General features: G+C 71.5%; 42 protein-coding genes (2 of these 42 running past the window's edge). 19 read left to right on the forward strand and 23 right to left on the reverse strand.

Features of this window, described 5'->3' with window-relative positions:
- The 5 genes from QSJ59_RS23030 to QSJ59_RS23050 form a co-directional block, all read left to right on the forward strand.
- A protein-coding gene (locus QSJ59_RS23030) for a non-ribosomal peptide synthetase (protein ID WP_285761843.1) crosses the window boundary here: on the forward strand, positions 1–9,838 show its 3' portion. 479 nt of this gene lie to the left of the window's left edge; 9,838 of the gene's 10,317 nt are visible here — the last part of the coding sequence; its start codon lies off the left edge, out of view; its stop codon occupies positions 9,836–9,838.
- Positions 9,839–9,900: 62 nt separating this feature from the next.
- Positions 9,901–10,110 (forward strand): MbtH family protein, encoded by a 210-nt coding sequence (locus QSJ59_RS23035; protein WP_285761844.1) that lies wholly within the window; start codon positions 9,901–9,903, stop codon positions 10,108–10,110.
- An 81-nt stretch (positions 10,111–10,191) separates the two neighbouring features.
- Entirely contained in the window at positions 10,192–11,187 is a 996-nt protein-coding gene (locus QSJ59_RS23040; protein WP_285761845.1) for an ATP-binding cassette domain-containing protein, read from the forward strand.
- The gene (locus QSJ59_RS23045; RefSeq protein WP_285761846.1) at positions 11,184–11,984 is read left to right on the forward strand and encodes an ABC transporter permease; all 801 of its coding nucleotides are present in this window, start codon (positions 11,184–11,186) and stop codon (positions 11,982–11,984) included. Before QSJ59_RS23040 ends, QSJ59_RS23045 begins: the two co-directional genes overlap by 4 nt.
- 219 nt (positions 11,985–12,203) lie before the next feature.
- On the forward strand, positions 12,204–13,421 hold the full coding sequence (locus tag QSJ59_RS23050; protein ID WP_432707526.1) for a beta-ketoacyl-[acyl-carrier-protein] synthase family protein: 1,218 nt from the start codon (positions 12,204–12,206) through the stop codon (positions 13,419–13,421).
- A gap of 111 nt (positions 13,422–13,532) precedes the next feature.
- Here the strand turns inward: QSJ59_RS23050 and QSJ59_RS23055 are convergent, their stop codons facing one another.
- The 7 genes from QSJ59_RS23055 to QSJ59_RS23085 form a co-directional block, all read right to left on the reverse strand.
- Positions 13,533–14,282 carry an ABC transporter ATP-binding protein gene (locus QSJ59_RS23055; protein ID WP_285761848.1) on the reverse strand — a complete coding sequence of 250 codons (750 nt, stop codon included), beginning with the start codon at positions 14,280–14,282 and terminating at the stop codon, positions 13,533–13,535.
- Entirely contained in the window at positions 14,275–15,069 is a 795-nt protein-coding gene (locus QSJ59_RS23060; protein WP_285761849.1) for an ATP-binding cassette domain-containing protein, read from the reverse strand. Before QSJ59_RS23060 ends, QSJ59_RS23055 begins: the two co-directional genes overlap by 8 nt.
- Positions 15,070–15,071: 2 nt before the next feature.
- Entirely contained in the window at positions 15,072–15,956 is an 885-nt protein-coding gene (locus QSJ59_RS23065; RefSeq protein WP_285761850.1) for an ABC transporter permease, read from the reverse strand.
- Entirely contained in the window at positions 15,953–16,969 is a 1,017-nt protein-coding gene (locus QSJ59_RS23070) for an ABC transporter permease (RefSeq protein WP_285761851.1), read from the reverse strand. Before QSJ59_RS23070 ends, QSJ59_RS23065 begins: the two co-directional genes overlap by 4 nt.
- Before the next feature lie 71 nt (positions 16,970–17,040).
- A complete protein-coding gene (locus tag QSJ59_RS23075) occupies positions 17,041–18,762 on the reverse strand; it encodes an ABC transporter substrate-binding protein (RefSeq protein ID WP_285761852.1) in 1,722 nt (573 codons plus the stop codon).
- Positions 18,759–20,342 carry a hydantoinase/oxoprolinase family protein gene (locus QSJ59_RS23080; protein WP_285761853.1) on the reverse strand — a complete coding sequence of 528 codons (1,584 nt, stop codon included), beginning with the start codon at positions 20,340–20,342 and terminating at the stop codon, positions 18,759–18,761. Before QSJ59_RS23080 ends, QSJ59_RS23075 begins: the two co-directional genes overlap by 4 nt.
- A complete protein-coding gene (locus QSJ59_RS23085) occupies positions 20,339–21,430 on the reverse strand; it encodes an S-methyl thiohydantoin desulfurase family protein (protein ID WP_285761854.1) in 1,092 nt (363 codons plus the stop codon). The genes QSJ59_RS23080 and QSJ59_RS23085 overlap by 4 nt, the downstream gene beginning before the upstream one ends.
- Positions 21,431–21,694: 264 nt before the next feature.
- Between QSJ59_RS23085 and QSJ59_RS23090 the strand changes: the two genes are divergently transcribed.
- The 3 genes from QSJ59_RS23090 to QSJ59_RS23100 all read left to right on the forward strand — a co-directional run bounded on the left by QSJ59_RS23090 (position 21,695) and on the right by QSJ59_RS23100 (position 24,615).
- The gene (locus tag QSJ59_RS23090; protein ID WP_285761855.1) at positions 21,695–23,056 is read left to right on the forward strand and encodes a PucR family transcriptional regulator; all 1,362 of its coding nucleotides are present in this window, start codon (positions 21,695–21,697) and stop codon (positions 23,054–23,056) included.
- Positions 23,057–23,455: 399 nt separating this feature from the next.
- On the forward strand, positions 23,456–23,794 hold the full coding sequence (locus tag QSJ59_RS23095; protein ID WP_285761856.1) for a hypothetical protein: 339 nt from the start codon (positions 23,456–23,458) through the stop codon (positions 23,792–23,794).
- Positions 23,795–23,994: 200 nt separating this feature from the next.
- Positions 23,995–24,615: a histidine phosphatase family protein gene (locus QSJ59_RS23100; RefSeq protein ID WP_285761857.1), complete on the forward strand. Its 621-nt coding sequence runs from the start codon at positions 23,995–23,997 to the stop codon at positions 24,613–24,615.
- A 42-nt stretch (positions 24,616–24,657) separates the two neighbouring features.
- Here the strand turns inward: QSJ59_RS23100 and QSJ59_RS23105 are convergent, their stop codons facing one another.
- Both QSJ59_RS23105 and QSJ59_RS23110 read right to left on the reverse strand, forming a co-directional pair.
- The gene (locus QSJ59_RS23105; RefSeq protein WP_285761858.1) at positions 24,658–25,467 is read right to left on the reverse strand and encodes an alpha/beta fold hydrolase; all 810 of its coding nucleotides are present in this window, start codon (positions 25,465–25,467) and stop codon (positions 24,658–24,660) included.
- 140 nt (positions 25,468–25,607) lie between these two features.
- Positions 25,608–26,570 carry a LysR family transcriptional regulator gene (locus QSJ59_RS23110; protein WP_285761859.1) on the reverse strand — a complete coding sequence of 321 codons (963 nt, stop codon included), beginning with the start codon at positions 26,568–26,570 and terminating at the stop codon, positions 25,608–25,610.
- Between the two features lie 94 nt (positions 26,571–26,664).
- Here QSJ59_RS23110 and tdh point away from each other — a divergent pair, with 94 nt between their 5' ends.
- Together tdh and QSJ59_RS23120 are read left to right on the forward strand one after the other, a co-directional pair.
- Positions 26,665–27,705, forward strand: coding sequence for an L-threonine 3-dehydrogenase (tdh, locus tag QSJ59_RS23115; RefSeq protein ID WP_285761860.1), 1,041 nt, complete (start codon positions 26,665–26,667; stop codon positions 27,703–27,705).
- 10 nt (positions 27,706–27,715) lie between these two features.
- Positions 27,716–28,894, forward strand: coding sequence for a glycine C-acetyltransferase (locus QSJ59_RS23120; protein WP_285761861.1), 1,179 nt, complete (start codon positions 27,716–27,718; stop codon positions 28,892–28,894).
- Positions 28,895–28,987: 93 nt separating this feature from the next.
- Here QSJ59_RS23120 and QSJ59_RS23125 read toward each other — a convergent pair whose 3' ends face one another.
- The 9 genes from QSJ59_RS23125 to QSJ59_RS23165 form a co-directional block, all read right to left on the reverse strand.
- Entirely contained in the window at positions 28,988–30,241 is a 1,254-nt protein-coding gene (locus QSJ59_RS23125; RefSeq protein ID WP_285761862.1) for an NAD(P)/FAD-dependent oxidoreductase, read from the reverse strand.
- Positions 30,238–31,644 carry an NAD(P)/FAD-dependent oxidoreductase gene (locus QSJ59_RS23130; RefSeq protein WP_285761863.1) on the reverse strand — a complete coding sequence of 469 codons (1,407 nt, stop codon included), beginning with the start codon at positions 31,642–31,644 and terminating at the stop codon, positions 30,238–30,240. The genes QSJ59_RS23125 and QSJ59_RS23130 overlap by 4 nt, the downstream gene beginning before the upstream one ends.
- Positions 31,626–33,083: an FGGY family carbohydrate kinase gene (locus QSJ59_RS23135; protein ID WP_285761864.1), complete on the reverse strand. Its 1,458-nt coding sequence runs from the start codon at positions 33,081–33,083 to the stop codon at positions 31,626–31,628. Before QSJ59_RS23135 ends, QSJ59_RS23130 begins: the two co-directional genes overlap by 19 nt.
- Positions 33,080–33,907 (reverse strand): DeoR/GlpR family DNA-binding transcription regulator, encoded by an 828-nt coding sequence (locus tag QSJ59_RS23140; protein WP_285761865.1) that lies wholly within the window; start codon positions 33,905–33,907, stop codon positions 33,080–33,082. The genes QSJ59_RS23135 and QSJ59_RS23140 overlap by 4 nt, the downstream gene beginning before the upstream one ends.
- Before the next feature lie 2 nt (positions 33,908–33,909).
- On the reverse strand, positions 33,910–34,920 hold the full coding sequence (locus tag QSJ59_RS23145; RefSeq protein WP_285761866.1) for an ABC transporter permease: 1,011 nt from the start codon (positions 34,918–34,920) through the stop codon (positions 33,910–33,912).
- Entirely contained in the window at positions 34,920–36,452 is a 1,533-nt protein-coding gene (locus QSJ59_RS23150; protein ID WP_285761867.1) for a sugar ABC transporter ATP-binding protein, read from the reverse strand. The genes QSJ59_RS23145 and QSJ59_RS23150 overlap by 1 nt, the downstream gene beginning before the upstream one ends.
- A 31-nt stretch (positions 36,453–36,483) precedes the next feature.
- The gene (locus QSJ59_RS23155; RefSeq protein WP_285761868.1) at positions 36,484–37,491 is read right to left on the reverse strand and encodes a sugar ABC transporter substrate-binding protein; all 1,008 of its coding nucleotides are present in this window, start codon (positions 37,489–37,491) and stop codon (positions 36,484–36,486) included.
- 174 nt (positions 37,492–37,665) lie between these two features.
- Positions 37,666–39,786, reverse strand: coding sequence for a N,N-dimethylformamidase beta subunit family domain-containing protein (locus QSJ59_RS23160; RefSeq protein WP_285761869.1), 2,121 nt, complete (start codon positions 39,784–39,786; stop codon positions 37,666–37,668).
- A 389-nt stretch (positions 39,787–40,175) separates the two neighbouring features.
- Positions 40,176–40,871, reverse strand: a complete 696-nt coding sequence (locus QSJ59_RS23165) for a haloacid dehalogenase-like hydrolase (protein ID WP_285761870.1) — start codon at positions 40,869–40,871, stop codon at positions 40,176–40,178.
- Between the two features lie 362 nt (positions 40,872–41,233).
- Between QSJ59_RS23165 and QSJ59_RS23170 the strand changes: the two genes are divergently transcribed.
- Complete coding sequence (locus QSJ59_RS23170) at positions 41,234–42,400, forward strand: acyltransferase family protein (protein WP_285761871.1); 1,167 nt, start codon at positions 41,234–41,236, stop codon at positions 42,398–42,400.
- A 71-nt stretch (positions 42,401–42,471) separates the two neighbouring features.
- On the opposite strand, the gene QSJ59_RS23175 is transcribed toward QSJ59_RS23170, so the two are convergent.
- From QSJ59_RS23175 to QSJ59_RS23185, 3 genes are read right to left on the reverse strand one after another with little or no spacing between them, the layout of a single operon-like run.
- Positions 42,472–43,485: a methyltransferase gene (locus QSJ59_RS23175; RefSeq protein ID WP_285761872.1), complete on the reverse strand. Its 1,014-nt coding sequence runs from the start codon at positions 43,483–43,485 to the stop codon at positions 42,472–42,474.
- A gap of 20 nt (positions 43,486–43,505) precedes the next feature.
- Positions 43,506–44,828 carry a cation:proton antiporter gene (locus QSJ59_RS23180; protein ID WP_285761873.1) on the reverse strand — a complete coding sequence of 441 codons (1,323 nt, stop codon included), beginning with the start codon at positions 44,826–44,828 and terminating at the stop codon, positions 43,506–43,508.
- Positions 44,829–44,859: 31 nt separating this feature from the next.
- Positions 44,860–45,222, reverse strand: a complete 363-nt coding sequence (locus QSJ59_RS23185; protein WP_285761874.1) for a YciI family protein — start codon at positions 45,220–45,222, stop codon at positions 44,860–44,862.
- 299 nt (positions 45,223–45,521) lie between these two features.
- On the opposite strand from QSJ59_RS23185, the gene QSJ59_RS23190 reads away from it, so the two are divergent.
- The 4 genes from QSJ59_RS23190 to QSJ59_RS23205 all read left to right on the forward strand — a co-directional run bounded on the left by QSJ59_RS23190 (position 45,522) and on the right by QSJ59_RS23205 (position 49,951).
- Positions 45,522–47,522: a carbamoyltransferase family protein gene (locus tag QSJ59_RS23190; protein ID WP_285761888.1), complete on the forward strand. Its 2,001-nt coding sequence runs from the start codon at positions 45,522–45,524 to the stop codon at positions 47,520–47,522.
- A gap of 34 nt (positions 47,523–47,556) precedes the next feature.
- The gene (locus QSJ59_RS23195) at positions 47,557–48,465 is read left to right on the forward strand and encodes an ROK family protein (protein WP_285761876.1); all 909 of its coding nucleotides are present in this window, start codon (positions 47,557–47,559) and stop codon (positions 48,463–48,465) included.
- 430 nt (positions 48,466–48,895) lie between these two features.
- A complete protein-coding gene (locus QSJ59_RS23200) occupies positions 48,896–49,378 on the forward strand; it encodes a hypothetical protein (protein WP_285761877.1) in 483 nt (160 codons plus the stop codon).
- An 18-nt stretch (positions 49,379–49,396) separates the two neighbouring features.
- On the forward strand, positions 49,397–49,951 hold the full coding sequence (locus QSJ59_RS23205) for an NUDIX hydrolase (protein ID WP_285761878.1): 555 nt from the start codon (positions 49,397–49,399) through the stop codon (positions 49,949–49,951).
- A 201-nt stretch (positions 49,952–50,152) separates the two neighbouring features.
- Here the strand turns inward: QSJ59_RS23205 and QSJ59_RS23210 are convergent, their stop codons facing one another.
- Positions 50,153–50,587: a type II 3-dehydroquinate dehydratase gene (locus QSJ59_RS23210; protein ID WP_285761879.1), complete on the reverse strand. Its 435-nt coding sequence runs from the start codon at positions 50,585–50,587 to the stop codon at positions 50,153–50,155.
- Between the two features lie 337 nt (positions 50,588–50,924).
- On the opposite strand from QSJ59_RS23210, the gene QSJ59_RS23215 reads away from it, so the two are divergent.
- Genes QSJ59_RS23215 through QSJ59_RS23225 form a run of 3 tightly spaced genes read left to right on the forward strand, consistent with a single transcriptional unit; the run spans position 50,925 to position 53,952 of the window.
- Positions 50,925–52,091, forward strand: coding sequence for a DegT/DnrJ/EryC1/StrS family aminotransferase (locus QSJ59_RS23215; protein ID WP_285761880.1), 1,167 nt, complete (start codon positions 50,925–50,927; stop codon positions 52,089–52,091).
- Entirely contained in the window at positions 52,088–53,212 is a 1,125-nt protein-coding gene (locus tag QSJ59_RS23220; RefSeq protein WP_285761881.1) for a Gfo/Idh/MocA family protein, read from the forward strand. Before QSJ59_RS23215 ends, QSJ59_RS23220 begins: the two co-directional genes overlap by 4 nt.
- Positions 53,213–53,253: 41 nt before the next feature.
- Positions 53,254–53,952, forward strand: coding sequence for an HAD-IA family hydrolase (locus QSJ59_RS23225; RefSeq protein WP_285761882.1), 699 nt, complete (start codon positions 53,254–53,256; stop codon positions 53,950–53,952).
- 87 nt (positions 53,953–54,039) lie between these two features.
- Here the strand turns inward: QSJ59_RS23225 and QSJ59_RS23230 are convergent, their stop codons facing one another.
- Positions 54,040–55,104 carry a 3-dehydroquinate synthase family protein gene (locus QSJ59_RS23230; RefSeq protein WP_285761883.1) on the reverse strand — a complete coding sequence of 355 codons (1,065 nt, stop codon included), beginning with the start codon at positions 55,102–55,104 and terminating at the stop codon, positions 54,040–54,042.
- A 487-nt stretch (positions 55,105–55,591) separates the two neighbouring features.
- Between QSJ59_RS23230 and QSJ59_RS23235 the strand changes: the two genes are divergently transcribed.
- The coding region annotated (locus QSJ59_RS23235) for an AMP-binding protein (protein WP_285761884.1) crosses the window boundary (this coding region is incomplete at its 3' end): on the forward strand, positions 55,592–57,671 show 2,080 of its 3,784 nt. 1,704 nt of the annotated region lie beyond the right edge of the window.

A 57,671-nucleotide genomic window follows, 5' to 3' on the forward strand; every position in this document is an offset into this window, starting at 1 on the left:
CGACGCGCTCGTCGCCGGCACCGACCCCGGCCCCGCGCCGTTCGGCTCGTTCACCGACCTCCTCGACGCGGACGCCGCCTACCCGGGCAGCCCGCAGCACGCCGACGACCTGGAGTTCTGGCGTGAGCGCACCGCCGGGACCGAAGAACCCGTCGGACTGGCCGGAACCCCGGCGCGCATGCCCCGCACGCTCCTGCGCGCCACCGCCCACCTGTCCCGTGCCGAGGCCAAGGCCGTCCTGGCCACGGCCCGCGCCCACCAGACCGGTATGCCGGCGGCGATCCTGACGGCGACCGCCGTCTACCTGCACCGCCTCACCGGTGCCCGCGACATCACCCTGGGCCTGCCGGTGACCGCACGCAAGGGCGGCCACGCCCGCTCGGTCCCCGCGATGCTCTCCAACATCGTTCCCCTGCGCGTGCGGGTACGCCCCGACGCCCCCGTCGGTGAACTCCTGCGCGAGGTCGCCGCCGAGACCCGTGCGGTCCTGCGCCATCAGCGGTTCCGCTACGAGGACCTGCTGCGCGCCGAGGGTGCCGCCGGGCGCCGGCTCACCGGCCCCTCGGTCAACATGCTGCCCGTCGCCGGGACGATGACCTTCGCCGGCCTCCCCGCCACCGCGCACAACCTCGCCATCGGCCCCGTGGACGACCTGTCCGTCATCGTGCACGGCGTCACCGCCGAGCGCGACATCCGCGTGGACTTCGACGCCAACCCCGACCTCTACGCCGCCGAGGACCTGGCCGACCACCAGCGCCGCTTCCTCGACCTGCTCGGCGCCTTCGCCGCCGCCCCCGAGACCCCCGTGGGAGCCCTGGCGCTGCTGGCCGAGCCCGAGCGCACCGCCCTGTTGGAGTCGGGGCGCGCCCCCGAGCGCGAGCGCCCCGCCCACACGGTCGTCGCCGAGTTCCAGCAGCGCGCCCGGCAGACCCCCGGGGCCACCGCCCTGGTCGCCCCCGACACCCGCCTCACCTTCGCCGAACTGGACGCCCGGTCCAACCAGCTGGCCCGCCACCTGCTCGCCCGGGGCGCACGCCCGGGAACGATCGTGGCCGTGCGCCTGCCACGCTGTGCGGACCTGGCCGTCGCCCTGCTCGCGGTGCTCAAGTCCGGTGCGGCCTACCTTCCGCTGGACCCCGGCTACCCCGCCGACCGGTTGGCCGCGATGACCGCCGACGCCCGCCCCGTCCTGACCCTGGCCCACACCGGGACCGCCGCGCACGACGCACCCGGCACCGTCGTGCTGGACGACGCCGACACCCGGGCCGCGCTCAAGGCCCTGGCCGACACCACCATCGGCGCGGGCGAGCGCCCCCGTCCCATCACCCCGGCCGACCTCGCCTACGTCATCTACACCTCCGGGTCCACCGGGCGCCCCAAGGGCGTGGCCGTGGAGCACGGTTCGCTGCTCAACCTGTTCCACTCCCACCGCGAGCAGGTGTTCGGTCCGGCCCGCGAGCGCGCCGGGCGCCCGCTGCGCGTGGCCCACACCGCGGGGCTGTCCTTCGACGCCTCCTGGGACCCCATCCTGTGGCTGGCCGAGGGCAACGAACTGCACCTGGTCCCCGACGAGGTCCGCCGCGACCCCCAGGCGCTGATGGCCCACCTGCATGCCGCGCGGATCGACGCCATCGAGACCACCCCCTCCTTCGCCCGCGCCCTGCTGGGCGAGGGACTGGCCACCCCGGGCGGCCCCACCGTCGTCGCCCTGGGCGGGGAAGCGGTGGACGCCGACCTGTGGCGTGCCCTCGCCGCGCTGGACCACGTCCGCGCCTACAACTTCTACGGCCCCACCGAGACCACCGTGGACAGCCTGATCGCCCCCATCACCGCCGACACCGAGCCCGACATCGGCCGCCCCGTGCCCAACACCCGCGCCTACGTCCTCGACAGCGGTCTGCACGCGGTCCCCGACGGCGCACCCGGCGAGCTCTACCTCTCCGGAGCCAACCTGGCCCGCGGCTACCTCGACCGCCCCGCCCTGACCGGCGAGCGGTTCGTCGCCGACCCCTTCGCCGCCGACGGCGCGCGCATGTACCGCACCGGCGACGTCGTACGCCGCCGCCCCGACGCCACGCTGCAGTTCCTGGGCCGCGCCGACGACCAGGTCAAGATCCGCGGCTTCCGCGTCGAGCCCGGCGAGATTGAGGCGGTCCTGCTGTCCCACCCCGACGTGGAACAGTCCGCGGTGGTGGTGCGCACCGACGCCGGGGACCCCCGCCTGGTCGGCTACGTCACCGGCACGGCCGACCCGGTCGAACTGCGCGAGCACACCGCCCGGATGCTGCCCGGCCACATGGTCCCCGCTCAGATCATGGCGCTGGACACGCTCCCGCTGACCCCCAACGGCAAACTCGACCGTGCCGCGCTGCCCCGCCCCGACGTCACCGGTACCGCGGGGGCCCGGGAACCCGGCACCCCCGAGGAGACCCTGCTGCGCGACCTCTTCGCCGACACCCTCGGCCTGGACGAGGTCGGCGTGGACGACGACTTCTTCGCCCTGGGCGGCCACTCCCTGTTGGCCACCCGGCTCATCGGGCGCATCCGCGACGCCCTGGGCACCGCACCGCCCATCCGCGACCTGTTCGAGCACCCCACCGTGGCCGGGCTGGCCACACGCCTGTTGGCCGGGGGGACCGACCGGCCGGTGCTCGCCCCCCGCGAGCGCCCCGAACGGATCCCGCTGTCCTACGCCCAGCGCCGCCTGTGGTTCCTCAACCGCTACGACCCCGCCTCGCCCGCCTACAACATCCCGGCCGCACTGCGCCTGCGCGGAGACCTCGACCCCGCGGCACTGCGCGGAGCCGTCGCCGACCTGGTTGACCGGCACGAGTCCCTGCGCACGGTCTTCCCCTGGACCGAGGAGGAACCGCGCCAGAACGTGCTGGCCGCCACCGATGCCGGACTGGACTACGCGGCCGTCTCCTGCACCGAGGCCGACCTCGCCCGCCTGCTGCGCGCGGAGTCCGCGCGCGGTTTCGACACCTCCGCAGAGCTGCCGCTGCGGGTCCGGCTGTTTCGCCTGGACTCCGGCGAGCACGTGCTGCTGCTGGTCCTGCACCACATCGCCGGCGACGGCTGGTCCCTGGCCCCGTTGGCCCGCGACCTGGCCGCCGCCTACTCCGCCCGCGTCACAGGAGGAGCACCCGCGCTCGCGCCGCTGCCGGTGCAGTACGCCGACTACACGCTGTGGCAGCGCGAGGCCCTGGGCGACGAGGACGACCCCGACAGCGACATCGCCCGCCAGCTCGCCTTCTGGCGCCGCACCCTGGCGGGGACGCCCGAGGAACTGGCCCTGCCCACCGACCGTCCCCGTCCCGCCGAGCCCAGCGGCCGCGGCGGCGCGGTTCCCGTGGAACTGCCCGCACGCCTGCACCGCGACCTGGCCGCCCTGGCCCGTTCGCGCGGCGCCAGCCTCTTCATGGTCCTACAGGCGGGGCTGGCCGCGCTGCTCACCCGCCTCGGCGCGGGAGAGGACCTGCCCATCGGCACCCCCGTCGCCGGGCGCACCGACCCCGCGCTGGACGATCTCGTCGGCTTCTTCGTCAACACTCTCGTCCTGCGCACGGACACATCCGGTAACCCGACCATGGGGCAGCTCGTGGACCGGGTGCGCGCCACCGACCTGGCCGCCTACGCCCACCAGGACGCCCCCTTCGAGCGCGTCGTCGAAGAGGTGCGCCCCGCGCGCTCCGCGGCCCGCCACCCGCTGTTCCAGACCATGCTCACCCTGCAGAACACCCCCGAGGCCCGGCTGGAGATGCCCGGTCTGCACGTCGGGACCGAACCGGGCGCCGACTCCGGCGCGGCCAAGTTCGACCTCTCGCTGAGCCTGGCCGAGCGCTTCGCCGAGGACGGAACCCCCGCCGGGGTGGCCGGCACCCTGGAGTACAGCGGCGACCTCTTCGACGCCTCCAGCGTCCGGGTGATCGCCGATCGCCTGGTCCGCGTCTTCCAGGCCCTGGCCGCCGACCCCGACACCCCCCTGTCCGAGACCGACATCCTGGCCCCCGGCGAACTGCGCGCCCTGGAGGCGGGCGCCCGAGGGCCCGTCCGCGCGGTGCCCGACACAACGATCGTCGGGCTCTTCACCGACCAGGCCCGCCGGACCCCCGGAGCGACCGCCGTGGTCGCGGGGAACCAGCGGCTCACCTTCGCCGACCTCGACGCCCGCTCCGACCGGTTGGCCCGCGTCCTCGCCGGACACGGCACCGGTACCGGCGACGTCGTGGCCGTCCTCCTGCCGCGCTCGGCCGACACGGTCGTGGCGCTGCTGGGCGTGCTCAAGAGCGGCGCCGCCTACCTGCCGGTGGACCTCTCCTACCCCAGTGAGCGCATCGCCCACATGCTCGCCGACTCCCGGCCCGCCCAGGTCGTCACCGGCGCGGCGGCCACGGTCGACATCGCCGTGGACGCCCCCGTGCTGCGCCTGGACGACCTTCCGCTGACCGTGCCCCGGTGCCCGGCGCCGGTCGGCCCCGCCGCCCACGACCTGGCCTACGTCGTCTACACCTCCGGGTCCACCGGGCGCCCCAAGGGCGTGGCCGTGGAGCACCGGGCCCTGGCCAACCTGTTCTACTCCCACCGCGAGCAGGTGTTCGGTCCGGCCCGCGAGCGCGCCGGACGTCCGCTGCGCATGGCCCACACCGCCGGTGTCTCCTTCGACGCCGCCTGGGACCCCATCCTGTGGCTGGTGGACGGCCACGAACTGCACGTGATCGACGACGAGACCCGCGGCGACGCCGAGCGCCTCACCGCCCATCTGCACGCGGTCGGCGCCGACGCCATCGAGACCACCCCCGCCTACGCCCGCCAGCTCGCGGCACTGGGACTGTTCGCCGACGGCGTCGGGCCGAGGGTCGTCGCCCTGGGCGGCGAGGCCGTGGACCCGGCCCTGTGGCGCACCCTGCGCGAGGTCCCCGGGCTCACCGCGCACAATTTCTACGGCCCCACCGAGGCCACCGTGGACAGCGTCACCGCCTCCGGCGACGACGAGCCCGAGCCCGTCATCGGCCGCCCCGTGGCCAACGTCGGGGCCCGGGTGCTGGACGCCCGACTGCGCCCGGTCCCGGCCGGCGTGGTGGGGGAGCTCTACCTGACCGGCGCGGGCCTGGCCCGCGGCTACCTAGGGCGTCCGGCCCTGACCGCGGAGCGTTTCATCGCCGACCCCGTCGCCGCCGACGGCACCCGCATGTACCGCACCGGCGACCTCGTCAGCCGCCGCCCCGACGGGGCCCTGCGCTTCGTGGGCCGCGTCGACGACCAGGTCAAGATCCGTGGTTTCAGGATCGAGCCCGGCGAGATCGAGGCGGTGCTCGCCGAGCACCCCGACGTCGCCCAGGCCGCCGCGGTGGTCGGCACCTCCAAGGCCGGCGACCCGCGCCTGGTCGCCTACGCCACCGCCCGGCCCGGCACCCGCCTGGACACCGCGGACGTGCGCGCCCGCGCCGCCGAGCGGCTGCCCGACTACATGGTGCCGGTGGCCGTGGTGGAACTCGCCGAACTGCCGCTGACCCCCAACGGCAAGCTCGACCGCGCGGCCCTGCCCGAGCCCGAGCCGGGCCCCGGCCAGGGCCGCCCGCCCCGCGGCGGTGACGAGTCGCTGTTGTGCGGCCTGTTCGCCGAGGTCCTCGGGGTGCCCACCGTGGGCGCCGACGACGACTTCTTCGCCCTGGGCGGCCACTCGCTGCTGGCGGTACGCCTCATCGCCCGGGTCCGAGCGGTCATGGGGGTCGAACTGGAGATCCGCACCCTCTTCCAACAGCCCACCGCCGCCCGCCTGGCAGCCGCCCTCGACAGCGGGCAGCGCGCCCAGCCGCCGCTGCGCCCGATGCCCCGCCCCGAGCGGCTTCCGCTGTCGCCGGCACAACAGCGCCTGTGGTTCCTCAACCGCATGGACGACACGGCCGCCGACTACAACATCGCGATGGCCGTGCGCCTGACCGGCGAGCTGGACACCCGGGCACTGCGCCTGGCCCTTGGCGACGTCACCGCCCGCCACGAGAGCCTGCGCACGGTCTTCCCCGACCTCGACGGCGTCGCCCACCAGCACGTCCTCGCCCCCGAGGAGGCCGCTCCGCCGCTGCTGATGTCGTTCCCCGGCTCCGAGGAGGCCCTGCGCGCGGAGATGGCGCGCGTCGCCGGCACCGGCTTCGACCTGGTGCACCAGACGCCGCTGCGCGCCCACCTGTTCCGCCTCCGCCCCGACGAGCACGTGCTGCTGCTGGTCCTGCACCACATCGCCGGCGACGGCTGGTCCACCGCGCCCCTTGCCCGCGACCTGTCCACCGCCTACACCGCGCGGGTGCACGGCACCGCGGCGCTGTGCTCCGACCTGACCGTGCAGTACGCCGACTACGCCCTGTGGCAGCGATCGGTCCTGGGCGAGGAGAGCGACCCGGCCAGTCCGGTCAGCCGCAGCCTCGACGCCTGGCAGCAGCGCCTGGCCGGCGCACCCGAGGAACTGCGCCTGCCCGCGGACCGCCCCCGCCCGGCCTCCTCGGCGCAACCGGCCGCCACCGTCGCGGTACGCATCGACGCCGCCCTGCACCGCCGACTGCTGGACCTGGCCCGCGGCTCCTCGGCCAGCCTGTTCATGGTCCTGCAGACCGGTCTCGCCGCGCTCTACACCCGCCTGGGAGCCGGAGAGGACATCGTGCTGGGCAGTCCCGTCGCTGGGCGCACCGACCCCGCGCTGGACGACCTCGTCGGGTTCTTCGTCAACACCCTGGCGTTGCGCACCGACACCTCCGGCAACCCCGGCTTCGCCGAACTGCTGGAGCGGGTGCGCGCCGGCGACCTCGACGCCTTCGACGACCAGGACGTGCCCTTCGAACGGGTCGTGGAGCGGCTGCGGCCGTCGCGTTCGCTGGGCCGCCACCCGCTGTTCCAGACCATGCTGACCCTACAGAACACCGAGACCCCCACCCTGGAGTTGCCCGGCCTGGACGTCCGGCCCGAACCGGAGGTCAGCGGGGGAGCGGCCAAGTTCGACCTGTCCTTCAGCCTCGCCGAGAGCGAGGACCACCTCGGTGCGGCCGACGGCATCCTGGGCACCCTGGAGTTCAGCACCGCCATGTTCGACGCCGCCACCGCCACCACCATCGCTGAGCGCTACGTGCGGCTGCTGGAGGCCGCCGCGGCCAACCCGCGCACCCCGATCGGACGCCTCGACATCCTGACCCGCGCCGAGCGCACCGGGCTCCTGGAGAAGGGGCGCGGCCCCGAACGCGTGGCGCCCGCCGCCACCGTCGTCGACCTCTTCGAGTACCAGGCCCAGGCCGCCCCCCGTGCCGTTGCGGTGGTCGCCGGCGGCGAGCGCCTGGACTTCGGCACGATCAACGCCCGGGCCAACCTCCTGGCCCGCACCCTCGTCGAGCAGGGAACCGGCCCCGGAGACGTCGTGGGGGTCCTGCTGCCGCGCTCGGCCGCAACGGTCGTGGCGCTGCTGGGCGTGCTCAAGTCCGGCGCGGCCTACCTGCCCCTGGACCCCGATTCGCCCGACGAGCGCCTCGCGGGGATGCTCGACGACGCCGGCCCGGCCCAGGTGATCACCGTTCCCGAGCTGCGGGAACGCTTCGCGGCACGCCACCCCGCCCTGTTCCTGGGCGACACCGCCCCGGGCGGACCGTCCCGGCCGGGGGCCGGGGCCGACCTGTCCGACACCGAGCGCGTCCGCCCCTTGAGCGGCACCGACACCGCCTATGTCATCTACACCTCGGGTTCGACCGGGCGCCCCAAGGGGGTGGAGGTCGAGCACGCCGCACTGGTGAACCTCTTCGCCAGCCACCGGGCCGAACTGTTCGCGCCCACCCGTGAACGGCTCGGCCGGCGTCCCAGGGTCGCCCACACCGCGGGCGTCGCCTTCGACGCCTCCTGGGACCCGATGCTGTGGCTGGTGGACGGGCACGAACTGCACGTCATCGGCGACGACGTGCGCCGGGACTCCGCCGGCCTCGTCCGTTACCTCGCCCACGAGGGAATCGACGCCATCGAGACCACCCCCAGCCACATCCGCCGACTCCTCGCCGAAGGTCTGCTCGACGGCGACCGGGGCCCCGGAGTGGTCGCCCTGGGCGGCGAGGCGGTGGACGCCGACCTGTGGCGCACGCTCACCGAGCACGCCGGGGTGCGCGCCTACAACTTCTACGGGCCCACCGAGACCACCGTGGACAGCCTGGTCGCCCCCATCGAGGTCGGGCAGGCCCCCACCATCGGGCGCCCCGTCGGCAACAGCCGGGCCTACGTGCTCGACGGCGGTCTGCACCCCGCTCCCGTCGGCGCCGTCGGTGAGCTCTACATCGCCGGCGCCGGCCTGGCCCGCGGCTACCGCAGCCGTCCAGCGCTGACCGGTGAGCGGTTCGTCGCCGACCCCTTCGCACCCGCGGGGGAGCGGATGTATCGCACCGGGGACCTGGCGCGCTGGCGCGCCGACGGAACCCTGGAGTTCATGGGCCGCGCCGACGACCAGGTCAAGGTCCGGGGTTTCAGGATCGAGCCCGGCGAGATCAGCGCCGTCCTCGCTGAGCACCCCGACGTCGCCGAGGCCGCGGTGGTCGCCCACACCGGCGACAACGCCGGAACCCGCCTGGTCGCCTACGTCGTCGGCCGCACCCGTCCGGGGCCCGGCCCCGACGAACTGCGCCGCCACCTCGCGGCCACCCTGCCCGAGTACATGATGCCCGCGCTGTTCGTCCCGGTCGAAGGGCTGCCGTTGACCCCCAACGGCAAGCTCGACCGCGCCGCCCTGCCCGACCCCGGCGAGGGCGCGGCCACCGACCGGATCCACGGTGTCCCGCGTACTCCGCGCGAGGCCGAGCTGTGCACGCTGTTCGCCTCCGCCCTGGACCTGCCGCGCGTGGGCGTGCACGACGGGTTCTTCGAGCTGGGCGGCCACTCGCTGCTGGCCCCGCAACTGGCCGCGCGGGTCGGCGAGGCGCTGGGCGCCCCGGTCACGGTGCGGATGCTCTTCCAGGCGCCCACCGTCGCCGAACTGCTCGCCGCCGTCGACGACGGCGCCGAGGAGGGGGGCCTCGACCGGGTCCTGGCCCTGCGCCCCACCGGTTCGGCGACCCCGCTGTTTTGCGTCCACCCCGCCGGCGGTCTGGCCTGGAGCTACTCCGGGCTGATGCGTCACCTGGGCACCGAGCACCCCATCTACGGCCTCCAAGCGCCCGGCCTGGTTCCCGGTGAGCGCGACGCGGACCCCGCAGCCACCCTCACCGCACTGGCCGACGACTACATCGACCACATGCAGCGGGTCCAGCCCGAAGGGCCCTACCACATCCTGGGCTGGTCCTTCGGCGGCAACATCGCCCATGCCCTGGCCGCACGGCTGCGCGAGCGGGGCGAACAGGTGGACACCCTGGCGATCCTGGACGCCTACCCCACCAAGCAGGAGTCCAACGCCGACTTCGGCGGGGAGAGCGCCATGTTCGCCGCACTGGTGCACGCGCTGGGCTACGAGGCCGAACCCGAGGAACTGGTCGGCCTGGACGCCACCAAGATCCTGGAGATCTTCCACCGCAACCACAATCCCATGAGCAGCCTGGACGAGGCGACCATCCGCTCCATGGTGCACAGCTTCGGCCACCACGCCGCACTGCTGCGCACCGAGGAGCCGGCCCGTTTCGACGGCGACCTGCTGTTCTTCACCGCCACCCTGGACCGCAACCCCGGCGACCCGCTGGCCCGGACCTGGGAGCCCTACGTCTCGGGCGCCATCGAGGACCACCCGGTCGAGTGCGCCCACGCCCAGATGACCCAGGACGGACCCCTGTCGGTGATCGGGCCGGTCCTGGCCGACCGCCTGGAGCGTGCGGTGCGCAACGCCCGCTAGCGATCACCTCCCTCTTCGACCCGAACCGGCGCTTCGCCGGGACAGTACAGAAAGGCACCACCATGCAGAACCCCTTCGACGACTCCGACGCCCGTTTCCTCGTGCTCGTCAACGACCAGGACCAGCACTCCCTGTGGCCGGGATTCGTCTCCGTGCCCGCCGGCTGGGTCGTCCTGCACGGCCCCGACGACCGCCAGGTGTGCCTGGACTACATCGAGCGCAACTGGACCGACATGCGCCCGCGCCGCGTGCGCGAGCTCGACCGCGTCTGATCCAGACCCCAGCGCCGCCCCGTGCCCGCCGCGACGGGCACGGGGACGGCGGCCCTTCCCGTATGAGGAGAGACACCAGACATGGGCCACCCGGCACACGTCATAGAAGTCGACGGGCTCACCAAGTCCTTCGGGGCGCATCGCGCTCTCAAAGGCATCGACCTGCATGTTCCCCGCGGTCACGTCCTGGGGCTGCTCGGGCCCAACGGCGCGGGCAAGACCACCACCGTGCGTATCCTGACCACGCTGCTGCGCCCCGACGCCGGACGCGTCATGGTCGCCGGGCACGACGTGGTGCGCGATCCGGCCGCCGTACGCCGCCGGATCGGGTTGTCCGGCCAGTTCGCCGCGGTCGACGAGAAGCTCACCGGTTACGAGAACCTGCGCATGGTCGCCCGCCTCTACGGGATGACGCGCCGCAGGGCAGCGCAGCGGGCCCGCGAACTGCTGGAGCGCTTCCGTCTCGCCGACGTCGGCGACCAGCGCGCGGGTGCCTACTCCGGGGGCATGCGCCGGCGCCTGGACCTGGCCGGTGCGCTGGTGGCCGAACCCGACGTGGTGGTCCTGGACGAGCCCACCACCGGACTCGACCCGCGCGGCCGGCTCGACACCTGGGAGGTCGTGGGCGAACTCGTCGCCGACGGCACCACCGTGCTGCTGACCACCCAGTACCTGGAGGAGGCCGACCAGCTCGCCCACAGCATCGCCGTCATCGACCAGGGCGTCGTCATCGCCCGCGGGACCGCCGACGAGCTCAAGGCCAGGGTCGGGGGAGGCCGCATGGACTTCGTGGTGGCCGACGCCGCCGACGTGCCGGCCGCGGCCGGGCTCATCGCCCGCAGCGGTGCCGCCGAACCCGTGGTGGACGCCACGGCCCGGCGGATCTCGATCGCGGCGTCCGGCGGCCACGCCGCGCTCACCGACGCGTTGGGCGCCCTTGAACGCGACGGCATCCAGGTCCTGGACGCGGCCCTGCGCAGGCCCACCCTCGACGACGTGTTCCTGGAGCTGACGGGGCACGCCGCCCGGGAACCCGGGCCGGCTCCGGCACTGGCCGGTGCGGGAGGTACGGCGTGAGCGTCCTCACCCGGGCCGCCACCGACTCCGGTGTCGTGGCCCATCGCAACCTGCTCAACATCGTGCGCACACCGGGATCGCTGGTCACCGGTGTCGTGCAGCCCGTCATGTTCGTCCTGCTCCTGGCCTACGTCTTCGGCGGCAGCCTGGGCGGGGACGGTTACCGCGAGTTCCTCATCGGCGGGATCTTCGCCCAGACCCTCACCTTCAACGCCTCCTTCACCGCCATCGGCCTGGCCAACGACCTCCAGAAGGGCCTCATCGACCGGTACCGGTCACTGCCGATGTCGCGGGTGTCGGTGATCCTGGGGCGTACGCTCTCGGACCTGGCCACCAGCACGCTGTCCCTGGTGGTGACCGCCCTGTGCGGGCTGGCCATCGGCTGGCGGGTCAACAACGGACTGGGCGACGCGATCCTCGGCTTCGCGCTCCTGCTCTTCTTCGCCTTCGCGGTGTCGTGGATCGGCGCGGCCATCGGCCTGGCCGCGCGCAGCGTCGAGGTCGCCCAGAGCCTCGGACTGATCTGGTTGTTCCCGGTGACGTTCGTCTCAGGAGCGTTCGTGTCCATCGCCGCGATGCCCGGTCCGCTGCGCGTCATCGCGGAGTGGAACCCCGTCACGGCGGTGGCCTTCGCCGCGCGCGAGCTGTTCGGCAACCCGGCCCCGGCCGGTCTGCCCCAACCGTCGGGCTGGCCGGCGGAGAACGCGGTGCTCTACGCCCTGTTGTGCTCGGTCGCCATCATCGCGGTGTTCGCACCCCTGGCCATGCGCCAGTACCGCCGCATCAACCGCGGCTGAGAGGGCGCGACCGGTGCCCGGGGCCGATGGTCGACGTCGGCGGGGCCCTGCCCGCAGGCGTTTTCGGGCCGGGCCGCCACGACCCGAGCACTGCACGCGGTTCGTAAGGTATCGGGTGGATCGTTGGCTTTTCGGAGTTTTCGCGGCGGTACGTAGCAAGGCTCCCCGCCCGGACAGGGCGGGGACGACACACGATCGATGAGGAGTCGACTGATGGGGATCGGCACGACGGGCGCGGTGGTCACAGGGCTGGGCGCCACGACACCGCTTGGCGGGGACGTGGCCTCCACCTGGGCGGCGCTCGTGGCGGGGGAGAACGGGATCAGCCCGATCGAGCAGGACTGGGCGGTCGACTTCCCCGTGCGCATCGCCGCCCAACTGCGCGTGGAGCCCACCGAGGTTCTGGACCGGGTGCAGGCCAGGCGGCTGGACCGCTGCGAGCAGATCGCCCTGGTCGCGGCGCGCGAGGCGTGGGCCGATGCGGGTAGCCCCGACGTCGACCCCGAGCGCCTGGCCGTGGTCGTGGGCACCGGAACCGGCGGCGCCCTCACCATGCTGGGCCAGCACGACATCCTCAACGCATCGGGCAGCCGCCGCGTCTCCCCGCTCACCATCCCCAAACAGATGGCCAACGGCCCCGCGGCCTGGGTCAGCATCGAACTGGGTGCCCGCGCCGGTGCGCACACTCCCGTCAGTGCGTGCGCCTCGGGCGCCGAGGCCATCGCCCTGGGCCTCGACCTCATCCGCCTGGGGCGCGCCGACGTCGTCGTGGCCGGAGGCGCCGAGGCGTGCATCCATCCCCTGACCCTCGCCGGATTCGCCCAGGCCCGCGCCCACTCCACCCGCAACGACGAGCCCGAGCGGGCCTCGCGCCCCTTCGACAGCGGTCGTGACGGGTTCGTCATCGGAGAAGGCGCCGCCCTGCTGGTCCTGGAGAGCGCGGAGTTCGCGGCCGCGCGCTCCGCCCGCATCCACGCCGCCCTGGCCGGCACCGGAGTGAGCTCCGACGCCCACCACATCACCGCCGGCAGCCCGGAGGGCCAGATGCGGGCCATGCGCATGGCGCTCTCCTCGGCGGGCCTCGCCCCCGAGCAGGTCGCACACGTGCACGCCCACGCCACCTCCACACCGGTGGGCGACGCCATCGAGGCCCGCTCGATCACCGAGGCGATCGGTGTGCACCCTTCCGTCACCGCGACCAAGTCCATGACCGGCCACCTGTTCGGCGCGGCCGGTGCCCTGGGGGCGTTGTCGACGGTCCTGTCGGTGCGCGACGGGGTGGTGCCCCCGACCCGCAACATCGACGAGCTCGACCCCGAGATCGGCCTGGACGTGGTCACCGGCGCGCCCCGCCGCGGCCCCGTGAACGCGGCGGTGACCAACTCCTTCGGCTTCGGCGGCCACAACGTCTCACTGGCGTTCACCTCGATGCCCTGACCCGCCCGCACCCGCGTGCCGGGACGGCGACACGCCCCCGTCCCGGCACGCGGCCACGTCTTTGCCTCCTGGGGGACCGGAACCCGGACCACCAGGAAAGACGCCTGCCGTTCAGACGCCGGGCAGCCGGGGTACGGCCGCGCGCAGCGTCCGGGTGGAGGCGTGCTGCGGCGCGTGCAGCACCTGACGGGTCGGCCCCTCCTCCACGACGCGCCCCCGATGCAGCACAGCGGTGCGCTCGCACAGCCGTTCCACCACCGCCAGGTCGTGGCTGATCAGCAGGTAGGACAGTGCGTGGCGTTCGCGCAACCGCTCGAACAGCTCCAGGACCCGCGCCTGCACGGTCACGTCCAACGCACTGGTCGGCTCGTCCAGGACCAGCACACGGGGCTGCACCGCCAGGGCCCGGGCGATCCCGACCCGCTGGCGCTGTCCGCCCGACAACTCGTGCGGGAAACGACGGGCGTGTTCGGCGTCCAGACCGACATCGGCGAGCAGCTCGACGACCCGCGCGGCCTCGGCCCCGCGCGGCACCAGGCGGTGCACCCGCAGCACCTCCGTCAAGGCCGAACCCACCCGCATCCGCGGGCTCAGCGCGCCCTCGGTGTCCTGGAAGACGACCTGCACCGCCTTGCGGTAGGCGCCCAGGCGCCGCATCCCCAGCACGTCGGCGCCGTTGTAGCGCACCGTCCCCGACTGCGCCCGCACCAGGCGCAGCACGGCCCGTCCCACGGTGGACTTCCCCGATCCGCTCTCGCCGATCAGTCCCAGCCCCGCCGGGCCGTCGGGCAGGGTCAGGCTGACCCGGTCCACCGCCAGGGTGCCTCCGTAGCGCACCGTCAGATCCCGTACCTCAAGCACCGTCGGCCTCCTCTTCGCCCGACCCCAACCGCAGGGCCGCGGCGAGTAGTTCACGGGTGTAGTCCGCACGGGGTGCGGTGAGCAGTTCCGGCGCCGGCCCCTGCTCCACCAGCCGGCCGGCGCGCATGACCGCGATCCGATCGCACAGGGCCCCCAGTACGGCCAGGTCGTGGCTGATGAACAGCACCGCCACCCCCTCGCTGTCGCGCAGCGCCCCCAGCAGCGCACAGATCTCGGCCTGCACGGTCACGTCCAATGCGCTGGTCGGCTCGTCGGCCACGAGCAGCCGGGCGCCCAGCGCCAGCGCCAGCGCGATCGCGACACGCTGGAGCTGGCCACCCGAGAGCTGATGGGGATAACGCCTCAGGTGCGCTGTCTCCAACCGCACCTTCGCCATCGCCTCCGCCGCCCGCTGCCGGGCCCGGCCCCGCGAGTCCCCGTGCAGCCGCAGGGCCCGCAGCATCGTCGTCCCCACGGTGAGCACCGGGTTGAACGCCCCGGCGGGACTCTGCGGGATGAGCGCCATGGTGCTCCCGCGCAACTGTTGGAGCCGCCGCCGGCGCGCTCCCACGAGCTCCTCGCCGGCCAGGACCACGCTGCCCGTGACCCGGGCGCCGGCGTACTCGCTCAGGCCGAGTACGGTCAGGCCGGTCAGGGACTTGCCCGCCCCGCTCTCGCCGGCCAGACCCAGGATCTCGCCCTCCGCCAGGTCCAGGCGGGCGAGGTCCACCACCGCACGCGTGCCGAAGGACACCGTCAGATCCCGCACGCTCAACAGCACCGCCATGACTACCCCGCCTCCGTGGTCCCGGGGCGGCGCCGCGGCATGCGCCCCCGTGGTGACGTCGAGCGCGGGTCCAGACGGTCGCGCAGCGCGTCCCCGGTGAGATAGCTCAGCGCCGCGACCCCCATGATGGCCAGCCCGGGGAAGGTGCCCACCCACCAGTGGGTCGCGAAGTGGTTCTGCGACTCCTGCACCATCAGCCCCCAGTCCGCGGTCGGCGCCTGCGCGCCCAGCCCCAGGAACGACAGCCCGGACGCCACCAGGATGACCCCGCCGATATCGGTGGACGCCTGGACCAGCAACGGGGTGGTGGTGCCGGGCAGTACGTGGCGCAGCATGATCCGGCAGTGCCCCAACCCCAGCGCCCGGCACGCCTCGACGTGGCGCCGCCCCGCGACCGACGCGGCCTCACCGCGTACCAGCCGCGCGTACCAGGGCCACCAGGTGAGCGCCAGGGCAATGGTCAGCCCCACGACCCCGCGCGGCAGCACCGCTGCCAGCGCCAAGGCCAGCAGCAGCGCGGGGACGGCCAGGAAGACATCGGTGAGGCGCATCAGGATCTCGTCGACCCACCCCCCGAAGTATCCGGCGACCAGTCCCACGGCCGTCCCCACCACCACCGCCGAGGACACGACGAGTACCGCGATCGCCGGGCCCGTCCGCAGGCCGTACACGACCCGCGAGAACACATCGCGCCCCAGGTTGTCCGTGCCCATCCAGTACGTGGCCGAGGGCGCCAGCAACCGCGCCGAGGAGTCGGTGGCGGTCCCCGCGTGTTCGGGGTGGGGGACCAGCAGGGGGGCGGCCAGTGCGGCTGCCGCGAGCAGCACGAACACTCCCGCGCAGACCGCCAGGGCAGTGTGCGTGACCGGTCGGCGATCAGTGGTCACCGGAGCCCCATCCGTGGGTCGAGGGCCGCCTGCAGCAGGTCGACGAGCAGGTTGGCCGCGATGTAGAGCAGCGCCACCAGCAGGGTGACGCCCACGATCGCCGGCAGGTCGACGACGTCGGCCGAGGCCGCGGCGTAACCGCCCAGCCCCGGGTAGGCGAAGATCGCCTCCACCAGGAAACTGTTGACCAGCGAGTAGCCGAAGATCAGCGCGCAGGTCTGTAGGACCGGGTTCCAGTTGGGGCGCAGCGCGAAGCGCGCCAGCACGGTCCGTTCGGGAAAGCCCAGGGCGCGGGTCATCTGCACGTGCGTCTCGCCCAGCGTGTCCAGGACACCGGCCCGCACCAGCCGGGTGATGACCGCGACCGGGTAGGCCGCGACCACCAGCGCGGGCAGCACCAGGTGGTCGAAGACGCTCGCGGCCATCGGCAGGTTCCCGGTGAGCAGCGCGTCCAGCAGCGGCATCCCGGTTATGCGGACCAGCGGGTTGGCCGCCAGGACCGCAGGGTCGTAGCTGCCGGCCACCGGCAGCAGCCCCATCCGGGTGGCGAAGAACATCTGCATGAGCAGAGCCAGCCAGAACACCGGTACCGACCCGCCGAGGACCGCACCCGTGCGTACCAGCAGGTCGGGCGAGCGGTGCGCCCAGCGCGCCGCGACCAGCCCGGCGGGCACCCCTACCAGCAGTCCGATGAGCAGTCCGGCCAGGACCAGTTGCAGGGTGTTGGGGAGCAGGGCCAACAGGTCGTCGAGGACCGGCCGGTGGGTGCGCACCGAGATCCCCCAGTCGCCGCGCAGCACCCCACCCAGGTAGCCGCCGATCTGCTGGGGCAACGGGAGGTCGAGCCCCAGCTCCGCACGGACCCGGTCCCGCTCGGCGGGGCCGGCGCGCGGCCCCGCCCAACCGGCGGCAGGATCGCCGGGTACCACGCGTGCGATGACGAAGGTCAGGACGACCACGCCGAACGCGACGAGCGCGGACAGCCCGATCCTGCGGGCCGCGTAGCTGAGCACCGTGTCTCCTGGAGGACGTAAGGGGCGGGGCACCCGTGCACGGGTGCCCCGCCCGGGCCGGGCCGTCGGGGTCAGGCCGGCGTGTAGTCGTGCACGAAGGCGACGTTGGCGTACATCGGGTTGTCCACGAACCCGCCGACCCCGGTGCTGACCGCGCGCAGGTAGCGGCGGGTGCCCAGGAACAGCGCGGGGGAGTCCTCGACGAGGATCTCCTGCATCTGCCGGTACATTTGCGCGGCCCCGTCCTCGTCGGTGGCCGTCACCGCGCCCACGTCGTCGATGAGGGCGTCGAGCTCGGGGTTGGAGTAGTACGCGAGGTTGAACACGCTCTCCTCCTCGGTGCGGAAGAGGTTCTGGTACCACGAGATCGGCTGGGGGTCGTCGGGCCACCAGTACATGAGCAGGATGTCCTGGCGGTCCTCCGGGTCGGCCTCAAGCGCCCGCGGCCACTGCGCGGAGTCCCAGGGCAGAGCCTCCACGCCGAGTTCGACGCCCACGTCGGCCAACTGCGACTGCATCAGGCTGACCATGGTGGCGATGTCCTCGTCGCCCTCGGTGTAGGTCAGTTCCAAGGACAACTGCTCGCCGTCGCCGTAACCCGCCTCCCGGAGGAGCTCCTCGGCGGCCCCGGGGTCGTGCCCCAGAAGACCGGCGTCGTCCTGGTGGCCGAGCAGGCCCTCGGGGATCACCCCGTCGGACTCCACGAACACGCCCTCGGAGGTGTCGATCAGTTCGGCGTAGTCGATCGCGTGCGCCACCGCTCGGCGGACCAGGGGGTCGTTCAACGGAGCCTTCTCCGTGTTGAGCAACCCGAACAGGTTCTGCCAGGAGGTGGTGTCGGTGACGGTCACGGTGTCGTCGTCGCGCAGACCGTCGAGCAGCTGCGCGGGCATACTCTGCACGTAGTGCGCCTGCCCCGACTCCATGAGCTGGGCGGCGGTGGAAGGCTGGGACACGACCCGGTACAGCACCTTCTCGTAGTGCGGACCCTCCCACCCCTTCCAGTAGTCCGCGTACTGGGTCAGGGCCAACTCGTTCTCGTCGCCGGGACGCCACGACTCCACCGTGTAGGGGCCGGTGCCGAACGACACGGCCTCGAAATCCTCGTCGGAGGACGGGATCTCGTAGACGTAGGCGCCGTAGGAGGCCGAGCTGATCAGGTCCAGCGGAGCGGCGTAGGACAGCTCGAACTCCACGGTCGAGGCGTCGGGAGCGCTGATCGACTCCACCGGGTCCCACAGGTAGGCTGCCCCCGAGCCCTTGTCGATGGTGCGTTCGATGGCGTCCTTCACCGCCGTCGCGTCCATCGGCGCCCCGGAGTGGAAGGTGACGTCCTCCCGCAGGGTGAACGTCCAGGTGGTGCCGTCGTCGGACCTCGACCATTCGGTGGCCAGCAGCGGCTCGACCGCTGAAGTCTCAGAGTTGTACCTGGTCAGCGTCTCGTAGATGTTGGGGAAGGCGAAGAGCTCGTTGGAGTAGGAGGCGGCGGGGTCCCACTCGGTGACCACCTCGGTGGGGGCCAGGTAGGTGAAGGTCGTGGAGTCGGCTTCGGAGGTTCCGTATCCGCCTGCGGAACACGCCGATACCAGCAGGGTCGCGGCGGTCGCCGCCGCGCCCAGGGGCAGAGCACGGTGGCTGCGAGAGCGTGCGGGGGAGGGCTCTGTCGGTGTCATCTTCTTCTGCTCGTCGTCGATGGGCCGGTCCGCGGCGTTGCCGCGGGCGGTGCGGGCCGTTGCCACCGGTTCGGGGACCGAGGACAGCGATCGGGCGGTGTCCTCCCGGTCGGAGGTCACATCCTGCTCAGAGGCCCCGCGGCCTTCACGCGCACCCGGACTGCCGGCTCGCGCAGATAGGACAACGGGATCTCGTCGATCTCGATGATCTCAACAGAGTCGGGTGCGGCGCCCGCCGCAATGGCACTCTCCACGGCCGCCCCGCGCGCCTCGTCCAGGACCCGGGCCCGGTCGCTCTCGCGCGACCCCACGGAGAAGACGCGGTCGACGTTGCCGCTCACGGTGCCGATCGCCGCGCCGATGGCGTTGGCCACGTCGTAGTGGTCGGGGCGGATGACCGTTGTGACCCCGGGCAGGCCCTCGGGAACGAGCACGCTTCCCCCGCCCACCGCGATCAGCGGCAGGTCGCCCCGGGTGACCTTGATCCGGTCCACCGCATCGGCGATGCGCTGGTCGCACACCTTCAATGCGGCGGCCAGCAGGGGATGAGTACTCGGCGCAGGTGCGCGGTCGCCGATCGTGGCGCGCCCCGCGGCAACGGCGGCGTCGGACAGGGTCGCCGTGGGGCCGCCGAAGACGAGGGCCTTCTCGCCCAGCTCGTAGCCCACGCTGCGCGGACCGACCGTCACACCGCCGGGCGAACCAGCGACCGTCGTGCCGCCGCCGATCGCGATGCTGACCAGGTCGGGCATCCGGAAGTTGGTGGCGACACCGCCGATCTCGACCCCGAAGGCCGACTCCCGCGGGAACGACTGGGCCAGGGCGCCGATGTCGGTCGAGGTACCGCCAACGTCGGCCACGAGCGCATCCGACACCCCGGTCAGGTAGGCCGCCCCGCGCAGGCTGTTGGCGGGGCCGCTGCCGATGGTCAGCACCGGTGTCCGCTCGGTGGACTCCAGGCTCATCAGGGTGCCGTCGTTCTGTGCGAAGTAGGGCACCGCGTGGTCCAGTCCCTGCTCCCGCAGCGCCTCTTCGATGGCCCGGATCACGTGTACCGCGACCCGGCCCAGTGCGGCGTTGAGGATCGTGGCGTTCTCCCGTTCCAACAGCCCCAGCGACCCCACCTGGTGCGACAACGAGACGGGAATGTCGCCCAGCTCCCGCCGCACCGTGGCCAGCGCCAGCTCCTCGTGCCGCGGCGAGACCGGTGCGAAGACGCTGGAGACGGCCACCGCCTCGGCCCCGCTCCGGGCCGCCTCCGCGCAGAAGCGCGCAACGGCGTCGGTGTCGAAGGGGGTGCTGTCGCTGCCGTCCAGCTCCAGTCCGCCGCGCACGATCGCCGAGTGCGCGCTCACGGCGGTGCGCAGGCTCGCGGGCCAGCCGTACATGGGGCGAACCGCGTTGGAGGCGGGTGCGCCCACGCGCAGCGCGGCCACCCGCACCAGGTTGCTGCGCTCCAGGAGGGCGTTCGTGGCGTGCGTGGTGCCGATCATGACGTGGCCCACCCGCTCCGCCGCCACACCGGGAGCGGCGAGCACCGCCTCCAGCGCCGCACCGATCCCACCGTTGACGTTGGCGGTGGTGGCGACCTTGGCGCGGGCGAGCGGGGCGCTGGAACCGTCCAGCACCACCGCGTCGGTGTTGGTGCCGCCCACGTCCACGCCGATACGCAGGTCGGTTCGTGGTGTCGTGCCGGTCATCGGGTCTCCTCCGCCGCAGTGGTGCCGCCCGTCGAGCCGATCGGCTCGTAGTCGAAGTCGTAGCCGAAGGCACGGGGCCCCACGAGCTCCAGGCCCCGGGGACTGCGCCAGATATCGGGGGAGGGCAGTACCAGCAGGCTCACGCGCTGGCCGTAGCGCAGCAGCTCGGTGAAGATCACGTCGCTGGTCTGGGCGTCCAGGAGGGTGATGATGTCGGGGACGGATGCCAGGATCTCACCGTCCTCCATGACCACCAGGTTCTCGTTCTGGATCTCCACGCGGACGAGGCGGCCCTTGTCCTCGCGGATGCCGTCGATGAGGACGCTGCCGCGCACGAAGCCGTCCACGGTGCGCCGGTACACGTCGCTGACTTTGCCGTTGATCAGGACCCGACCGTCGAGGTGGCGAAGCACCCCGCCGATGCGGTCGTGGCGTGCCGAGGAGATGACCTCACCGATACGGATGGCCTTGCTCACGCTGCCCAGCACCGTGGCGGTGCGGGCCTGGGCGCCGGTCAGGATGTGGTCGGAGGTGCAGGCGAACCCGCCGAAGGCGACCGCCACGGCTCGCGCGACGCGCTCCAGCCAGTGGGCGTCCATGTCGCGGAACATCATCGAGTGGCCGCGCTCGTCCACCAGGGCGGTGGGGGTGGCGGGGATGCCGGCGAGGTGCATGCTGATCATCTGCATCTCGGGGTAGGCACGTCCCATGCCGTCGGCGTCCACCAGTGGCAGTCCGGCGTGGGCCGCCCACATCACCGGGAGCAGGGCGTTGTTGCCGCCCACCTCGCTGGCCATCATCGCGTGGACGGGGCGACCGGTCTCGCGCTCGATCATGGCCCGCAACCATCGCCCCTGCTCGGGGTTGCCGATCTTCTCCAGCGTGATGTCGGGGGAGCCCAGGCCGGCGACCGGAAGCACCAGTTCGTCGTCGGGGACGGCATCCACCGGGATCACCTCGACCGGTCCCAGCTCTTCCACCGCCTGGAGCGCGGCGAGCAGGCCGACCTGTGTCGATCCGCCTCCGCCGGCACCCAGTATGGCTGCGCCTCGGGCATAGTCGGGCAGATTGTTCACGTCGAGTAGCACTGTTCGATCCTAGGAACATCCGACCTTTTGTGCCTTGGGCCCTCGGCACCCCGGTTTTCGGTTTTTTGGTCGTGGTGCACAATAAACACCATGCCGAAACTGTCGGAAGTGCTTTCTAGTCCAGGATTGGAAGCGCTTTCGTATGTGATTGCGGATGTTCCTGAGCGGAACGTGGGCGACGTCACCATGATATGGGACCCGGGGGAACTCGCCAAAGTTCCGTCGAATACCGCTGTCGTACTGGCATCGCCCATGACACAGGCGATGAGCGACTACCAACTGGACGTATGGTGCCGCACGGTCGGCCAGCGCCGGGTCAGCGCTCTGCTGCTGCTGGGCTATCCGGCCGAGGACGTCCCCCGCACCGCGCAGCGGATGGCCGCGCGCTACGGATTCGTCCTGGCCTGTCTGCCTCTCGGCGCCGACGAGAGCGCGGTACTGCGCGACCTGGCGCGGGCGGTCGACGGAGGGGCCGGCGAAGCCCTCAGCCGCGCGGTGCGACTGGCCCGGCTGCTCGCCGAGGCCGGGAAGTCCGCGGAGTCAGCGGACTTCGACCCGAGCCGCCTGTGCGAACTCGCTCAGGAGGCGACCGGGATCGTGTTCGTCGCCCGCCGCCCCCGCGCGGGCGAGATCGGCGCACCGGTCCTGGCCGACGGGGTCGAGGTCGGCCACGTCAGCGCTGTGCTGCCCGGTGGGTCCGGCGACGCCTTGGCCGAGGTCGGGGTCCGCCTCACGGTGGAGGCCGCGATGCGGCTGATCGCGGTGCGCGACCGCGCCGACGAACTCCCCGTGCGCACCCGCGGCCAAGTGCTGCGCGAGATCCTGGTCGCGAGCGGTCAGCACCTCAACGAGCTCGTCCCGCGCGCACGTGCGCTCGGCCTGGCCATCGACGATTGGCACCTGGTGCTCGCGGTCGAGACGACCGGGCGCCAGCAGAGCGAACTGGAACGCGTGACCTTCGCCGAGATCGTCGGCGGCGCCGCTCTGCGCTCCGTCGGGCGCAGTGCCGGCGGCTCCGGCGAGGGGAGCGGCACCGGCTGGCACCTGGCCTTCGCCGAGGGCACGCCACTGCTGGTGCGCACCTGGCGGCGCGACCCCGGGGTGCGTGCGGCCCACCAGATCAGAACGACCGCGACAGCCATCCGCGCCGAACTCGCCGAGCGTTTCCCCGACTGGCAGGTCCGCTGCGGTGCCGGCAGCGTGCACGAAGGCGTCGAGGGGCTGCGCACCTCCTGGGCGGAGTCACGGGCCGCTCTGCTCAGCGACATGCCCGGTCACGGATCGGTACCCGACCCGGTCGTGCTCTTCGACGACCTGGGCCTGCACCGGATGCTGGTGGAGTGGTTCGCCACCGGTGCCGCCCGCACCGCCGTGCGCGACATCCTCGCACCGTTGGACGCACAGGGGCCGGCCAAGGCGGCGACGATGGTGCGGACCCTGCGGGTCTATCTGGACAACCAGGGGTCCATCAGTTCCACGGCGACGGCGCTCAACCTGCACCGCAACGCCATCACCTACCGGTTGAAGCAGATCACCGCCCTGTTGGAGACGGACCTGTCCGACCCCGACCACCGGCTCGCCGTGCACCTGGCCTGCCGGGCCTGGCAGTACCGCGCCGAGGAGTAGCGTCCACCGCGTCCCCCGGGCGGGCCGCGTCACGCCATTGCTGGTGGCGGGGTGTTTTGGCGACCTCTTGACGCACCGCATGTTTATGGTGGACCCCCTCGGGCAGGCGAGGGCGTGGTCCGGAAGCGAGGCCGAACGAGAGTCCGGCTCACGTGCTCCCGGCGGAGTATCCGCCGGAGACCACAGTGGGCGGGTTCCGGCGCGAACACCCGCCGCTCTCGATCGCCGCTCCCGACCTGCTCGACGAAGGAAGTCATGACCGTCCCCGACGTGCAGCGTCGCCCGTCGTATTCGAGTCCCCATGGCCGGCCCCCAGGGGCCTACGCAGCAGGGCCGGTAGCCGAGCGCCGGACCCTTCGCGCCTTCGACCGTGTCCGCCCCGACTCCACAGGAGCGCTTGTGCCCACTGGCTTTCACAAGACCCGTACCGCCGTCGACCTCATCTGGAACGCGAAGGCCGACCACTCCACCAGGACCAGCCTGCACGGGGTCTACCGCGCGCTGCGCGCCGCCGAACAGGCACTGACCAGGCTGCCCGAGACCGCCGAGCAGCGGCTGGCGGAGCTGCGCCGCACCGTTGCACCCCTGGTCGGGGAGAACGTGGCCGGACGCGACGCCGCCACTCTGGCGGGCCCCGGCTACACCGGCCTGTCCGACCTGGACGACACCATGGCCCGGCTCCTTCTCAGCCGGCACGCACCCCACGCAGCCGCGGCATCGGTGGGTGCCCCGGCGTAGTCCCGTGCGCGTGCCGTGGCCGCTCCTGCGGCCACGGCACGCGGAGTGGAGCGCGCCTGCGCCGCGCCGGGGCGGTCGATCCCGGACGGGGGACGGTGCGCGCTTGAATAATGAACGTCCCGCAAGTTCGGAGGCGACGATGCGCGATCCCAGAGATCAACGACCGGTTGCGGTGCCCGTGGTCGCGGGGGAGGGGCCTCATGGCTGAACTGGTGCTCGTACGCCACGGCCAGACCGAGTGGAGCCGCGAGGGCCGGCACACCGGCCGCACCGACGTGCCGTTGGACGAGCGCGGCGAGTGGCAGGCACGCGCGGTCGCGCCGCTCCTGAACGATCGGCGCGTCGCCCTGGCCCTGACCAGTCCGCTCCGCAGGGCGACCCGTACCGCGCTCCTCGCCGGTCTGGTGGACGCGCGCCCCGACGCCGACCTGATGGAGTGGGACTACGGCGGCTACGAGGGCATCACCACCGCCCGGATCCAGGAGGACCGGCCCGGTTGGGACCTGTGGGCCGACGGGGTGGTCCCCGGTGACGGCCAGCACCCGGGGGAGACGGTCGACGAGGTGGGCGCCCGTGCGGACCGGGTACTGGCCGCGGTCGCCGATCGCCTCGGTGACCCGTCGGGCGGTGACGTGGTGGTGGTCGCGCACGGCCACCTGCTGCGCGTTCTCGCCGTGCGCCGTCTCGGCCTGCCCGCGTGTGCGGGTTCGATGTTCGCACTGGCGACGGCGACACTGAGCAGTATCGGTGTGGAGCACGGCCGCCCGGTGGTGACCGCGTGGAACACCAGACCCCCCGCCCCGAGCGAATCTACGCCGTAAAGGCAGCGGTCGCAGCAACCGCCCGACCATCGGAGCCTCTGGTCAGGACGGTTCGTCGTCGGAGTCGTCTAGAAAACCCGCCACCGCATGGGCCACACCCTCGGGATCGTCGTCGTGGATCCAGTGCCCGGCGGCGGGGAACTCCACGAGCCGGGTGTTCGCCCTGCGCCGGACCATCTCCTCGGCAAGCGCGACGGGGAGCAACGTGCTTCGGCCGCCGCGCATGACCAGGGCCGGACAGGTCGAGCCGAGCCAGTCGTCCCACCAGTCCCCGAGCCCGCCCTCCTGGACCGCCATCATCGTGTCCCAGTCGAACAGCAGCCGCCAGTGATCGTCCTCGGCCACCGCGCTCCGCATGAAGTAATCGCTGTCGGGGGCCCCGGCGGCCTCGATCCGCTCGGCGAGCGCCCGACGGGTCGGAGCACGGTCGGGCCAGCCGCGGACGTCGAGGACGGGATGCTCGACCTCCGGTCGGCGCATGACCGGACCCACGTCCTCGATCACCAGTCCCGACACCAGGTCGGGATGGCGTGCGGCGAGCTGGTAGGCGGTGATGCCGCCCAGGGAGTGGCCGAACACCACGGCCGGCCCGATTTCCAGTTCCCGCAGGAAGAGTGCTGCGTCCTCGACGAACGCTTCCCGGGTGAACACGTCGGCGCCGTCACTGGCGCCGTGGCCGCGCTGATCGGGTGCCACGACCCGGGCGCGCCCGGAGAGCCCCGCGGCCAGACCCGCGAAGATCGAGCCCCGGCCGAAGGTGCCGTGGAGGGCGAGCAAAGGGACGCCCCTGCCGCCGAAGTCGGTGTAGCAGACCGTTCGTCCGGCGATCCGGGTCCGCGAGTATCCGTGCACGAAAGGAACCTACCCGCGCCGCAACCGGTTATGGATTCGGTCATGATTCGGTCCGGGCCCCGCCTCCTCCGGCGCGGCGAACAGGAGGAAGGGGCCGCAGCGGCGGGGCGGGTGCGGGCCGGCGGTTCGGAGGGGCCGTGTCAGGAGGGCGCCTCGGCGCAACCGGCGGGAGAGCCCGTCGCCTGCGCCTCGGCCGGGCCCCCGGCGTCGGGGGCCGCGGCGCGCAGCGCATCCAGGACGGCCGCGTGCAGGGGGTGGTGTTCACTGCCCCGGCGCAGCGCGGCGAAGACCCGGCGGGTGGGCGGGCTCCCGTTGAGCGGCCGGCGCACCGCCCCGGCCAGGGTCACCCCGTGCAGTGCCGAGCGCGGCACCAGCGCCACACCCGCTCCCGCCGCAACCAGCGCGGTCACCGCGCGAAAGTCGTCGGAGAGGCAGCCGGGCCGCAGTTCGAACCCGGCGTGTTCGCAGGCCAGCTGCACGACGTCGTGGCAGGGATTGCCCGGCCACGGGGTCACCCAGCGGTCCGCGGCCAGCGCGGTGATCGCGATGTCGCGGTCACCGGCCAGCCGGTGATCGCCGGGCAGCACCGCGTCGAAGGGCTCCACGAACAGCGACACCCGGGTGATGCGCTCGTCGTCGCGCAGGGCACCGCGGTACTCCGGGGTGATGGCGATGTCGACCTCGCCCTCCACCAGCATCGGCAGGCTGACGTTGCCCTCGGCGTCGCGGACCCGGACGTCCACCTGCGGTTCCGCGGTGGCCAAGGACGCGATGGCCGGAGCCACGACCAGGCCGATCGCGGTGGCGAACGCGGCCACCGTGACCTCGCCGGAGGTGCCCTGGGTGTGTGCGGCCAGTTCGGCCTCGGCCCGTTCGAGCTGGGCGGCGACCGCGCCGGCGTGCACGGCCAGGATCTCGCCCGCGCGGGTCAGGCGCACCGTACGCCCGCGCCGTTCCAGCAGTGGCTGCCCGACCTCGGCCTCCATGGCCGCAAGCTGCTGGGACACCGCGGAGGGCGTCAGGTGCAGGGCGGAGGCGGCAGCGGTGACGGTGCGGTGGTCGGCGAGGGCGCGCAGCACGGCCAGCCGGCGAGGATCGATCACGGGTGCGAACCTAACAGTCCGTGCAGAATTCCTTAAAGAAAATACGAGAAAATACTGATGGACTTCACAGAATCTGTGTGGCGATAGTTGCACCATGAAGGCTCTGAGAAAGACGGTGGCGGGACCGGGCGTCGAACTGGTCGAGGTACCCGACCCCCAGGTCGGTGACCGCGACGTGCTCATCCGGGTGCTGCGCACCGGGATCTGCGGCACCGACCTGCACATCGACGCCTGGGACGACTGGGCCGCGCGCACGGTTCGGCCGCCGCTGGTGCTGGGGCACGAGTTCGTCGGCGAGGTCGCCGCGGTCGGCGCGGCCGTCACCGATGTCCGCCCCGGCGAGCTGGTCAGCGGGGAAGGCCACCTGGTCTGCGGTGCCTGCCGCAACTGCATGGCCGGCCGGCGCCACCTCTGCGTGCGCACCATCGGACTGGGCGTGCACACCGACGGCGCCTTCGCCGAGTACGTGGTCCTGCCCGAGGCCAACGTCTGGGTGCACCGCCAACAGATCGACCTCGACGTCGCCGCGGTCTTCGACCCCTTCGGCAACGCGGTGCACACCGCACTCGCCTTCCCCGTCCTGGGCGAGGACGTCCTGATCACCGGCGCCGGCCCCATCGGCATCATGGCCGCCGCGGTGGCCCGCCACGCCGGAGCGCGCCACGTCGTCATCACCGACGTGAGCCCCTACCGGCTCGAACTGGCCCGCAAGGTCGGAGTGAGTCTGGCGCTGGACGTGCGCACGAGCGCCATCTCCGACGTCTACGAGGAGCTGGGCATCAAGGAAGGCTTCGACGTGGGCCTGGAGATGTCGGGCCGCCCCGAGGCGCTGCGTGCCATGACCGCGGCGATGACCCACGGTGGACGCATCGCGGTCCTGGGCCTGCCCGCCGAGGACATCCCCATCGACATGGCCCGCGTCGTCACGCACATGCTCACCATCAAGGGCATCTACGGCCGCGAGATGTTCGACACCTGGTACTCGATGTCGGTGCTGCTCCAGGGCGGACTCGACATCAGCGCCGTCATCACCGACCGGTTCGGCTACCTGCAACACGCAGAGGCCTTCGCCGCCGCCCGCTCGGGCGACTGCGGCAAGGTCGTCATCGACTGGACCCGACCCACCGTCTCCTAGGGAGTAACCGATGTTCGACGGCATGCGCGACGACCTGCGCACTCAACTCGACGAGATCCGCGCGGCCGGCCTGTTCAAGGGCGAGCGGGTGATCTCCAGCCCGCAGGCGGCCGGCATCCGGGTCAACGGCCAGGAGGTACTCAACTTCTGCGCCAACAACTACCTCGGCCTCGCCGACCACCCCGACATCGTCGCCGCTGCCAAGACCGCGTTGGACGAATGGGGCTTCGGCATGGCCTCCGTGCGTTTCATCTGCGGGACGCAGGAGCCGCACAAGCGTCTGGAACAGGAGCTGTCCCGCTTCCTGGGCACCGAGGACACCATCCTCTACAGTTCCTGCTTCGACGCCAACGGCGGCGTCTTCGAGACCCTGCTGTCCGCTGAGGACGCGGTGATCTCCGACGAGCTCAACCACGCCAGCATCATCGACGGCATCCGGCTCAGCAAGGCCGCGCGCCACCGCTACCGCAACCGCGACATGGCCGACCTGGAGCGCTGCCTCAAGGAGTCCGCCGACGCGCGCCACCGGCTCATCGTCACCGACGGCGTGTTCTCCATGGACGGCTACCTGGCACCCCTGGACGAGATCGTGGCCCTGGCCGAGCGCTACGACGCGCTGGTGATGGTGGACGACTCCCACGCCGTGGGCTTCGTGGGCCCCGGCGGTGCCGGCACCCCGGCGCTGTTCGGCGTCACCGATCGGGTGGACATCGTCACGGGCACGCTGGGCAAGGCACTGGGGGGCGCCAGCGGCGGCTACGTCAGCGCCCGCGCCGAGATCGTGGAGCTGCTGCGCCAGCGCTCCCGGCCCTACCTGTTCTCCAACTCGCTGGCCCCCGCGATCGTGGCTGCCTCGCTCACGGTGCTGGAGCTGCTGGAGGCGTCCGACGACCGTCGGGCCCAGTTGGCGCGCACCACCGAACTGTTCCGCTCGGAGATGACCGCGGCGGGGTTCGACATCCTGCCCGGCGAGCACGCCATCGTCCCGGTGATGCTGGGCGACGCCGCCCTGGCCGGACGCATGGCCGATGCGCTGCTGGAGAAGGGGATCTACGTGATCGCGTTCTCCCACCCGGTGGTGCCCAAGGGCAAGGCCCGGATCAGGGTGCAGCTCTCGGCCGCGCACTCCAGCGACGACGTCCGGCGCGCGGTCCAGGCGTTCACCGAGGTCCGGGACGCGCTTGCCTGATCCGGCCGCCCTCGGCCCGCCCCCGTTCGGCGGGCCGAACGGCCGTCGGGCGGCGTGGTCGCACGCGCGTGCGACCACGCCGCCCGGTCGGGGTCAGTCCCCGACGCCGATCCGCAGTGCGGGGCCGTTCAGGTCGACCGCTCGCAACCACCCCGCGGGGATCAGGGTGGGCCGGGTGGGGGTCAGGCGCCTGCCCCGCCCGTGCCACAGCGTCCGCTCGCCCTGGGTGACGCGCAGTGCGGTGAACGCGGCGAAACGGTTGGGACGCAGGATGAACCGACCCCGCGCGGGCAGGTCCCCGGTGGAGCGGACCCGTCCGGGATGGACCCATTCCAAGGACGCGTCGGTTTCGATGGGTACCCCCGCCTGCGCAACGCGGGTGTCCCGCTCCACGAGCCACCGCGCGACGGCCTGCCCGGCATGGCGCCCGGACAGGGCCGCGATGTCGGCCTGCTCGACCGGGTGGCACAGGTTGCCCGCGGCGAACACCCCCGGCATCGAGGTCGCGCCGCTGGTGTCCACGACCGGACCGAGCGCGGCCGAGGCGACGTCGATCCCGTCGTGCAGTCGGGCCAGTTCGTTGTCGGCGATCCAGTCGCCGGTGAAGACGACCGTGTCGCAGTCCACGACCACCCGGCGGCCGTCGTCCAGCCGCTCCAGTTCCACCCCGCTCAACCGCGGTTTGCCGTGCAGCGCCCGCACCCGGACCCCGGTCATCGGCCGGACGCCGAAGGCCGCTGCCGCACCCAGGTGGAACACCGCATACGACTGTTGACGCGACAGCTCGGTGACCAGGCCGACCACCGACACGCCCGCATGGCGCAGCGTCGCCACCGCCGAGTAGCTGACGTGCTCGGCCCCCACTACCAGCGCCCGGCGGCCGATGGGGCGCCGGTAGAAGTAGACCTCCTGCTGGAGCTGGCCGGTGGTGTAAACGCCGGCCCCTCGGTCACCGGGGACCCACCGGGCCGAGCGGTTGCGCTCGCGCGCCCCCGACGCCAGCAGTACCGCGTCGGCGTGCAGGACCTCGCGCCCTCCTGGACTGGTGACCTCCAGCCCCAGCCCGGCTCCGGGGGCCCAACCGGTGACGGTGCTCTCGGTGCGCAGGTGCACGCCGGCCCGGCGCGCGGCCTGGACGTAGTGGCGGGCGTAGCCCGGGCCGGACAGCACACGGTGCAGGTCCCGGATTCCGTACCCGGGGTGGGCGCAGTGCCGCGGGATCCCGCCCATGGCGGACTCGCGGTCCACGACACTGACCCGGGCCACTCCGGCGTTGCGCAGCGCGATCGCCGCGGCCAGGCCCGACGGCCCGCCGCCCACGATCGCGACGTCGGTGGTGTCGTTCACTGGTCGACCTCCGCGGTCAAGGGGGCGTCGGGTCCGTCGTCGAGCAGTCGGCGCACGGCCGCGCCGCAGAAGAACCCCTGGCAGCGGCCCATACCGGCCCTGGTACGCCGCCGAAGCCCGTCGGCGGTGGCGGGAGGCAGGTCGCTGCACAGGGCGTCGCGGATCTCACCGCGGCTGACCCGTTCACAGAAGCACACGACCTGTCCGTAGGAGGGGTCGGCGGCGATCCGCTCGGGCTGTTGGTAGGGGCGCGACTGCGCCTGCCCGATCGGGGGCATACGGGGCGGCTCCGGGAGACCGTCGGGGGCGGGGGCCTCCCCGAGGTCCAGGCCGTGGCGCTGGCCCAACTGCGCGGCGACGTGCTCGGCGATGGCCATCCCCGAGGTCAGCCCGGTGGAGCGGATACCGCCCACGCAGGTGTAGTGCTGGTCGGGGTGGAAGGACACCTGGTAGTCGTCGTGCTCGGTGGCCGCGCGCAGTCCGGCGTAGATGGTCGTGACCTCCTCGCCGAGCAGTTCGGGGATGATGTGGGCGCCCTTGGCGCGCAGCTGGGCCAACCCCTCCTCGGTCGACTCCGTGGCGCGTTTGTCGTCGAGGTTCTCCGCGGTGGGGCCGAGCATGACGTTGCCGTAGACGGTGGGCGCGACCAGCACACCCTTGCCCATCGCCGTGGGTACCGGCAGGATCACGTGGTTGATCAGCCGCCGCGCCAGTTTGTCGAACACGATCAGCTGCCCGCGGCGCGGTGTCACCGTGAACGTCGCGTGGCCGAACATGCGGTGCACGGTGTCGCTGCCCAGCCCGGCGGCGTTGACGACCTCGCGGGCGCGCACCCCGCCGGCGGTGGTCGCCAGCTCCACGTGGTCGGCGCGCGGCTCGGCGCCCCGGACCCGGGTGGACAGCAGGACGGTGGCGCCGTGGCGCTTGGCCTCGGTCACGAAGGCCAGCGTCGGCGTCCACGGGCACACGATCCCCTCGTCGGGGACCTCCAGCGCGCCCAGGGCGTGTGCACCCACGTGGGGTTCGCGGGCGCGCACCTCGGAGGCGCCGATGACGCGCGCCGACCGGTAGCCGTTGTGTTCGGCCTTCTCCCGCAGCCCCGGCAACGCCGCCAACTGCTCGTCGTCCCAGGCCACCAGTAGCGCCCCCAGCGGTTCCAACGGGATTCCCGCGCGGCGGGCGTAGGCCGACAGCAGCGTGTGGCCGCGCGCGACCAGCCGCGATTCCAGCGTGCCGGGCTTGGCGTCGAAACCGGTGTGCAAAATGGCGGTGTTGGCCTTGCTCGTGGCGTTGCCGACGTCATCCTCGGCGTCGACCAGGACCACGTCGGCTCCGCGCACCGCGAGCTCGCGGGCGATCGCGGCCCCGACCACCCCTGCTCCGATCACTGCGACGTCGTACACGGTGTCTCCCCCAGAAGTCGTTCGTTCCATCGCCGGGCCAGGTCCAGTCCGGTGCGCCATCGCGCGAGCGTTTCGGCCGCCCACGCCCTGTCCTGGACCGGTTCGACCACGCGCCCGTTCGCGGGCAGCGCGACCGGCAGGCCGGTGAGGGCCCGCATCCCGAAGTCGGCCGCGCCCAGCACGGTCGCCTCGGTCACCGTGCAGACCTCGACGGGGGCGCCCAGCAGGTCGGCCTGGAGCTGCGCCAGGACCCGGGAACGGGTCAGCCCGCCGTCGATTTTCAGCGTGGTCACGGGCGTGCCCAGGTCCGCCGCGGCGGCCCCGGCCAGGTCCGCCACCTGGGCGGCGATCCCCAAGCACACCGCGCGCACCAGGTGGGAGCGGGTGGCGGCCAGGGTGAGGCCGAAGAACGCGCCCTGCACCCCCGGTTCCCAGTAGGGTGCCGCCAGTCCGGCCAGGGTCGGCACGAAGTACACCCCCGCGGTGTCGTCCACCTGTGCGGCCAGCGCATCGATCTGCGCGACGTCGTCGAGGACGCCGATGTCGCGCAACCAGGCCACGGCCCGGCCCGCGGTGTGCACCTGGCCGTCCAGGCACCAGCGCCGTTGTCCGTCCGCCTCCCACGCAAGGGAGAGGGCCAGCCCCGATCGGCTGCGCACCGGTCGGTCCCCGACGTTGACCACCAGGAACGCCCCCGTTCCGTAGGTGCACTTGGCCGCCCCGACCTCGGTGGCGCGCTGTGCCCACAGCGCCGCCTGCTGGTCCACGACGACTCCCGCGACCGGCAGGGACGGGCCGAAGGCATCGGTGCGTCCGACCACGGCGTCGCAGGGCACCACCTCGGGTCGCTGCTCGCCGTCCAGGCCGAACAGGTCCCACGCCTCGTCGGACCACTCCACCCGCTCGACGTCGAGCAGCATGCTGCGCGACGCGGTCGCGGCGTCGGTGACGAAGGCGCCGGTCAGGTGGTGCAGCAGCCAGGTGTCGGTACTGGTGACCACGCCCTCGGCGGTGACGTTGTCGCGCAACCAGCGCATCTTGGGCGCGGTGAAATAGGGGTCCAGGGGGAGCCCGGAGATCTCCGCCAGCCGCTCGGCGACGTGCGCGAGCCGGGCACAGGTGTCGGTGGCGCGCCGGTCCTGCCACACCACGCACGTCGACAACGGTGTTCCGGTGGAGCGGTCCCAGGCGAGGACGGTCTCGCCCTGGTTGGCCAGGGACACCCCCACGACGGGTGTCGCCGCGGCGGCCAGCGCCTCCCGGCCGCTGTCCAGAACCGAGGACAACAGGTCGTGGGGGTCGACCTCGACGATGCCGGGGCCCGGGCACGACACGGCCACAGGGCGGTAGGCCTCGGCGAGCAGGCGGCCGTCGGCACCGACCACGGCCGCCTTCGTCCCCGAGGTCCCCTGGTCGATGGCCAGGATCGCCGGGGTCACCGCTGCCCACCCCCCTCATCGGGATCGGGGGCGCGCCCCGCGTAGACCGTCGTCCCCGCCTCGCGAAACTCCGCGATCAGTTCGGGGTCGGCCTCGGAGTCGGTGATGATGGCGGTGACCGCGTCCCAGTCGCACACCTTGCGCAGGGCGACGTGGCCGAGTTTGCTGCTGTCGGCGAGGACGTAGACCCGGCTGGCGTTCTTCACCGCGGCGAGGCGCACGGCGATCTCGTCCACGTGGTAGTCGGTCAGACCGATCACGGGGTGGGCGCCCCCGGAGCCGATCACGGCGATGTCCGGGTAGAACTTGCGGACCTGCGCCTCGGTGTCGGCCCCCGAGACGACCAGCTCGTCGTGGCGCAACCGGCCCCCCGCCAGATGGACGTCCACCCCCGGACGGTCGGTGAACGCCGCGGCGACGGTGATGCTGTTGGTCAGGATCCGGCCGCGGAACGTGTCGGGCAGGCGTCGGGCAACGGCCAGCACGGTGGTGCCCACGTCCATGAACAGCGTGTCCTCTTCGCCCACGAGGGAGGCCGCCACCGCGCCGATCTCGTTCTTGGCCCGCTGTTGGAAACCCTCCCGCTCGGCGCGCAGCGGCTCGCTGCTGCGCGAGAGCCGCTGACCGCGCGCCACCCCGCCGTAGACACGGCGCACCGCGCCCTCGCGTTCCAGCGCGACCAGGTCACGGCGTACCGTCTCCGCCGACACGCCGGTCTGCTCGGCGATGTCGTTGGGGCGGAGCACCTCGGTCCCCTCCAGCAGCGTGAGGATGAGTGTGCGCCGTTCGTCGGGCAGCATCCTGAGTTCTCCTTCTACCGTCATGGTCACTTCCGGCGAAGGATAAGCCGGAGCCTGCTGGGTTTCTGACCCAGTTCGTCCAGTCCGGCGGCGGCGATGAGTGCCAGGCCGGTGGCGATCGCCTGGCCGTAGTAGGGGACGTTCATGAGCGTCATGCCGTTGTGCAGGACCCCCAGGAAGAGCACTCCCAGCAGGACGCCGACCATGGTGCCGCGGCCGCCGCTGAAGGCGATGCCGCCCAACAGCACCGCGGTCAGGACCTCCAGTTCGAAGTTGACGCCCAGGGTCCCGGGCGGCGCCGAGTCCAGGCGTGCGGCGTAGAGCAGCCCGCCCAGCCCCGCGGCGGCGCCGATGGCCCCGTACAACAGCAGCGGGAGCCGTTTGACGGCGACCCCCGACAAAAAGGACGCTTCCTGGTTGACGCCGATGGCGTAGACGTGGCGTCCGGCGGGGGTCCCGTAGAGGAAGAACGCACCGAGGGCGAACACGGCCAGTGCGATCCAGACCGGGACGGGAACCCCGAGGTAGACGCCGCGGCCCAGCAGACCCATTTCGGTACCGAACCCGGCCGGGGGGTTGTCCCGCAGGAACTGGGTGATGCCGCGGAACAGTTGCAGGGTGCCCAGGGTGACGATGATCGGACTGAGCTTGGTGAAGGCCACGAAGAAGCCGTTGAACAGGCCGCAGGCGATGCCGACCAGGATGCCGGCCAGGGCCGCCAGGTACCACGGCGTGTTGTGGTCGACGATGAGCAGGCCGGTGATCACCCCGGCCAGTCCCACGGCTGAGCCGACCGACAGGTCGACGTAGCCCATGATGACCAGCAGCGCTTGGGGCACGGCCACCACGAGCAGGACCGCGCTGGACAGCGCGATGTTGCGGACGTTGCCCACTGTGAAGAACAGCGGGCTCTGGACGGCGAAGAAGGCGATCAGGACGAGGAGCCCGATCATCAGGGCCGAGCGCAGCGCGATCTCCACCGGGTCGCGCCCGGTGCCCGGGCCGCTGGAGCGCGGGGCGGCAAGAGTGGTGCTCATCAGTGCTCTTTCGGTGCGTTGGGGGCGTCCACCGTGTCGGTGGTGACACCGGTGAACTGGTGGGCGCGGTCCAGGAGGGTCGACTCGGTGATCGCGTCCCCGGTGAACTCCGCGACGGCGCGGCCCTCTTCGACGACGACGGCTCGTTCGGCGAGTTCGGCGACCTCTTGGGCGTCGGAGGACGCGAAGACGACGGCCAGGCCGCGGTCGGCCAGTTCACGGCACACGTCGTAGATCTGGCGCCGAGCCCCCACGTCCACCCCCTGGGTCGGCTCGTCCAGCAGCAGTACGCCCAGCCGGTCCGCTTGGGCCAGCCAGCGCCCCAGGATCAGTTTCTGCTGGTTGCCGCCGGAGAATTCCGCTCCTTTGCGGCGAGGGGCGAGAGGTTGGAGGTCGACCCGCTCGCCGATCCGGGCGAACGTCGCCCGTTCTGCGGATGCACGGCGCACCCCCAGGGTGCCCAGGCGGGTGAACGAGGGCAGCAGCAGGTTGTCGGCGGCCGAGCGCGAGCCGAGGAGGGCTTGGCGCAGGCGGTCCGAGGGAACCAGGGCCACCCCCGTGCGCAGTGCCGCGGCCGGTGTGCGGGGACGGTGCGCCCGCCCCCCGACCGTCGCCGTCCCGCCGGTGGCGCGGAACCGACCGGCGAGTGTCTCCAGCAGCGAACTGCGGCCCGAGCCGAGCACTCCGTAGAGGCCGACGATCTCGCCGGCGCGCACGTCCAGGTCGATCGGGCCGAACCGTGGACCCCGCAGGCCGGAGAGCTCCAGTACCGGTGGGCCGGTGGCTGCCGCACGCGTGGCCCGCTTTGTCGGGGCGACCGCGCCCGAGATCGCGGCCACGATCTCGTCGGGCCGGACCTCGGCCACCGGGCGGCTCATCGCGACTGCGCCGTCCCGGATGACCGTCAACCGGTCGGCGATGCGAAACACCTCGCCCAGCCGGTGCGTGGTGTAGATGATGCGCGCCCCCATTTCCTTCATCTTCGCCACCTCGGTGAAGAGGCGCTCGCTCTCGCTCTGGGACAGGGAGGCGGTGGGTTCGTCCAGGATCAGCACCCGCACGGACGTGCGGTGCCACGCCTTGGCGATCTCCAGGAGCTGCTTGGTGCCCATGGGAAGGTCACCGACCCGTGCCTTGGGGGAGACGGCGATACCGAACCGCTCCAGCAGTTCCCGGGCCTGGGCGAGTTGGCCGCGCCGGTCGATGACGCCCAGGCCCCGCATCTCCTGTCCGAGGAACAGGTTGTCCACCACCGACAGGACGTCGATGAGGGACAGGTGCTGGTGGATGGTGGCGATCCCGGCGTCGAAGGCGCGGGCCGGGCTCAGGTCGGCCAACGGCCGGCCGTCGAGGGTGATGGTTCCCGAGTCGGGGACCACGACGCCGCCGACGCACTTGATCAGGGTGGACTTTCCGGCCCCGTTGGGGCCCAGCAGCGCGTGGACCTCCCCGGGCTCGACCGTGAGGTCGACCCCCTTGAGGACGGTGAAGGAACCGTAGCTCTTCACCACATCGCGCATCCGCAGCGACATCGCGTTCTCCCCTCGTGGTCGTGTGGTCGGGTCAGGAGGAGTAGTCGCCGAGGTAGTCCTGCAGCTCCGGGTGGTCGGAGTCGATGGCCACCGGAGGCACGTTGACGCCGTCGGTCTCCTTGCCCTCGAGGATGTCGGCGGGCACGTCGGTCACCGCGTAGCCGATGTCGCGGATGCGCACCGCCACGGAGACGCGGTAGATGCCGCCGTCGGAGACGGCCTGGAGCCCTTCGGCGGACCCGTCCTGGCCGCCGATGAACACCGAGGGGTCGTCGGCGTCACGGCCGGCGTTGAGGAACGCCTGGCGTGCGCCCAGGCCCACGTCGTCGTTGTAGGCCAGCACCATGTCCAGGTCGGGGTTGGCCTGCAGGACGGTGCTGGTGATCTTCTCGCCGTCGGTACGGGTGCCGGCCTTCTGGGTGGAGACCACCTCGATGTTGTCGGCGTCGCCGGGGAAGACCTCGTTGAGGCCGTCGTCGCGCTCGGCGCCCACGGCAAGGTCGCGGTTGTTGAGGATGAGGACCTTGACGGTGTCCTCCTGCTCGGCGGCCCACGCCGCCGCGGCCTTGCCGAGTTCCTGGCCGCTCTCCAGGCCGCTGAACAGGACCGAGGCGTCCTGGTTCTCCAGCGGTGAGGCGTAGGAGACGAAGACGGTGCAGTTGCCCATGGCCTCCTTGGCGAGCGGTTCCATGGAGGCCGGCTCCAGCGGGTAGGACACGATGGCCGGGATCTGCTGGGTGACCCAGGTCTGGACGTTCTGGGTCTGCTTCTCCAGGTTCTCGTCGTCGGCGGTGAAGCGGATCTCGTAACCGCGCTCCTCGCCGCGCTCCTGGGCGAAGCGCTGGAGGTCTCCGTAGACCGACAGCGAGGTCAACGGGTAGTCGAAGCCGATGACCTTCTCGGCGGAGCGTTCGCAGTCGCCGCCCGACCCGCCGGCCTCCTGGATACCGCCGCAGGCGGTGCCGCCGAGCAGCGCGGTCAGGGCGAGGGGCGCGGCCCACAGGGAGCGGCTGGTGGCGGATGACTTCTTCATGGTCATGACAGGTTCCTTCGCACAAGGGAAAGGTGGGGCGGGGGCACGATCGGAGCGCGCGGTGATGCGCGACGGGCACCCGGGGTCGGGGTGCGTGGCTCCCGGGCCGCGGACCCCGAGGGTGGGCGGGGCAGGCGGCGGGGGAGCGGGAAACGGGCGCCGGTGGGGACGCGGGGACGCTCAGCGCGCGGAGGCGGTGTTCTTGGCGCCGCGGTCGCGGAAGTTGCGCAGGACGTTGCGCAGCAGGTGGGAGACGTTGTTGTCGTAGTCGTCGACGGGGACACAGCCGGTGAAGCAGATGGATCCGACGGAGAACACCGCACCGCCGCTGGGCTGCTCCACGACGACCATGTCCGATCGCACGTCGGTGCACTCGCTGCCGCCCAGACCGGGGGCGAGCATGAGCACGTCCTCGACGGCGAGCTGGTAGTAGTCGCTGTGCCGGCGCGAGGTGGCAAGGACCGCGGTGTTGGGCGGGCTGCCCAGCGCGAAGTCGCAGCGGTCGACCTCGTCACCGCTGGCGCCGTCCATGATCAGGCCGAAGTCGCCGATGACGCGGTCGTCCACGCCCTCGAAGACCCAGGACCACTCGGGCGCGTAGGACAACTCGGTGCGTTCGAAGGGCGGTGCCTTCTCGTCCCATCCCTGGCTGCACATGCCGACCCCGAGCATGGCGTTGGGACTGCGGCCGCGCCAGCGCCAGAGACCGCCCTGTTCGCCCGTCGTGGAGTGGTGCTGCTCGCCCGGCCGCACTTCCCAGGTGCGGATTCCCGACGAGCGGCGGACCTCCAGCGCGTGCGGGCGCTCGGGGTCCTGGGAGGTCACCCAGTAGAAACCGTTGCCCCCCAGGTACATGAGGCTGCCGCCGCTACCGGTGTGGCGTGCGATCGAGTCGAGCATCGACTGGCTGTGGTACTCCGGGTGGGACCCGGTGACCACGACCTGGTAGTCGTCGAGCAGATCGGGATCGGCGTGCAGGTCGTGGTCGCTGATCACGTCGTACTCGAAGCCCTGACGCCGGAACCAGGGGATGAGGTAGAGGTCGGCGCCCAGGTGGCGGGGCGCGTTCTGTAGCCACATCCGGTAGTCGGGACGCATGTTGGGGATCGGCCGCAGGAAGCTGGAGTAGCACACGCCCGAGCCGTCGGAGTGGTGGTCGTAGAGGCTGCCGCCGAACTCCGGATGGTCGGCCAGCGCACGGTCGAAGCGGTCGGGGGTGATCGGGTGGTCGGTGATCCCCTCGGCTTCGTAGTCCAGCCGGTGCTGCAAGCGCTCGTTGGCGTAGGCGACGTAGGTGAACGTGGGGATCAGGTAGGCGACCGGGGCCTTGGCCTGGTGGTCCGCCGGACGCACCACCACCGGGATGTGGTCGGTCTCGCCCCCTTCGGGGGTCCGGACTCGGACCCGGACCGCGTAGATTCCGCTGGGCAGGTCGGCGGGCAGCCCGACCCTGGCACTGACCTGCCATCCGGCGTCGATCAGGTCGTCGTCGTGGAAGTGGATCGCCCCGTACTGTTCGGGAGCCGTCCTCGGGTCGGAGGCGGAACCGTCCCAGGAGTGCCCGGTCATGGCGCGTGCGGGCATGTTGACCAGTCGGGCATGGTGCCGGTTGCCGCTCACGTCGGGCACGCCGGCCTCCGCGTGGTCCTCGGAGAAGGCCCATTCGGCGACCACTTCTCCGTCGGAGCGCACGACGGGGCGTTCCAGCTTGCCGTTGTAGAGGCCCTCGGGGCGGGCACGGCCGGGGCCGACCTTTTCCAGCCGGGTGGCCGCGGCGAGTACACCGGATGCCCGGTCCAGGCCGGGGGCACCTGAGCCGGAGCGTTCGGAGTGGGCGGCCTCCCCGGCGAAGGGGGTGACGGCGGTGGCGCAGACCTGGGTGCGGTCACCGTCCAGTGTGGCGCGCACCCGGTACCAGCGGCGGGCCGACAGCGGTGCGTCGAGCCGGACCGCCGTCCCCTCCGCTGTGATCACGGCCGGACGTCCATGGTCCAGAACCAGTGCCGCGACCGTGCCGCCCGCGTCGTCGACCACGCTGAGCAGCCCCTGGACGCCTTCGGAGTCGGGGGTCGTGGGCCAGGCCAGGACCTCCAGTGTCGTTCGGGGGCCGAGCCGCCCGGCGAACACCCCCTCGGCGACGAGGTAGGACCCGGGCAGGGTGATCTGGGGGCCCACTGCGGTCTCGACGGGAGCCCAGGAATCGACGGGTTCGGTCACGAAGCCGGGGCCGCGTGGGTTCTCGTCCCCGTGCACCAGGCGGACGAGGTCGAGTGTCGCTGTTCCCTCAGGCGCACTGATCATTACTGAGAGTTCATCGCCGGGCTGCGCGGACAGCCGATCGAGGTAGCCGAAAAGCCGCATTGCCACTACTCCAATCAGGGGGGCTTGGTCGAAACAGTCGGAACAACACACAAATCCTCAGTCACGACCAGCTAGAAGCCGATTTGACGGTAACACCTCCACAAAAGAACACGCAATACCTCAAAGTTCCACGAATGTCTGTGCAATGAAGAGCTAACGTTCGACACCTGACCGAAACCTCTACAGCGGCCCAAGTGATTACTAAGAGTGAAAATTGCTGGGAGGGGGGCAGGTTCCGCGCCTGTGGCGAACGATGGACGAGGGCCGGTGCGGGATCGGTTCCCGGCCGACGACGGCCATGCGCGGATCGGGGCGGGACGCTGCCGTCCTCAACTCCACTCGGCGGTCTCGACCGGACGCCCCAGTCGACGCGCGGCCCTCGACCGTGTCGCGCGCGTGGCGTTGACCAGCACGGCGCGGCGCGCCCCGCGGAGCAGTGGCAGATCGGCGAGGGAATCGGTGTAGACGACGTCCCAGGGCGGAGCCGCCCCGGCGCGGACGAGTGCCCCGGGTTTGCGTCGTCCGTGGTTGTGCGGTGCCAGCCCGAGCCCCAACCGCCCGGTACGCACCCCTGAGGCCACCAGCACCACGTCGCGAACGCCGATCGCGCGGAGCAGTGCCGCTGCCAGGCCCCGGTCCGTGGCGGTCGCGACCGCCACCAGGTCGCCCCGCTCCTGGTGGTCACGGATGCGGCGTACCGCGTCGTGCACCACCCAGCCGGGAGTGCGCGCCAGCTCGGCGCCGAACCGTTCGGCGTATCCGGTGAACCATTCCTCGGTGCGTCCCAGCAGCGCGATGCGCACCAGTGAGCGGGACAGGCGGGCACGCACCCGCGGTAGCCGGGCCGACAGGGCGAAGGCCGCCACGACGGGCAGCGACAGCAACAGCCGCCACCGGGCGCGCATCAGCTGGGCCCGGACCAGCGCGCCGAACGTGTCGTGGTGGGTCAGGACCCCGTCCAGGTCGAACACCACCGTGACGGTGCCCTCGTGCGGTCGGTCCGCTCCGGGGAGACGGGCGCTCATGACGGGTCAGCATGGCACAAGGGTCCGGTGGGAAGGCCCGGCCCCCCGGTGTGTCGGACGGGTCGGTGCCACTGGGGAAGGGCGCGCGCCGGAGCGCCCTGGCCGTTCGTCCTTCCCGCAGAGCGGTGGGCGGGCAATGGGCGGGCAGTGGTGATCCGGTGCGCCGCGTGCCCCCTGATTTCGATCCCCTCGGTTATGGTGATCGCGGTCGAAAGGGTTTTCCCGACGTTTCGGTCCGGCTCGGTGTGCCATTTTCGTAAGGGCGCGCATTTGCCTTCCCTTTCACGGCGTCGCACTTTTCGGTAATGGAAACGGTGGAAACCCCGATCGGCCCCGCCGTCCCCAGAAGGGAAGCAGTGCCGATGACCGTTTCTCCCCCGAAACCGATGCGCCTGCCGTCGCTTACCGGCCTCCGCTGCGTTCTCGCGATCCTGGTGTTCCTCTGCCACGCCCTTGAAACGGCGCGGCTTTACGCCGATGACCGGTTGAACCATCTCGGCGTCATTTTGCCCTACGGAATATCGTCCCTGTCGTGTTTCTTCATCCTGAGCGGGTTCGCGCTCACCTGGTCGGCCGCCCCGGGGGACACGCCCGCGCTTTTCTGGCGCCGCCGCGTCGTCAAGATCTTTCCCAACCACATCCTCACCTGGGCCCTGACCCTCGCCCTGCTCGGGATCGTGTTCGGTCCACTGCCCATGCTGGGACCGCCGCCCGACGCCGGGCCGGCACTGGCCAACCTCGCACTGGTGCAGACCTGGATCCCGGTGCCCTCCTACCTGCTCAGCGTCAACGGGATCTCCTGGTCGGTGTCCTGCGAGCTCTTCTTCTACCTGTTGTTCCCGTTGCTGATCGGACCGCTGCGACGGATTGCGGCCAACCGGCTGTGGTGGTGCTTCGGCGCGACGGCGGCCGCCATCGCCCTCCTGCCGGCCCTCATCGACGCAGCGATCAGCGCACCGGCGTGGCCGTTGTGGCCGCCGTTCTCTTTCACCGAGACCTGGCTGGTCTACTTCTTCCCGGTCGTGCGCATGCCCGAGTTCCTGCTGGGGGTCCTGCTCGCCCTGATCGTGCAAGCCGACCGCTGGCCTCCCGTGCGCATGAGCTGGGTGGCCGGCGCCACCGTCCTGTTCTGGCTGATCACGCTGGCCCTACCGCCCATCTACGGTCGCAGCGGTTTTCTCGCGATTCCGCTCGCCCTGCTGATCCCCGTCCTGGCCACCCGCGACCTGCGCGGCGAGACCGGCTGGTTGCAGAACCGGACCGTGGTCGCCCTCGGGGAGGCCTCCTACGCGATGTACCTGCTGCACTACCCCGTCATGGCGGTCACCCGCCACCTGCTCGGGCCCGACCGCTACTTCGGTGTCGTGGAGGGCACGCTGGTCATCGTTGCCATGTTCGTGATCTGCCAGCTCCTGGCCATCGCGCTGTTTCGGTGCGTGGAGGACCCCCTGGTGCGGCGCTTCTCCCGTCCTGCCCGGGGGCGGGCCCCCCGCGGTCCCGAACAGGCCGAAGGCCCGCCCCGCGGATAGAGCCGGCGCACCGCACCCCGGTACCGAGAAGTGCCGGCCACGCCGAGGGTTCCCCGCGTGGCCGGCACCGGTCAGACCGCGTGTTCCTTGAAGCCGATCACCATCGACCGGTTCGCGTCCAGGGCGCGCACCGAGGTCCGGGCGAAGCCGGCGTCGCGCAGCCAGCCCTCGCACTCGGCCCCGGTGAAATCGAAACCACCGCCCAGTGCCAGGTTCATCCTCAGGCTCATGAACAGCGCGCCCAGGCTGCTGCGTCGATCCTCGTCCACCAGCCGCTCATAGACCACCACCGCACCACCGGGCGGAAGCGCCTCGTAGGCCTTCCCGATGAGGATCCGTTTGCGCTCCAGGTCCCAGTTGTGCAGGACCTGCCCGAAGACCACCACGTCGGCCTCGGGGAGCGCCTCGGCGAAAAAATCACCGGCCTGGAAGCGCACCCGGTCGGTCACGCCGGCCGCTGTCGTGAACTCCTCGAAGGCGGGACGCACGGGGGGAAGGTCGAACCCGATGGCGCTCAGATGCGGGTGCCGGTCCACGATCTGCGCCGCCACTGCCCCTTCCGCACAGCCCACGTCGACCAGGCGGCGGTACCGCTCCCAGGGGAACCGTTCGGCCATGGCCTGGGCGGGGCCCGTGCTCTCCGCGGTCATGATGCGCAGGAACCCCCGGCTCCCCTCCTCGGAGGTGTAGAGGCCGGAGTAGAACTCCTGGGCCGAGGGCAGGGCATCGGGGGAGTGGCCGGCGCGCAGGTCGGCGGCCACGTCGATGACGGGTCCGTCGAGCGCTTGGTCGATCGCCGCCCCGAGGTAGACCTCGGGTCTGCCGGCGTCCAGGTAGTGCGCTGCCTCGGGACCGTTGCGGTAGCGGCCTTCCTCCCGGAGCAGCAGGCCCAGTGCCACGAGCGAGTCCATGAAGTCCTCGACGGCCCTGGGCCCGGCGCGCAGGCCCAGTCGTGCACGGATCTCGGGGGAGGTCAACGGGGAACGTCCCAGCTCGGTGAACACCCGCAGCTGGATCGCGCTGTGCAGCGTCTTGGTCTTCCACTGGTCCCACAGCAGTTCGGTGATCGTGTCCGGTGCCGTCATGGTGCTTCTCCTGGCTTTGGTTACGAGGGTTCCTCCGCCGGTCTGCCCGGTGCTTCGGGTGTCGCGGGTGTCTCGCGGGCGTCCGACGGGGCGGGGGGATGCGGCGGCCTACCGGAGGAACGCGCCGCGACGAAGTCGATGACCGTCAAGAGCGGTGCGGTCAGACACGTGGTGATCAGGGTCATGCCCAACAACGCGAGGAACAGCGCGGGAGGGAGAATGCCGGCGCTGTACCCGGCCTGCAGGACCACGATCTCGGTGAGGCCGCGGGTGTTCATCAGCGCGGCCAGGCGCAGCCCGGTCCAGTGCGATTCCCCGCCCAGCCGTCCACCGAGGTAGCCGCCCGCCGTCTTCACGACGATCGCCACGGCCGTGACCGCGGCCATCATCGTCCACGACATGCCACTGAGTGGCCCGGAGAGCACGGTCGCCCCGGTCACCAGGAAGAACACGGGCATGAGCAGGCTGCCGACCCGAGAGACCCGGCCGACGATCTCGGGCCACGGGGCCAGTGAACCGGGGCGGGGCAGGACGAAGCCGACCAGGAACGCGCCGAACAGCGAGGTCAGGCCGAGGTGCTCGGTCGTCCAGGCCATCGCGAGGGTGAAGCCGCCCACCAGGACGGCGCCAAGGAGAGGCGACCTGGCGAACAGGCGGTCGGCGGGGCCGCTGCGCACGAGCGGTCGCACCAGGGCCACCAGCACGACACAGCCCACCAGGACCGCCAGTGCCACGAACAACCCGCTGCCGGCACCCCCCACGGCAACCGCCAGCAGCAGCCATGCGGGGACGTCGATGACGACCGCCGCCTGCAGGGACAGCCGTCCCGCTGTTGTCGTGGTCATGCCGCGGTCGGCGAGAATCCGGGCGAGCACGGGGACGGCGGTGACCGCCAGGGCCACGGCGAGCAGGAGCAGGAACGACGGCAGGGGGGCATCACCGCGCAGGGCGGTGGGGCCGGTCCGGTCGATCCACAGGGCCAACAGTGCGCCGGCGGCAAGGGCCGGGAGGAACGACGTCACCGCCACCCACGCCACGGGGCGCGACCCGGTGCCGGCGCCGCGGACGCGCATCTCGTAGGCGATGCCCAGCAGGAACAGCATCAGCCCGGCGTGCCCCAGGTGACGCAGTACCTCCACCACCGTGCCGGGCAGCAGCGCCTCCAGCGCGGCCCGACCGGCCAGGGCGATGACCGCCGGGCCGAGGAGCAGGCCGACCACGATCTCGCCGATCACCGGTGGCTGTCCGATCGCGCGGAACACGATTCGGCCCAACCAGGCGAGGAGCAGGACGACGGCCAGCGCCACTGCCGCGTGCAGTGCTTCGACGGGTGTGGCGGGCACGGTCAGCGCACCTCCGCCCGGGCCGCCCCGGTCACGTCATCAGTCCGGTTATGGTTTTGAGCCGGCGGATCTCCACGGACGTGAACCTGGCGTCGGGCACCTGGGAGGCGACCTCCGCGGCGCGCTCGTCATCGGCGCAGTCGACGAGGTAGTAGCCGCCGAGTTGTTCCTCGTCGGTGCTGCGCGGCCCCTCGATGATCTCGGTCCTGCCGTCACGGACCCGCACCGTGCGCGAGTCGGCCGGCACGGAAAGAACCGCGCTGTCCACGTGCTCGCCACTGGCGATGATCGAGCGGGTGAAGTCGACGTGCTCGGTCAGGCGCTGGTCGCGCTGTGCCTGTGTCAGGGTCGCCCAGTGCGCGGCGTCGGTGGGAATGAGCAGGAGGTAGCGCACAGGGGGCCTTTCAATAGGGAATTTCCCCCGGATGAAGGGGTCGCTGAATATTTGAGCGGAAGCCCCAGGGGCTTGTCAACGAATTGTTTCACCGTTTTTCGAGTGATTCCGGTTGCGCCGTGGAAAATGGTTCCCGCGAAGTTCTGGTTGCCGTCCGGTGGGTCGGCAATGGAAAAGGGGAACTGTTCGGTGCGGGTTTATTTTTTTATCATGATGGCGCCGTCCTGCCCGCAGGGAAAACGATTCCTGCTTCCGCGTTCGGTCAACCTCCATCGCTCTCGTCTGGTTCGGTGAATACAATGCTGGTACTCGGCCTGAACGGGAATTTCTCCGCTGAGGACACCGACCTGGTGCCCGACATGTTGGAATTCTTCTTCCACGACGCCTCCGCGAGCCTGATCCGCGACGGCGTCCTCATCGCTGCGGTGGAGGAAGAACGGCTCAACCGCATCAAGAAGACCACCAAATTCCCGGCCAACGCCATCCGGGCCTGTCTGGCCACCGCAGGGGTCACCCCTGACGACATCGACGCCGTGGGGTACTACTTCCGCGAGGACCACATGGACGCGGTCCTCAACCAGCTCTACACCGACGACCCCCGTGTCCCGGTCCGCCACTCCCGCAGGCTGATCAAGGACCGTCTCAAGGCCGAGTTCGGCTGGGAATTGCCCGACGACCGCCTCGTCTACATCCCCCACCACGTCGCACACGCCACGTCCGCGCTGGTCCGTTCGGGAATGGACGAGGCGCTGGTGGTGATCATGGACGGCCGGGGCGAAGAAGAGTCGGGAACGGTGTTTCGCTCCGCCGGCGGGCACCTGGAAAGCCTCGCCACCTACCCGGCGGGAAAATCCCTGGGATCGGTCTACCTCAGCGCCACCCAGTTCCTGGGGTACAAGTTCGGCGACGAGTACAAGGTCATGGGACTTGCCCCCTACGGCGACCCCGCCCGCTACCGCGACGTCTTCCAGGAGCTCTACACCCTGGAGGAGAAGGGCGAGTACACCGTCCACCACAGCACGGCCGTTCCCAACCTGATCGGCCCGCCCTTCGCCGCTGTGGGGCTGCTGCCCAGGCGCAAGGGGGAACCCTTCGCCCAGGAGCACAAGGACTTCGCCGCCGGTCTCCAGGAAGCGGTCGAGAAGATCGCCCTGCACGTGCTGCGTTATTGGGCCGAGACCACCGGACTCACCCGGTTGGCCTTCGGCGGCGGTGTCGCACACAATTGCAGCCTCAACGGCGCGATACTGCGTTCCGGTCTCTTCGACGAAGTGTTCGTCCACCCGGCCTCGCACGACTCCGGCGCCGGTGAGGGCGCCGCGCTGGCGGCCGGGCGCCTGCTCGGCGCCTCGCCCCGGCCGCTACCGCGACTGCGCAGTGCCTCGGTCGGCCCCGATCTCGGCTCGCTCCAGGAGATCGCCGCGGCGCTGGCGGGCTGGGCGCCGATGGTCGAGGTCGAGCAGCCCCACGACATCGTCGGGACCACCGCGCGACTCCTGGCCCAAGGAGCGGTGATCGGATGGGCCCACGGCGGCTCGGAGTTCGGCCCGCGCGCGCTGGGCAACCGCAGCATCATCGCCGACGCCCGCCCCGCGCAGAACCAGACCCGCATCAACGCGATGGTGAAGAAACGCGAGAGTTTCCGCCCGTTCGCCCCCGTCGTCACCGTCGAGGCGGCACACGACTACTTCGAGCTTCCCGCGACCGCCGCGAACTACGACTTCATGTCGTTCGTGGTGCGGGTCCGGGAGGAGCACCGCCGCCTGTTGGGCGCGGTCACCCATGTCGACGGCACCGCTCGGGTCCAGGTGGTCGACGCCCGCGCCAATGAGCGTTTCCACCGCCTGGTCGACGAATTCGGCCGTCTCACCGGCACCCCGGTCCTGCTCAACACCTCCTTCAACAACAACGCCGAGCCCATCGTGCAAAGCGTGCACGACGTCATCACCGGTTTCCTGACCACCGGGCTGGACGCCCTGGTGATCGAGGACTTCCTGGTCCGACGCGGTCCCGGCGGACCCCTGGGGTTCGACAACCTGGCACTGCGATTCAGGCCGGTGACCCGGCTGGCCACCCGGGTGCGTCCGTTGCCGGCCGGACAGCGCGTCACCACCCACGAAATCTTCCTCGACTATTCCACCGGTCCGCGCGCCGAGGTTTCCGCCGCCCTCTTCTCGTTGCTCACGGAGGTCGACGACACCCGTTCGCTCGCCGCTCAAAGCGTTGCGCTCACCGATGGGCTCAAATCCGAGCTGTTCGACCTGTGGCAGCAGCGGTTCTTCGAGCTGCGGCCGCTGTGAGGCCCCGGGGAACCGGGCCGATACGGCGGGTGGGATGAGTCGGCTGGGCATCGACATCGGTGGGACCAAGGTGGCGTTGCGGCTGGAAGGGGCGGGTCGTGCGCCCTGGCAGACGGTCTTTCGCTGGCCGGAGCCGGGACCGGATCGCGGTGCCGACCCCGATGCCGACCTCGCGGCACTGGCCGAAGCGGTCAGGGGATTGTGCGCACAGTGGGGCGGAGCCGTCGAAGGCGTCGGGGTGGCGTCGCCCGCGACCCTGGACCGCTACGGCCGGGTGAGCGCCTGGCCGGGGCGGCCGGGGTGGGTCGGTGTCGACCTGCGCTCCGCGCTGCGCGCGCTGGTCCCGGGGGTCCCGGTGCACTGTGCCGATGACGGTGACCTCGCGGCACTGGCCGAGTCCTACGCGGCAGGGCGTACCGACCTGCTCTATCTGGGTGTGGGCACCGGGGTGGGCGGTGGAATCGTGATCGGCGGACGTTCGTGCCTGGACACCCGTCGAGGGTCGTGCGAGATCGGGCATCTGCCCATCGACCGGGCCGGTCCACGCTGTGATTGCGGCCGCCGGGGGTGCCTCCAGGCGGTCGCCTCGGGCCCGGCGACGCTACGCAGGGCGTCCCGGTTGCGCGGTGCCCACGTGGATTTCGCCGGGCTGCGTGACGCGTTGGCCGCCAACCGGGCCTGGGCGGTGTCGGCGGTGCGCGAGAGCTGTGACGCATTGGCCGCCGCGGTGGTCGGGGTGGGGGAACTACTGCACCCCTCGCTCGCGGTGGTCGGCGGGGGGTTCGCCACCGGACTGCCGGGTTTCGTCGCCGCGGTGTCCCAGCGGGCCGCCGCACTGGGGCGGCCCGGTCACCCCCCACCCCAGGTCCGGGAGGCGAAACTGGGCGGTTTCTCCTCGCTGCACGGCGCGGTCCACGCCGCGGCCCGCCCCGAAGCCGGATGAGCGGTCCCGGGCGCCTGATCGTGTGCCCACCTGCTGGTGGGCACACGATCGTGGGAAGTCCGCTCCCTCCGGAGGGCATCCGCTGACGGATCGTTTCGGTGCGGCGTCCACCGGTGTGCCCACTGCCGGCGTCCAGGGCACGCATGAGGCCGCGACCCCTCAGGAGAAGATCGTCGCGAGTACGGGATACCTCCGGATCGCGGCCTTCGCTCCGCCTGGCTCCGGAACGCCGAGACCGGTTGAGGGGCGATCGTCCCTTCCCGCCAAGTTCGGTGCGGGAGCCGTGAGCCCGATCTTCTCCGGCCGGAAGGGCCCAGTGGGCCCTTTCGATCGGCTTCTCGGGGGTGGAGCACGAGCACGGGGCCGGTCGTCCTTTCGGTCCTTCTGCGACTTGCCCAGGAGGGTGGGGAGCCGGTTCGGCCTCCCCGTCGTGATCGCCCAGGACACGCGCTCGAAGGCGTATTTCCACTGTGCGCGCTCCGGTCTCAGGCGTTGTCTGGTGGTGGACCTGGGAACCAGCCTGGGCGGTGCCTGTATCGATGCCAGGGGAACGATTCCCGCCCTGCTCGGCCAGGTCGGCAGAGTGGCCCATGATCTCTCCGACGACGCCCGGCGGCGAAAGGACGGCCGTGGTCAGGGACTGCTTTCCCAGTGGACGTCTGCCACCGGGCTCCGTGAGACAGCCGGGAGGCTCGGCTCGGCCGTCACCGATCCGAACCGGCTCGACTCGGCGGTCGAGTCCGGGGAGCCGGCGGTCCGGTCACTGATTCGAGAATTCAGTTCGCAATCGTGGAGCCCACGCTTTCCCGCGAACTGGTCGCGCGAACCGGATAGACGGCCGGCCCCCGGCGACGCCGACGCCGATCGGGACAGGAAAACACTCGACCGACACGCGGACTTTCGAATACCCTGAACAATCAGGGTGGTTTTCATGGTCGTCTTCGATCTGGTTGTCGGCATCCTTTCCACGATTCTGGCCTTCTTCGCGATCGTTATACGAGATTCTGGCCGCGAGTGGCTTCTGATCCAGCGCCGCAACCCCGACAAGAACTTTCACGGCAAACAGGATTTCACGTGCGCGGCGGCGGGGATGGTCAGCGCGACCCGGGACCGCCGCTCGGAGGAGCTCGACGTCTACGCGACGGCCTGCAACGAACTTCGGGAAGAGGCCGGTGTCAGAGTTCGAGAGGACCAGGTCGTCTTCCTGGCCCTCCTCCGCGAGACCAACCTGCGCGAGGTGGGGCTCGTCGCCGAAGTGGAGGTCCAGGCGTCGCCCGCCACCCTCATCGGACCTCACGCGGATTCTTTCGAGAGCAAGGGGTTCCTGCTCTGCGAGGCGACGCCGGAGGCGTTCGCCGACTTCCTCTCCCGCAATCTCCCCGTCGAGCGGTTCGCGCCGTTGAGCGCGGGGGCGATCCTGTTCTCCCTGTTGCGCCGCTTCTCCCGGGAACGCATCGAGTCCGCTTTCGGCCGGCTCAAGGCTTGATCGGCCCGCCGTTCCCGTGGAATCACGACGGGGAGGCGTCTGTCTGCGGTACCCACCATGTTCCCCCGGTTCCGCGGCGTCCCCAAGAGCAGGGGGCCGCGGTCGAAGGCGAACCCGTCACGGGCCGGAGCGCCCCGAACAGCCGACCGGCGAACACGTTGCCGAGACCACTGGACCCCGGCCGGGAGCCCGGCCGCCCGGTCAATCGGCGGCGACCGACAACAAGGCGCGCGCCGCGAGACGGTAGCCCAACGGCCCCAGACCTGCGATCACACCGTTGGCCAGGGGAGCCAGCACCGACTCGTGCCGGAAGCTCTCCCGCGCCCAGACATTGGACAGGTGCACCTCGATCCAGGGCCGCGGGTAGTTGGCCAGCGCGTCGCGCAGGCTCCAACCCGCGATCATCAGGGCACCCGGGTTGACGACCGCCCCGACCGCCCCGTAATGCCCCTGCAGCGTCCCGATCATCTCCCCCTCGCTGTCGTGCTGGCGGGCCACGACCCGCCAACCGCGGTCGGCGACCTCCTCGCCGACGGCCTTCTCGATGTCGAAGAGCGTGTCGGTGCCGTAGATACCGACCTCCCGCTGCCCCAGCATTCCCAGGTTGGGGCCGTTCAACAGCAGTACGTCCTTCACCAGACACCCTTTCTGCTCGCGTGCCGGCCTGTTCGCCTCGACCACGCGACAACGCGTTTTCTCCCGGTGCGCTCGAATCGAAGGTAGGCCAGGGCACAAGGAGAAGCCAAAGACAGTCCGATAAATCCCCCAACTAAGGGGGGTGCCCACACAATTAGGGGGTTGGAGTGTTCCGGGCACATCATTAAGCTCCTGGGAAATCCGGTCCCGACGGGTGTGCTCACCTTCCCTGCCGAACAGGGCCGACGGGCTTCCCCGGGGCATCGCCGCCCCGGGAATTCCATAATTCAGCCGATGATGTTTCCCTTTTGTCCGAGTGGAATGGGAGTGGGATCAATTGAGTCCTCGAACAGGCCGGGATCTCGACTTCCCGACGTGGCCCCAGTACGACGGCGGAGAGTACACCGGGTTGGTCCGCGCCCTGGAACAGGGCCAGTGGTGGCGGATGGGTGGCGGAGAAGTCGATGCTTTCGAGCGCGAGTTCGGTGACTACCACGGAGCCCCGCACACGCTGGCGGTCACCAACGGGACCCACGCGCTGGAACTCGGCCTCGAAGTACTGGGGGTCGGCCCCGGCACCGAGGTCATCGTTCCGGCCTTCACCTTCATCTCCTCCTCGCAGGCCGTCCAACGACTGGGCGCGGTGGCGGTGCCCGTCGACGTCACCCCCGACACCTACTGCCTCGACCCCGTCGCGGTCGAAGCCGCGATCGGCCCCCGGACCCGTGCGATCATGCCGGTGCACATGGCCGGCCAGTTCTGCGACATGGACGCCCTGGCCAAGATCGCCGACGAGTCCGCGGTCCCGCTCATCCAGGACGCCGCGCACGCCCACGGGGCGCGCTGGCAGGGCCGGCGGGTCGGGGAACTCGGCTCGATCGCCACGTTCAGCTTCCAGAACGGCAAGCTCATGACAGCCGGGGAGGGAGGCGCGGTCCTCTTCCCCGACGACGCCACCAGCGCGGCCGGCTTCCTGCGCCACAACTGCGGGCGGCCCCGCGCCGACCGCGGCTACTTCCACCGGACCTCGGGATCGAACTTCCGGATGAACGAGTTCTCGGCGGCTGTACTGCGCGCCCAATTGTCCCGCCTGGACGCGCAGATCGCCGTTCGCGAGGAGCGCGCCCCGCTCCTCGCGGACCTGCTCGCCGCGATCCCGGGGGTGGTCCCCCAGGCACGCGATCCCCGCTGCGACCGCAAACCGCACTACATGGCGATGTTCCGTCTCCCCGGCATCGGCGAGCACAGGCGCAACGCGCTCGTGGACGCCCTTGTCGAAGAGGGAATACCTGCCTTCGCCGCGTTTCGGGCGATCCACCGTACGGACGCCTTCTGGGAGACCGGGGCGCCGGAAGAATCCGTCGAGGACGTCGCCCGACGTTGCCCCAACGCCGAGGCCATCAGCACCGATTGCGTGTGGCTGCACCACCGGGTCCTCCTCGGCTCCGAACAGCAGATACACGACGTCGCCGCCGTCCTCGCCGACGTAGTGGGGCGGGTGTGAACCTCCCGCCTGCCCAGGCCGATCCCGGGGCGCCCATCAGAGTCGCCCTGGTCGGCCTGGGGTGGGCCGCCACGTCCATCTGGTTGCCGCGGCTGCGGCGCCACCCCGGTTTCGCGATCGTTGCCGCCGTGGACCTCGACCCGACGGCACGGGAGGCGTTCGCCCGGGCCGCGCCGGGCGTCCCGATCCTCGCAGACGTCGGCGGGCTCGCGCCCGGGCAGGTCGATCTGGCCGTCGTCGCGGTCCCCAATCATGCCCACTGCGCGGTCGCCGTCCAGCTCCTCCGGCGAGGGCTGCCCGTATTCGTGGAGAAACCCGTCTGCCTGGACATCGAACAGGCCGACCGGTTGGCAGCCGCCGAGCGGTCGGGCGGCGCCGCCCTGCTCGCCGGTAGCGCGGCCCGTCTGCGCGGTGACGTCCGCGCCCTGCACGACGTGCTGCCCTCCCTGGGGCCGATCCGGCACCTCGATGTGGCCTGGGTCCGTGCGCGGGGCGTGCCCGACAGTGGGGGCTGGTTCACCCACCGGCAACTGGCCGGTGGCGGAGCACTGCTCGACCTGGGATGGCATCTTCTGGACACCGCGCTGGCTCTGCTCGGACCGGTCAGCTTCGCGCAGGTGGTGGGTGCCACCTCCGCCGACTTCGTCAACGCCCACTCCCGCCGGGCCGTATGGCGAGGAGAGGGTACCGCATCGACGAGCCCGACTTCCGCCGGCGACGTGGAGGACACCGCGCGCGGTTTCCTCACCACCGATGAGGGGACCTCCATCGCGTTGCGGGCGTCGTGGGCTTCCCACGAGGCCCACGACACCACCCTGCTCCGGGCCGAGGGCAGCCGGGCGACGGCCACGCTGAGCTGTACCTTCGGCTTCAGCCCGAACCGGTCCGGCCGTTCGTCGCTGACCCTCACCCGTGACGGCCACACGGTCCACCTCCCCCTGCCGGACGATCCCGTCGGTGCCGAGTACGACCGCCAGCTCGACCTGATCCCCGCGCTGCTCGCCGACCCGGCGACCCACGGGGACGCACTCGACGACGCCCGCCAGATCATCGCGGTCATCGACGGCATCTACGCCTCCGCCCGAGCAGCGCAGATCCGTCCGGTCGCCGCCGCACGCTAGGTCCTGCCGGCGCCACAGCGACACCCCAAGGAGCGACGAGCATGCAGACCGACTCCACCCCGCGACCGGACCTGCCGGAAGTCCCGGGAACCGATCACCCGCTGCGCGCGGTGGTCTTCGACCTCGACGGTGTGATCGTCAACAGCTTCGAGGTCATGCGCGAGGCGTTCACCATCGCCTACGCCGAGGTCGTGGGCCCCGGTCCCGCGCCGTTCGCCGAGTACAACCGCCATCTGGGGCGCTACTTCCCCGACATCATGGCCGTCATGGGCCTGCCCCCGGAGATGGAGGTCCCCTTTGTTCGGGAAAGCTACCAGCTGGCCCATCGTGTTCCGCTCTTCGACGGGGTGACCGAGACGCTCACGACCCTGCGCGAGCGCGGCCTGGGCCTCGCGATCGCCACGGGGAAGAGCGGGCCCCGCGCACGTTCCCTCCTGGCCGTCCTCGGTGTTCTGGACCTGTTCGACCATGTGGTCGGTTCCGACGAGGTTCCCCGGCCCAAACCCGCACCCGACATCGTGCTGCGCGCACTCGACCTGCTCGGGGTGGCGCCGGGCGAGGCGATGATGGTCGGGGACGCGGTGACCGACCTGGCCAGTGCCCGGGCCGCGGGGGTCATGGCGGTCGCCGCGCTGTGGGGCGAGACCGACGAGGCGGCTCTCCTGCGCGAACGCCCCGACCGCGTGCTCACGTCCCCCGCAGGGCTGTTGGCCTGGTGCCCCGCCCCGGTGTCCGGCTGACCGGCCAGGCTCCTTCTCCACCCACACGACGCCGGTACCGCGCGGATCGGTCACGGGGGCCGGCGGCTCGGGGAGGTCGTCGTCGGGTTAGGGGGACTCGCTGGGCATCGCCCGCAGTGTCGCGGCGACGGCCGTCTCGGGTACGCCACGCACCAGTTCGGCACCCCGCGGACCGTCGAGGACAAAAGCCAACCCGGAGGTCGCCTTCTTGTCCAGGCGCATCAGTTCCAACAGCCGCGGCACCGGGACACCGGCCGGCAGCGCGCTGCGCAGGCCGTACCCTTCCACCACCTCGGCGTGCTCGCGGACCCGGTCGGCACCGATCCGTCCCAGGAGCCCGGCGAGCCGGCCGGCGAACACCGTCCCGATCGCGACACCTTCGCCGTGGCGCACCGAGTAGTCGCTGGCGCGCTCCAGCGCGTGTCCCAGCGTGTGCCCGTAGTTCAGCAGGTGGCGCAGGCCGTGGTCGCGCTCGTCAGCGGCGACGATGGACGCCTTCAGCGCCACGCTCGCCGCGATCTGCTCCTGAACGGTGAGGCCGCGCAGGTCGCCGGCCCCAATGAAGTGGCAACGGGCGATCTCGCCGTACCCGTTCAACAGTTCGGCCCGGGGAAGCGTCGTCAGGTAGTCGCTGTCGCACAGTACCGCGCTGGGCTGCCAGAAGGCACCGACGAGGTTCTTCCCCTCGGGGAGGTTCACCGCGGTCTTGCCGCCCACACTGGCATCGACCTGCGCGAGCAGCGATGTGGGCACGTGGACCACCGCCACCCCGCGATGGTAGAGGGCGGCCGCCAACCCCACGAGGTCGGTCACGGTCCCCCCACCGCAAGAGACGACCGCGTCGTCGCGGGTCAGCCCGAATCCGACGAATTCGCTGCACAGTTGCTCCACCGCAGCCAGATTCTTGCTCGGCTCCCCGTCGCGCACCGGTACGACCCGCGCGGGAACGCCCGGGTCGGGAACCCACTCGGCCGGGCGCGCCGAAGCCACGACCACCCGCTGGGCCCCGAGACCGGCGATGACCTTGGGCAGTTGACGGCGAACACCCGCCCCGATCAGCACGGGATAGGTGCGCTCGCCCAGCGCCACCTCGATTCGAGCGGTGGGTTCCCCTGATCCGTCGTCCACGCCGTCCGCCGTGCTCACCGCCACGTACTGCCTCCTTTGTCCCGCATCAGCAACAGTGGCCGAAGCGGACCGGTGCTCCTGCGAACACGAAAGAACGATCCGGCGAGAGAAAAGCCGCAGACCGCCTGCCAATTCTAGGTTCGGGGGCGGTAAATCCCAGGCCCTCATCCAATTGTTCGCCCATTACCGGGTAATCGGTCGAACGGAAGATTCCTGCCTGCCCTTGGCCGTCGCATTCGACGACGCCTCCATTCGCCGATCAACCGTTTTGTCGCGGTTGTATTTCCCCAGGCGTTCGATACCGGGTATGGGGAGCAGCCCCGAAAAAATAGGGGGGTCCGTTCCCGGTTCTTTCGTGAGACTGCAAACGGCATGCGGCCCGCTCGGACGCGGCTCGGTCCGCACGGACGAGGGGACGCGTGCAGCCGGAGCGGCGGGGCGCCAGGGCGCAACGAAGCGCCGTGGACGGCTCCCGCTCCGGTCCCCGGTTCGACCGAAAGGTGCAGGCACCATGCTCCGTAGCGAGCTGATCAGGCCGTTGCCCGAACTCCTGCGGGCCAACGCCGAGCGCTTCGGCGACAAACCCGCCTATCGCGACGAACGGCGCAGCGTCACCTACGCGGAGTTGGAGCGCACGACCCGGTGGTTGGCCGGGCACCTCGCGCGGTTGCGGCTGCGTTCCGGCGACCGCGCCGCGATATGCCTGGGGAACCGGGTCGAGACGGTGGAGAGCTACTTCGCGATCCTGCGCGCCGGAGCCATCGGCGTCCCCATCGACCCGCGCGGCACCGACACCGAACTGTGCCATGTCCTCGACGACAGCGGCGCACGCCTGGTCATCACCGACCCCGTACACGCCGACCGTGTCCGCAGCCTGCGCCCGGAACTGGTCGTGGTGGTGGCCGCTTCGGGACCCGACCGGGAAAACGCGCCCGCCGGTCTTGCGCGTTACGAGGACCTCATCGGTACCGATCCCGGTATCCCCGCTGCCGACGACCTCGAACTCGACGCCCCCGCCTGGATGCTCTACACATCGGGTACCACCGGCACGCCCAAAGGGGTGCTCTCCACCCAGCGCAACTGCCTCTGGTCGGTGGCCGCCTGCTACGTTCCGGTCACCGGACTCTCGGAACACGACCGCGTCCTGTGGCCGCTGCCGCTCTTCCACAGCCTCGCGCACATCGTCTGCGTCCTGGCCGTCGCCTCGGTCGGTGCCACGGCACGCATCGTCGACGGCCAGTCGGCCGACGACGTCCTGGACGCGCTCCGCGAGGAGGACACCACCTTCCTGGCCGGCGTCCCCACGCTGTACCACCGCCTGGTGCGTGCGGTGCGCGAACAGGGTTTTCACACCCCCGGTCTGCGCGTGTGCCTCGTCGGCGGCGCGGTCACCACCGCGTCACTGCGCACGGCGTTCGAGGAGGCGTTCGGTGTCGCCCTGATCGACGCCTACGGCAGCACCGAGACCTGCGGTTCGATCGCGGTCAACTGGCCGAGCGGGGCCAGGGTCGCCGGTTCCTGCGGTCTCCCCGTCCCGGGACTGGGCGTGCGCCTGGTCGACCCCGAGACCGGGGCCGATGTCGCGGTCGGCCGCGAGGGAGAGGTGTGGGTGAGCGGGCCCAACGTCATGCTCGGCTACCACGGCCAACCCGAAGCCACGGCCCAGGTCCTACGGGACGGCTGGTACCGCACCGGCGACCTGGCACGCCGCGACGACGACGGCTACCTCTTCGTGACCGGCCGGATCAAAGAGCTGATCATCCGGGCCGGGGAGAACATCCATCCGGTGGAGGTGGAGGACGTCCTGCGCGCGGTCCCCGGAGTTGCCGACGCAGCGGTGGTCGCCCGCCCGCACGACGTCCTCGGCGAAGTCCCCGTGGCGTTCGTGGTCCCCGACGGCGACGGGCCGGACCCACAGTCGTTGTTCGCGGCCTGCCGGAAGCGCCTGTCCGCCCACAAGGTCCCCGAGGAGCTCTACGAGATCGCGCGTATTCCGCGCACCGCCTCGGGAAAGGTCAAGCGGCACCTGCTGCGCGGCCTCCCCGCGCGACTGCGCGCCTCCAGCAGCGGCCAGCACGACTGCCTGTTCACCCTCGACTGGATCCCCGTCCCACCCGCTGAGCCGGTGCACACCGACGCCCAGGACTGGGCGGTGACCGGGGCCGACGCCGCCCAGGCCGTGACCGAGTGCACGCGGGCCACCGTTTTCCCCGACCTGTCCGCGATCACCCGAGCAGCCGCCGTCCCCGACGTCGTCCTACTGGCCCCGGCGCAGGTACAGGCGGACGCGGACGCGGTGGCCGCCATCGTGCACGGGACCGTCTCCCAGCTGCGGGACTGGACGAGCCACACGCGCACCACCGGGTCGCGGCTGATCGTGCTCACCCGACGGGCGGTGGCCACCGCGGCAGGCGAAGCCGCCCCCGATCCCGCCCATGCCGCCCTGTGGGGCGCCCTGCGCTGCCTCCAGACGGCCGACCCCGGTCGGTTCACCCTCCTCGACCTCGATGACGATCCCGACAACCGGCTCACCGAGGCCGCCCTGACCGCGGCAGCGGCGTCGGGCGAACCCCAGCTCGCCCTGCGCTGCG

The organism is Nocardiopsis ansamitocini, assembly GCF_030268225.1.
Taxonomy (GTDB): domain Bacteria; phylum Actinomycetota; class Actinomycetes; order Streptosporangiales; family Streptosporangiaceae; genus Nocardiopsis_D; species Nocardiopsis_D ansamitocini.

Excerpts from the sequence above, each read along its gene's own strand:
- QSJ59_RS23035 (WP_285761844.1), top strand. The coding sequence starts at position 9,901 with ATGCAGAACCCCTTCGACGACTCCGACGCCCGTTTCCTCGTGCTCGTC.
- QSJ59_RS23040 (WP_285761845.1), top strand. The coding sequence starts at position 10,192 with ATGGGCCACCCGGCACACGTCATAGAAGTCGACGGGCTCACCAAGTCC.
- QSJ59_RS23060 (WP_285761849.1), bottom strand. The coding sequence starts at position 15,069 with ATGGCGGTGCTGTTGAGCGTGCGGGATCTGACGGTGTCCTTCGGCACG.
- QSJ59_RS23080 (WP_285761853.1), bottom strand. The coding sequence starts at position 20,342 with ATGACCGGCACGACACCACGAACCGACCTGCGTATCGGCGTGGACGTG.
- QSJ59_RS23090 (WP_285761855.1), top strand. The coding sequence starts at position 21,695 with ATGAGCGACTACCAACTGGACGTATGGTGCCGCACGGTCGGCCAGCGC.
- QSJ59_RS23100 (WP_285761857.1), top strand. The coding sequence starts at position 23,995 with ATGGCTGAACTGGTGCTCGTACGCCACGGCCAGACCGAGTGGAGCCGC.
- tdh (WP_285761860.1), top strand. The coding sequence starts at position 26,665 with ATGAAGGCTCTGAGAAAGACGGTGGCGGGACCGGGCGTCGAACTGGTC.
- QSJ59_RS23120 (WP_285761861.1), top strand. The coding sequence starts at position 27,716 with ATGTTCGACGGCATGCGCGACGACCTGCGCACTCAACTCGACGAGATC.
- QSJ59_RS23140 (WP_285761865.1), bottom strand. The coding sequence starts at position 33,907 with ATGACGGTAGAAGGAGAACTCAGGATGCTGCCCGACGAACGGCGCACA.
- QSJ59_RS23145 (WP_285761866.1), bottom strand. The coding sequence starts at position 34,920 with ATGAGCACCACTCTTGCCGCCCCGCGCTCCAGCGGCCCGGGCACCGGG.
- QSJ59_RS23150 (WP_285761867.1), bottom strand. The coding sequence starts at position 36,452 with ATGTCGCTGCGGATGCGCGATGTGGTGAAGAGCTACGGTTCCTTCACC.
- QSJ59_RS23155 (WP_285761868.1), bottom strand. The coding sequence starts at position 37,491 with ATGACCATGAAGAAGTCATCCGCCACCAGCCGCTCCCTGTGGGCCGCG.
- QSJ59_RS23160 (WP_285761869.1), bottom strand. The coding sequence starts at position 39,786 with ATGATCAGTGCGCCTGAGGGAACAGCGACACTCGACCTCGTCCGCCTG.
- QSJ59_RS23165 (WP_285761870.1), bottom strand. The coding sequence starts at position 40,871 with ATGAGCGCCCGTCTCCCCGGAGCGGACCGACCGCACGAGGGCACCGTC.
- QSJ59_RS23170 (WP_285761871.1), top strand. The coding sequence starts at position 41,234 with ATGACCGTTTCTCCCCCGAAACCGATGCGCCTGCCGTCGCTTACCGGC.
- QSJ59_RS23175 (WP_285761872.1), bottom strand. The coding sequence starts at position 43,485 with ATGACGGCACCGGACACGATCACCGAACTGCTGTGGGACCAGTGGAAG.
- QSJ59_RS23190 (WP_285761888.1), top strand. The coding sequence starts at position 45,522 with ATGCTGGTACTCGGCCTGAACGGGAATTTCTCCGCTGAGGACACCGAC.
- QSJ59_RS23195 (WP_285761876.1), top strand. The coding sequence starts at position 47,557 with ATGAGTCGGCTGGGCATCGACATCGGTGGGACCAAGGTGGCGTTGCGG.
- QSJ59_RS23205 (WP_285761878.1), top strand. The coding sequence starts at position 49,397 with ATGGTCGTCTTCGATCTGGTTGTCGGCATCCTTTCCACGATTCTGGCC.
- QSJ59_RS23225 (WP_285761882.1), top strand. The coding sequence starts at position 53,254 with ATGCAGACCGACTCCACCCCGCGACCGGACCTGCCGGAAGTCCCGGGA.